This window comes from Streptomyces sp. NPDC051105 (assembly GCF_040682795.1).
GTDB lineage: Bacteria > Actinomycetota > Actinomycetes > Streptomycetales > Streptomycetaceae > Streptomyces.
The window spans coordinates 455,997-511,713 of record NZ_JBFBBR010000002.1; the positions used below are offsets into that span (position 1 = coordinate 455,997).

General features: G+C 70.9%; 52 protein-coding genes and 2 pseudogenes (2 of these 54 only partly in view). 22 read left to right on the plus strand and 32 right to left on the minus strand.

Annotated features, from left to right (window positions below):
- Window positions 1-1,559: the 5' portion of an FAD-binding protein gene (locus tag AB0N16_RS05995; protein ID WP_365793495.1), read on the minus strand. It extends 172 nt beyond the left edge of the window; the window shows 1,559 of its 1,731 coding nt (coding positions 1-1,559); the start codon lies at window positions 1,557-1,559; its stop codon lies beyond the left edge, outside the window.
- Window positions 1,560-1,892: 333 nt separating this feature from the next.
- Window positions 1,893-2,789 carry an RNA polymerase sigma-70 factor gene (locus tag AB0N16_RS06000; protein WP_365793497.1) on the minus strand — a complete coding sequence of 299 codons (897 nt, stop codon included), beginning with the start codon at window positions 2,787-2,789 and terminating at the stop codon, window positions 1,893-1,895.
- Between the two features lie 367 nt (window positions 2,790-3,156).
- Between AB0N16_RS06000 and AB0N16_RS06005 the strand changes: the two genes are divergently transcribed.
- Window positions 3,157-3,543: a cupin domain-containing protein gene (locus tag AB0N16_RS06005; protein ID WP_229878697.1), complete on the plus strand. Its 387-nt coding sequence runs from the start codon at window positions 3,157-3,159 to the stop codon at window positions 3,541-3,543.
- 18 nt (window positions 3,544-3,561) lie between these two features.
- Entirely contained in the window at window positions 3,562-4,182 is a 621-nt protein-coding gene (locus AB0N16_RS06010; protein WP_365793499.1) for a DUF5134 domain-containing protein, read from the plus strand.
- Window positions 4,183-4,355: 173 nt separating this feature from the next.
- Here the strand turns inward: AB0N16_RS06010 and AB0N16_RS06015 are convergent, their stop codons facing one another.
- Both AB0N16_RS06015 and AB0N16_RS06020 read right to left on the minus strand, forming a co-directional pair.
- Window positions 4,356-5,750: an aldehyde dehydrogenase family protein gene (locus AB0N16_RS06015; RefSeq protein ID WP_365793501.1), complete on the minus strand. Its 1,395-nt coding sequence runs from the start codon at window positions 5,748-5,750 to the stop codon at window positions 4,356-4,358.
- Window positions 5,750-6,850, minus strand: coding sequence for a phenazine antibiotic biosynthesis protein (locus tag AB0N16_RS06020; protein ID WP_365793503.1), 1,101 nt, complete (start codon window positions 6,848-6,850; stop codon window positions 5,750-5,752). Before AB0N16_RS06020 ends, AB0N16_RS06015 begins: the two co-directional genes overlap by 1 nt.
- Window positions 6,851-7,092: 242 nt before the next feature.
- Here AB0N16_RS06020 and AB0N16_RS06025 point away from each other — a divergent pair, with 242 nt between their 5' ends.
- From AB0N16_RS06025 to AB0N16_RS06035, 3 genes are all read left to right on the plus strand, one after another.
- Window positions 7,093-7,716, plus strand: coding sequence for an N-acetyltransferase (locus AB0N16_RS06025; protein WP_365793505.1), 624 nt, complete (start codon window positions 7,093-7,095; stop codon window positions 7,714-7,716).
- 117 nt (window positions 7,717-7,833) lie between these two features.
- Complete coding sequence (gene ilvC / locus AB0N16_RS06030; protein ID WP_365793507.1) at window positions 7,834-8,838, plus strand: ketol-acid reductoisomerase; 1,005 nt, start codon at window positions 7,834-7,836, stop codon at window positions 8,836-8,838.
- A 423-nt stretch (window positions 8,839-9,261) separates the two neighbouring features.
- Complete coding sequence (locus tag AB0N16_RS06035) at window positions 9,262-9,696, plus strand: VOC family protein (RefSeq protein ID WP_365794047.1); 435 nt, start codon at window positions 9,262-9,264, stop codon at window positions 9,694-9,696.
- Between the two features lie 16 nt (window positions 9,697-9,712).
- Here the strand turns inward: AB0N16_RS06035 and AB0N16_RS06040 are convergent, their stop codons facing one another.
- On the minus strand, window positions 9,713-9,949 hold the full coding sequence (locus AB0N16_RS06040; RefSeq protein WP_365793509.1) for a hypothetical protein: 237 nt from the start codon (window positions 9,947-9,949) through the stop codon (window positions 9,713-9,715).
- A 146-nt stretch (window positions 9,950-10,095) separates the two neighbouring features.
- A complete protein-coding gene (locus tag AB0N16_RS06045) occupies window positions 10,096-10,353 on the minus strand; it encodes a hypothetical protein (protein WP_365793511.1) in 258 nt (85 codons plus the stop codon).
- A 423-nt stretch (window positions 10,354-10,776) separates the two neighbouring features.
- Between AB0N16_RS06045 and AB0N16_RS06050 the strand changes: the two genes are divergently transcribed.
- The gene (locus AB0N16_RS06050; RefSeq protein WP_365793513.1) at window positions 10,777-11,904 is read left to right on the plus strand and encodes a PP2C family protein-serine/threonine phosphatase; all 1,128 of its coding nucleotides are present in this window, start codon (window positions 10,777-10,779) and stop codon (window positions 11,902-11,904) included.
- A gap of 30 nt (window positions 11,905-11,934) precedes the next feature.
- Here AB0N16_RS06050 and AB0N16_RS06055 read toward each other — a convergent pair whose 3' ends face one another.
- The 4 genes from AB0N16_RS06055 to AB0N16_RS06070 all read right to left on the minus strand — a co-directional run bounded on the left by AB0N16_RS06055 (window position 11,935) and on the right by AB0N16_RS06070 (window position 15,727).
- A complete protein-coding gene (locus tag AB0N16_RS06055) occupies window positions 11,935-13,551 on the minus strand; it encodes an MFS transporter (protein WP_365793515.1) in 1,617 nt (538 codons plus the stop codon).
- 335 nt (window positions 13,552-13,886) lie between these two features.
- Window positions 13,887-14,357 (minus strand): carboxymuconolactone decarboxylase family protein, encoded by a 471-nt coding sequence (locus AB0N16_RS06060; RefSeq protein WP_142146753.1) that lies wholly within the window; start codon window positions 14,355-14,357, stop codon window positions 13,887-13,889.
- Between the two features lie 84 nt (window positions 14,358-14,441).
- On the minus strand, window positions 14,442-15,185 hold the full coding sequence (locus AB0N16_RS06065) for an SDR family oxidoreductase (protein ID WP_365793518.1): 744 nt from the start codon (window positions 15,183-15,185) through the stop codon (window positions 14,442-14,444).
- Window positions 15,186-15,340: 155 nt separating this feature from the next.
- The gene (locus tag AB0N16_RS06070; RefSeq protein WP_365793520.1) at window positions 15,341-15,727 is read right to left on the minus strand and encodes an FAD-binding protein; all 387 of its coding nucleotides are present in this window, start codon (window positions 15,725-15,727) and stop codon (window positions 15,341-15,343) included.
- Window positions 15,728-15,944: 217 nt separating this feature from the next.
- Between AB0N16_RS06070 and AB0N16_RS06075 the strand changes: the two genes are divergently transcribed.
- The 3 genes from AB0N16_RS06075 (at window position 15,945) to AB0N16_RS06085 (ending at window position 21,321) form a co-directional block, all read left to right on the plus strand.
- Complete coding sequence (locus AB0N16_RS06075; protein WP_365793522.1) at window positions 15,945-18,725, plus strand: AAA family ATPase; 2,781 nt, start codon at window positions 15,945-15,947, stop codon at window positions 18,723-18,725.
- A gap of 313 nt (window positions 18,726-19,038) precedes the next feature.
- Window positions 19,039-19,794, plus strand: a complete 756-nt coding sequence (locus AB0N16_RS06080; RefSeq protein ID WP_365793524.1) for a GNAT family N-acetyltransferase — start codon at window positions 19,039-19,041, stop codon at window positions 19,792-19,794.
- Between the two features lie 168 nt (window positions 19,795-19,962).
- Window positions 19,963-21,321, plus strand: coding sequence for an NAD(P)/FAD-dependent oxidoreductase (locus tag AB0N16_RS06085; protein WP_365793526.1), 1,359 nt, complete (start codon window positions 19,963-19,965; stop codon window positions 21,319-21,321).
- Here AB0N16_RS06085 and AB0N16_RS06090 read toward each other — a convergent pair.
- The 9 genes and pseudogenes from AB0N16_RS06090 to AB0N16_RS06130 form a co-directional block, all read right to left on the minus strand.
- On the minus strand, window positions 21,311-21,853 hold the full coding sequence (locus AB0N16_RS06090; protein ID WP_365793528.1) for a hypothetical protein: 543 nt from the start codon (window positions 21,851-21,853) through the stop codon (window positions 21,311-21,313). The genes AB0N16_RS06085 and AB0N16_RS06090 overlap by 11 nt on opposite strands.
- A gap of 164 nt (window positions 21,854-22,017) precedes the next feature.
- Window positions 22,018-22,260 (minus strand): hypothetical protein, encoded by a 243-nt coding sequence (locus AB0N16_RS06095; protein WP_365793530.1) that lies wholly within the window; start codon window positions 22,258-22,260, stop codon window positions 22,018-22,020.
- Window positions 22,257-22,418: a hypothetical protein gene (locus tag AB0N16_RS06100; protein WP_365793532.1), complete on the minus strand. Its 162-nt coding sequence runs from the start codon at window positions 22,416-22,418 to the stop codon at window positions 22,257-22,259. The genes AB0N16_RS06095 and AB0N16_RS06100 overlap by 4 nt, the downstream gene beginning before the upstream one ends.
- A gap of 314 nt (window positions 22,419-22,732) precedes the next feature.
- Window positions 22,733-23,497 carry a class I SAM-dependent methyltransferase gene (locus AB0N16_RS06105; RefSeq protein ID WP_365793534.1) on the minus strand — a complete coding sequence of 255 codons (765 nt, stop codon included), beginning with the start codon at window positions 23,495-23,497 and terminating at the stop codon, window positions 22,733-22,735.
- A gap of 157 nt (window positions 23,498-23,654) precedes the next feature.
- Window positions 23,655-24,016, minus strand: a pseudogene (locus tag AB0N16_RS06110) (IS5 family transposase); the annotation flags it as partial.
- 627 nt (window positions 24,017-24,643) lie between these two features.
- A complete protein-coding gene (locus AB0N16_RS06115; RefSeq protein WP_365793536.1) occupies window positions 24,644-25,006 on the minus strand; it encodes a hypothetical protein in 363 nt (120 codons plus the stop codon).
- 123 nt (window positions 25,007-25,129) lie between these two features.
- Window positions 25,130-25,522, minus strand: a complete 393-nt coding sequence (locus AB0N16_RS06120) for a DUF5959 family protein (protein WP_365793538.1) — start codon at window positions 25,520-25,522, stop codon at window positions 25,130-25,132.
- Window positions 25,523-25,544: 22 nt separating this feature from the next.
- Entirely contained in the window at window positions 25,545-26,354 is an 810-nt protein-coding gene (locus tag AB0N16_RS06125; RefSeq protein ID WP_365793540.1) for an RHS repeat-associated core domain-containing protein, read from the minus strand.
- Window positions 26,300-26,686 carry a hypothetical protein gene (locus AB0N16_RS06130; RefSeq protein WP_365793542.1) on the minus strand — a complete coding sequence of 129 codons (387 nt, stop codon included), beginning with the start codon at window positions 26,684-26,686 and terminating at the stop codon, window positions 26,300-26,302. The genes AB0N16_RS06125 and AB0N16_RS06130 overlap by 55 nt, the downstream gene beginning before the upstream one ends.
- A gap of 161 nt (window positions 26,687-26,847) precedes the next feature.
- On the opposite strand from AB0N16_RS06130, the gene AB0N16_RS06135 reads away from it, so the two are divergent.
- Both AB0N16_RS06135 and AB0N16_RS06140 read left to right on the plus strand, forming a co-directional pair.
- Window positions 26,848-27,243 (plus strand): hypothetical protein, encoded by a 396-nt coding sequence (locus AB0N16_RS06135; RefSeq protein WP_365793544.1) that lies wholly within the window; start codon window positions 26,848-26,850, stop codon window positions 27,241-27,243.
- Between the two features lie 55 nt (window positions 27,244-27,298).
- Window positions 27,299-27,967, plus strand: coding sequence for a hypothetical protein (locus AB0N16_RS06140; RefSeq protein WP_365793546.1), 669 nt, complete (start codon window positions 27,299-27,301; stop codon window positions 27,965-27,967).
- Between the two features lie 371 nt (window positions 27,968-28,338).
- Here AB0N16_RS06140 and AB0N16_RS06145 read toward each other — a convergent pair.
- From AB0N16_RS06145 to AB0N16_RS06175, 7 genes and pseudogenes are all read right to left on the minus strand, one after another.
- Window positions 28,339-29,067 (minus strand): annotated as a pseudogene (locus AB0N16_RS06145) (IS5 family transposase); the annotation flags it as partial.
- Between the two features lie 879 nt (window positions 29,068-29,946).
- The gene (locus tag AB0N16_RS06150) at window positions 29,947-30,912 is read right to left on the minus strand and encodes a pirin family protein (RefSeq protein WP_365793548.1); all 966 of its coding nucleotides are present in this window, start codon (window positions 30,910-30,912) and stop codon (window positions 29,947-29,949) included.
- A 354-nt stretch (window positions 30,913-31,266) separates the two neighbouring features.
- The gene (locus AB0N16_RS06155; RefSeq protein WP_365793550.1) at window positions 31,267-32,997 is read right to left on the minus strand and encodes an RICIN domain-containing protein; all 1,731 of its coding nucleotides are present in this window, start codon (window positions 32,995-32,997) and stop codon (window positions 31,267-31,269) included.
- Between the two features lie 38 nt (window positions 32,998-33,035).
- Complete coding sequence (locus AB0N16_RS06160; RefSeq protein ID WP_365793552.1) at window positions 33,036-33,857, minus strand: carbohydrate ABC transporter permease; 822 nt, start codon at window positions 33,855-33,857, stop codon at window positions 33,036-33,038.
- Window positions 33,854-34,813 (minus strand): sugar ABC transporter permease, encoded by a 960-nt coding sequence (locus AB0N16_RS06165; RefSeq protein WP_365793554.1) that lies wholly within the window; start codon window positions 34,811-34,813, stop codon window positions 33,854-33,856. The genes AB0N16_RS06160 and AB0N16_RS06165 overlap by 4 nt, the downstream gene beginning before the upstream one ends.
- A gap of 7 nt (window positions 34,814-34,820) precedes the next feature.
- Window positions 34,821-36,065 carry an extracellular solute-binding protein gene (locus tag AB0N16_RS06170; RefSeq protein WP_365793556.1) on the minus strand — a complete coding sequence of 415 codons (1,245 nt, stop codon included), beginning with the start codon at window positions 36,063-36,065 and terminating at the stop codon, window positions 34,821-34,823.
- A gap of 32 nt (window positions 36,066-36,097) precedes the next feature.
- Window positions 36,098-38,032 (minus strand): beta-L-arabinofuranosidase domain-containing protein, encoded by a 1,935-nt coding sequence (locus AB0N16_RS06175; protein ID WP_365793558.1) that lies wholly within the window; start codon window positions 38,030-38,032, stop codon window positions 36,098-36,100.
- A 290-nt stretch (window positions 38,033-38,322) separates the two neighbouring features.
- On the opposite strand from AB0N16_RS06175, the gene AB0N16_RS06180 reads away from it, so the two are divergent.
- Window positions 38,323-39,345 carry a LacI family DNA-binding transcriptional regulator gene (locus AB0N16_RS06180; RefSeq protein WP_365793560.1) on the plus strand — a complete coding sequence of 341 codons (1,023 nt, stop codon included), beginning with the start codon at window positions 38,323-38,325 and terminating at the stop codon, window positions 39,343-39,345.
- 233 nt (window positions 39,346-39,578) lie between these two features.
- On the opposite strand, the gene AB0N16_RS06185 is transcribed toward AB0N16_RS06180, so the two are convergent.
- The 3 genes from AB0N16_RS06185 to AB0N16_RS06195 are packed head-to-tail and all read right to left on the minus strand — an operon-like array spanning window position 39,579 to window position 43,502.
- On the minus strand, window positions 39,579-41,036 hold the full coding sequence (locus AB0N16_RS06185) for a benzaldehyde dehydrogenase (protein ID WP_365793562.1): 1,458 nt from the start codon (window positions 41,034-41,036) through the stop codon (window positions 39,579-39,581).
- 31 nt (window positions 41,037-41,067) lie between these two features.
- Window positions 41,068-42,672: a thiamine pyrophosphate-dependent enzyme gene (locus tag AB0N16_RS06190; RefSeq protein WP_365793564.1), complete on the minus strand. Its 1,605-nt coding sequence runs from the start codon at window positions 42,670-42,672 to the stop codon at window positions 41,068-41,070.
- A complete protein-coding gene (locus tag AB0N16_RS06195) occupies window positions 42,669-43,502 on the minus strand; it encodes a GntR family transcriptional regulator (RefSeq protein WP_365793566.1) in 834 nt (277 codons plus the stop codon). The genes AB0N16_RS06190 and AB0N16_RS06195 overlap by 4 nt, the downstream gene beginning before the upstream one ends.
- A gap of 339 nt (window positions 43,503-43,841) precedes the next feature.
- Here AB0N16_RS06195 and AB0N16_RS06200 point away from each other — a divergent pair, with 339 nt between their 5' ends.
- The 6 genes from AB0N16_RS06200 (at window position 43,842) to AB0N16_RS06225 (ending at window position 49,841) form a co-directional block, all read left to right on the plus strand.
- The gene (locus AB0N16_RS06200) at window positions 43,842-44,693 is read left to right on the plus strand and encodes a hypothetical protein (RefSeq protein WP_365793568.1); all 852 of its coding nucleotides are present in this window, start codon (window positions 43,842-43,844) and stop codon (window positions 44,691-44,693) included.
- Between the two features lie 22 nt (window positions 44,694-44,715).
- Window positions 44,716-45,651, plus strand: coding sequence for a fumarylacetoacetate hydrolase family protein (locus AB0N16_RS06205; protein WP_365793570.1), 936 nt, complete (start codon window positions 44,716-44,718; stop codon window positions 45,649-45,651).
- Between the two features lie 17 nt (window positions 45,652-45,668).
- Complete coding sequence (locus AB0N16_RS06210) at window positions 45,669-46,226, plus strand: NAD(P)H-dependent oxidoreductase (RefSeq protein WP_365793572.1); 558 nt, start codon at window positions 45,669-45,671, stop codon at window positions 46,224-46,226.
- Entirely contained in the window at window positions 46,223-47,749 is a 1,527-nt protein-coding gene (locus AB0N16_RS06215; RefSeq protein ID WP_365793574.1) for an MDR family MFS transporter, read from the plus strand. Before AB0N16_RS06210 ends, AB0N16_RS06215 begins: the two co-directional genes overlap by 4 nt.
- A complete protein-coding gene (locus AB0N16_RS06220) occupies window positions 47,746-48,177 on the plus strand; it encodes a heme-binding protein (protein ID WP_365793576.1) in 432 nt (143 codons plus the stop codon). The genes AB0N16_RS06215 and AB0N16_RS06220 overlap by 4 nt, the downstream gene beginning before the upstream one ends.
- 161 nt (window positions 48,178-48,338) lie before the next feature.
- A complete protein-coding gene (locus AB0N16_RS06225) occupies window positions 48,339-49,841 on the plus strand; it encodes an MFS transporter (RefSeq protein ID WP_365793578.1) in 1,503 nt (500 codons plus the stop codon).
- A gap of 98 nt (window positions 49,842-49,939) precedes the next feature.
- On the opposite strand, the gene AB0N16_RS06230 is transcribed toward AB0N16_RS06225, so the two are convergent.
- Together AB0N16_RS06230 and AB0N16_RS06235 are read right to left on the minus strand one after the other, a co-directional pair.
- A complete protein-coding gene (locus AB0N16_RS06230) occupies window positions 49,940-51,310 on the minus strand; it encodes a VWA domain-containing protein (RefSeq protein WP_365793580.1) in 1,371 nt (456 codons plus the stop codon).
- The gene (locus AB0N16_RS06235; protein ID WP_365793582.1) at window positions 51,307-52,164 is read right to left on the minus strand and encodes a MoxR family ATPase; all 858 of its coding nucleotides are present in this window, start codon (window positions 52,162-52,164) and stop codon (window positions 51,307-51,309) included. The genes AB0N16_RS06230 and AB0N16_RS06235 overlap by 4 nt, the downstream gene beginning before the upstream one ends.
- A gap of 223 nt (window positions 52,165-52,387) precedes the next feature.
- Here AB0N16_RS06235 and AB0N16_RS06240 point away from each other — a divergent pair, with 223 nt between their 5' ends.
- The 4 genes from AB0N16_RS06240 to AB0N16_RS06255 are packed head-to-tail and all read left to right on the plus strand — an operon-like array spanning window position 52,388 to window position 55,313.
- On the plus strand, window positions 52,388-53,068 hold the full coding sequence (locus AB0N16_RS06240; RefSeq protein WP_365793584.1) for an ABC transporter permease: 681 nt from the start codon (window positions 52,388-52,390) through the stop codon (window positions 53,066-53,068).
- A complete protein-coding gene (locus tag AB0N16_RS06245; protein WP_365793586.1) occupies window positions 53,065-53,736 on the plus strand; it encodes an ABC transporter permease in 672 nt (223 codons plus the stop codon). The genes AB0N16_RS06240 and AB0N16_RS06245 overlap by 4 nt, the downstream gene beginning before the upstream one ends.
- Entirely contained in the window at window positions 53,733-54,674 is a 942-nt protein-coding gene (locus tag AB0N16_RS06250; RefSeq protein ID WP_365793588.1) for an ABC transporter substrate-binding protein, read from the plus strand. The genes AB0N16_RS06245 and AB0N16_RS06250 overlap by 4 nt, the downstream gene beginning before the upstream one ends.
- Before the next feature lie 42 nt (window positions 54,675-54,716).
- Window positions 54,717-55,313 (plus strand): hypothetical protein, encoded by a 597-nt coding sequence (locus AB0N16_RS06255; RefSeq protein WP_365793590.1) that lies wholly within the window; start codon window positions 54,717-54,719, stop codon window positions 55,311-55,313.
- A gap of 35 nt (window positions 55,314-55,348) precedes the next feature.
- Here AB0N16_RS06255 and AB0N16_RS06260 read toward each other — a convergent pair whose 3' ends face one another.
- A protein-coding gene (locus AB0N16_RS06260; RefSeq protein ID WP_365793592.1) for a betaine/proline/choline family ABC transporter ATP-binding protein crosses the window boundary here: on the minus strand, window positions 55,349-55,717 show its final stretch. 786 nt of this gene lie beyond the right edge of the window; 369 of the gene's 1,155 nt are visible here — the last part of the coding sequence; its start codon lies beyond the right edge, outside the window; its stop codon occupies window positions 55,349-55,351.

A 55,717-nucleotide genomic window follows, 5' to 3' on the forward strand; every position in this document is an offset into this window, starting at 1 on the left:
TCGCGCCTCTCCAGCGCCGCCTCCAGTGTGGCCCTCGCCGCCAGTGCCGAGGACTTGAGGTCAAAGGCGTGGGCGAGGTCCTGGAAGCCCGCGATGTCCGGATGGACGCCGACGTTCTCCATGCGCTTCTCGATGGCGTCCAGCTCCGCCAGCCCGGTGCGCAGCCCCTCCTCGTGACGGACCACGCCCGCGTGCTCGGTCATGGTGTTGCGGATCGCGCGCTGCAGGGCGCGCACGTTCTCAGGTCCGTCCGCGGCGAGCAGGTCGTCGACCTCCCCGCGCGCCTGGGCCACCGCGGCGGCCGAGCGCGGCTGCGAGGTCAGGGACTCCGAGTAGGCGGCGGCCGCCTGTCCGGTGATGCGGCCGTACACCAGCAGCTCGATGAGGCTGTTGCCGCCGAGCCGGTTGGCGCCGTGCAGTCCGCTGGAGGCCTCACCGATGGCGTACAGGCCCCGCACGTCCGTGCTGTGGTCCTCGGGGCGGACCCACACACCGCCCATCGAGTAGTGCGCGGTGGGCGCGACCTCGATGGGATCCCGGGTGATGTCCAGCATCTGCAAGTCCAGCAGTGTCTGGTAGACGCGGGGAAGCCGGTTCATGATGGTCTGCCGAGGCAGGTGGGAGACGTCGAGCCACACCCCGCCGTTGGGCGTGCCGCGGCCTTCCTTGATTTCGGTGTAGGAGGCGAGGGCGACACGGTCGCGTGTGGACAGCTCCATGCGTACGGGGTCGTAGCGGTTCATGTACCGCTCGCCGAGCGCGTTGCGCAGGATGCCGCCCTCGCCGCGGGCTGCCTCGCTCACCAGGGTCCCGGCCGCGTTCTCCGGCTCGATGATGCCGGAGGGGTGGAACTGGACGAGTTCCGGGTCGCGCAGCCGGGCTCCTGCCTCCGCGGCCAGCCGGAAGGAGTCGCCGGTGTTCTCGTCGCGCCGTGAGGAGGTGCGCCGCCAGATCCGGGTGTGGCCGCCGGCCGCGAGGATGACGGCGTCCGCGTGCACGAGGTAGCGCCTGCCGTCGGCAAGGCCGAAGCCGTAGGCGCCGAAGACGGCGCCGTCGTGGACGAGGAGACGGGTGATGTAGACGTTGTCGAGCACCGGTATGTCCAGCTGGTTCGCGCGCCGGACGAGCGTGCGCTGGATCTCCAGGCCCGTGTAGTCGCCCGCGAAGGCGGTGCGGCGGAACTTGTGGGCGCCGAAGAAGCGCTGGGAGATCCGGCCGTCCTCCTCCCGGGCGAAGGCCATGCCGTAGCGCTCCAGGTCGTCGATGCCGAGGGCGGCTCCCCGGGTGACGATCTCGGCGGTGCGGGGGTCGCCGAGGAGGTAGCTCTCCTTGAGGGTGTCGGCGGCGTGCTGCTGCCAGGTGTCCTCGGGGTCCATCGTGGCCAGGGCCGCATTGATCCCGCCGGCGGCGAGAGAGGTGTGGGTGTCCTCCTTGGGGCGCTTGCCGACTGCGAGGACATCGACGCCGGCCTCGGCCAGCTCGATGGCCGCGCGCAGGCCCGCTCCGCCGGTGCCGATCACCAGCACTGTGGTGGAAAGACGTTGTTCGGTGGCAACCACGATTGCTCCCATCGCTCGGGGTGGTCACCTGCTACGACCAGGTGCAGTGACGGTTTGTGACACCGCCGCCCCGGCCCGGGCCCGCCTGTCGGTGTCACACCCCGGCGGCCGGGCCGGTCATACCGCACACCGGCCGGCCGCACGAAGGCCGTGCGGCCCGCAACCGCCGGCCGGCGAAGGGGAGGTGGGAGGCCGTCGACGCCGACCTGTGGTTCCCGTGGTGAACCGCCCGGGCCGGTGGGTGAACCGCCCGGGCCGGTGCGGCGGGCCGGGCCCGGGGCGTGCGGCGGACCGGCGGGTCAGACACCCAGGGACGGCGTGCAGGGGTGCGGGTCAGGCCCCCAGGGACAGGACGTAGGGGTTCAGCTTGACCGGGTTCATCACCCACATGATGCGCTCGATGCCGGCCTCGGACGCGTCCACGCACAACAGGGCCACCGGGGCGTCGTCCCGTGCGACGAGCACGGCGGGCCGGCCGTTGGCCTCGACGAACCGGGTCTCGGCATCCGGCCAGAACCGCGGGGCGAAGGCAGCCAGGTACCGCGAGACGTGATCGCGGCCGATGACGGGGATCCTGGACGCGCCGCGGATGCCGCCACCGTCCGAATAGCTGACGACGTCCGAGGTCAGCAGGTCCTCCAGGGTGGAGAGATCTCCCGTGCGCGCGGCGGAGAGGAAGCCTTCGAGCAGACGCCGGTGGGCCGCGGGGCTGACGCGCTCCTTGCGCTCGGCGCCCAGGTGCTTGCGCGCCCGGCTGACCAGCTGCCGAGCGTTCGCGTCGCTGGTCTCCAGGATGTCGGCGACCCGCTGGTAGGGGTAGTCGAACGCCTCCCGCAGCACGTAGGCGGCGCGTTCGATCGGGTTGAGCTTCTCCATCAGCAACAGCACCGCCAGCTCGACCGCCTCGGCGCGTTCCGCCCCCAGGTGCGGGTCCTGGGTGGTGTCGACCGGCTCGGGGAGCCAAGGCCCGACGTAGGACTCCCGACGTACCCGCGCGGACTGGGCCAGGTTGATCGCGAGCCGGGTGGTGACCGTGGTCAGGAAGGCGGCTGGTTCATGGATCTGCGCGCGGTCGGTGTTCTGCCAACGCAGCCAGGTGTCCTGGACGATGTCCTCGGCCTCGACCGCACTGCCGAGGATGCGGTACGCGATGCCGAACAACCGGGGTCTGGCCGAGAGGAAGTCGTCGAGACCGTGGTCGAACGGGTCGGGGTGGGCGCCGGCGCGCATGGGTCGTCCCTTCTGGCTTTGCGCCCTACATGCTACGCGCGAAAGGGAAAGGTACGCGCTGCGGGCCACATCTGCTCACGCTATCTCTTCCGCGATCCCCGGTCACACGGTGCAATCGCCGCGCCCGATCCGCCAGATTTGCCCCCGGACCGCTGCCCGCCCCATGCGCCGGAAGACAGCGGACGACCGGTGAAAGGACTGTGTGAGGAGGCCGGTTGTCACACCTGCGCCCCGTCCCCGGTCACCAGTGAGGAACGATGTTCAAGCCTACGGAAGGTGCAACACAGTGTCGGACAACATGACAGCACACGACCACTCCGCCCACGGCCACCACGGGCACGGCGACCAGGAGGGGACCGCCGGCTGGATGACGGCGGCGAAGGTGCTCCAGGACGCCGCACCGATCACCGTCCCGGAGGGGGCGTCGGCGATGACCATTCTCGTCGAGTGGGAGCCGGGCGACCCGGGCACGCCCCCGCACCGGCACTCCGGCCCCGCCTTCGGCTACGTCGTCGAGGGCGCGGTCCGTTTCGAGCTCGAGGGCGAGCCCGAGCGCGTGGTGGAGGCGGGCGGCACCTTCTGGGAGCCCGGCGGAGACGCCATCCACTACCAGGACGGCAACGCGCTTTCCGACGCGCGGACCCGGTTCGTGGTGACCATGATGTGTGCTCCGGGCAAGCCCATGCTGGAACTGGTCGACGAGAAGGAACTGGCGGAGCGCGCCCACCTGCGGGCACCGCGCCCCACCGCCTGACCGGGCACGGGACCCGGCATGGGCACGCCCGTCGTCCTGGTGCACTGCCTGCTGACGCTGCTGTTCGTGGTGGTGCTCCTGCTTGGGCCGGCGTGGGGCGTCGGCTCCCCCGGGACCGGGTTCGGTGTCCGGGTGGACCGGCTGCTGGCCGCCGCCATGGCCGTGTCCATGGCGGCGATGCCCTGGATCGATGTCCGCGCGGGGCCCGCTGCCGTCGCCGGCGGTGTCTTCACCGCCGGCGCGGTGTGGTTTCTCCTGCCTGTCGGCCGTCGGGAGGCCGGGAGGAGGGCGGCGATGACCCACCGGCTGCCGCACGCGGCCGGTACGGCCGCGATGGCCTGGATGCTGCGCGTGCCGCACACCGGGACCGGACCGGCGCACGCACACCTCGGGTCGGCTGCGCACTCCACCGGGCCCGGCGCTCTCGGCGCTGGTGTCCCCCTCGCCGGCTCCGTGATCACGCTGTCGCTGGCGTCCTGTCTGCTGGCGTATGCGCTGTGGTCGCTGACCCGCCCCATGCCCTCGCTGCGCTCGGCCGTGAGCGCGGCGCGCCGGGCCGCGGCGGCGACGCCGGCGCGGCACGTGGGCGAAGGGGCGATGGCGCTCGGGACGGCCGTGATGCTGGTCCTGCCCCACTGAGGGCCGGGGGCGAAAAAACGGGCGCGCGCCCGGCACGGCGAAGGCGCGGTGGCCCGCGGTCATGCGCTGCGTGACCGCGGACCACCGCGCCGGACGGTCGAAGCGACGGTCGTCGCCCTACCGAGGGGCGCGCCCCGCTCACGGTAGGCCCGCGCCGAGGAGGCGAGCGCCGTTCAGGACGGGCCCTCGTACACCGCCTTGCTCCGCATCAGGAAGTCGGAGAGATAGCTGTCGTGGGGGACGCCCGGCGACATCCAGTGGGTCGGCTGATCGCCGAAGTACACGTTGGCGATGCTGGGCTCCGCGACCAGGGCCTCCCACAGGTCCCGGTCCCGGGTCAGTGCCGACAGCACCAGCGTGTCGCGCAGCGGCGCCATGCCGTCCGCGCGGGTCCAGGGGGCGATCCACACGCAGGGGAAGGGCAGTTCGGTGCGCAGTTGAGGGGCGCGGGCGCTCGCGGTCTGGTGCACGGCGGGGCGCAGCACGGCGCTGCCGTCGCCGAGGTCGTCGGCGATCCCGTCGCCGCCGAGCCAGGCGTGCGTCCCGGCCGCCACCCTTTTCAGATACGCGCTGAGGGCTCGCGCCCGCTCCCTCGGACACACCGGCAGACGGGCCCTCTCGTCTTGCGGGGGAAGGCTGGGCAGGACGGCCAGACGTGCCGCGAGGGCTTCGGCGAGCGGGGCCGGGTCGCCCTCGACGAGGATGGCGGTGGCGTTGACGCACGCGGTGCCGCTCTCGCCGGCGACGGACGCGACGAGGGCGTCCAGGTGGTCACGCCAGTCGGTGTCCGCGGTGATGAGGATCTTCGACCGTCCCGGCCCCTGCGGCAGGATCCTCGCGTCGTGCGCGTACCTGGTCACCACGTCGTCGCCGCCGTAGACCACAGCCCGGTCCGCGCCGTGGACGAGCGTGTCGGCGGTCGCGTGGTCGGTGGGCAGCAGCATGAGCTGGTCGTCCCGGATTCCCGCCTGACGCAGTGCCCCGACGAGCCGGTAGGGGGTAAAGGGCTCGCGCCGGGATGGGCGCACAGCGACGCCGTAACCCAGCGCCAGTGCCTCCAGCCAGACACGGTGTACGCCGGGATGGTTGCCGGACGCGTTGACGGCGAACACGTCGCCCTGACGCGCCCACACCGTGTGCGTCTCATGCAGGACGGGGTCGCTGAGGTCGCGTGCGGCGCCGCGCGGCCTTCCACGGTCGGCGGACGAGGCGGCGTGCCGAACGAAGTGCGCCGTGCCGCGGGTCGCGGCGCGCACCACGGCGAGCGGCGTGCCCGAGGTCCGGCTGACGTGACGTTCGTATTCCCGGACGCTCAAGCCCCCCACGGTGCCCGCGGCGAAGGCCTCCCCGGCGGTGGCGAACACGGTCTCCAGGTCGGCCACGGCGATCGGCGGCGCTTGGCGCAGGGCGCCGATCGCCCGAGCCACGTACAGCGGGGGAACCAGACTCAGCCGCGCGATCGGTGCACCGGCCACGTCGGTCACCGTGCTCGGCACACGTGTGCGGTAAGTACCCCGCGGGCCCAGGGCGTCGAGGTGCAGCGGCTCGGTGGTCGGTACGGGGGCCATCAGTAGACCCCCTCGATGACCGTCTCACCCTCGACCGCGGGAACCGGCGCGACGTCGGCGACGGCGTCCCCGGCGTGGCCGTCAGCCGCGCGGACGCGCAAAGCGGTGTCCCGCTCCCTGTTGTTGGGAATCAGCATGGACTTGCTGACGTGGCTCACCACCACCTGGCCCCGCTCGCCCTCCGCCACCTGTTGCCCGGTGTCGGGATCCACGACGCTCAGGAAGACGTACGGCGAGACGGGGTCGAACACACACGGCTCCGACGCCGTGAGACCGACCCGCTCCAAAAGCGCGGTGAGCATCACGGTGTTGCCGTACATGCCGATCAGTGGCACGTCGGGAAACACTTCGGTCCGCAACAGGTCCCGGGTGTCCGGATCCATGTGGGTGCCGCCCCAGATGATCGCCTGGGCTTTGCCGTTGATGACCTCCACGAGGTCGCTGTCCCGGGCGAAGCGCTCCAGCATCGGGGTGGTGGCGGCTATGACACCGATGTCCTGGCCGAGCAGGATGCCCCGGCACTGGTCCACGAGATGGTCGGTGTAGGCGTCGACCTCGTCGCGACGGCCCGCGGCGACGAGCTTCTTGACCCAGCGGGGATCCATGTCGACCGCCAGCCCGGGGCTGCCGAGACTTGCCGCGGCCCGTTGCAGCACATCGCCCACGAGGTGCGGGCCGGTCGGCGCCACGGTCAGCCACAGCGCGCCCACCGGCAGTGCGTGGTTGCGGAGCCGACGGGTCACCTGCTCGCTGCCGTGCCGCGCCCAGTCGTCCATCTGCACGACCCGCTTGGGTGCCCCGGTCGTGCCGCCGCTCTCGAACACGTGCAGCGGCCGGGCCTGCGGACCGTAGCCGCGGGGGACGAGATCGGACACCTGCACATCGCGCAGCTCGTCCGTCAGATCGGGAAAGAGCGCCAGGCCCGCCACGCCCTTGACGTCGTGGCGGGGGTCGAAACCGAGCCGGTCGACCCGTTCCAGCCAGTACCGGGACCCCGTCTCGGGAGTGAAGTGCCACTGCATGGCCGCCCTGACGTAGTCGTCGGGGTCCACCCCGTCGAAGGGGCCGGCGTCCAGAACGGTGAATGAGCCGATCGGCATGGAACCGCCTTTCTCGAAGTCGTTGAGGGCGGACGCGTGAGAGCCGCGCGTCCCGGGCGGTCCCGTGGGCCCGACCCGCTCTCGCAGAGGAGACCGAGGGGTGCAGGCGGATGTGACAGCCCCGCGGAAAGGCGGCAGCGCCCCCGGCACCGGCACACGTCACAACGGCCCGTGTCTCCCGGTCTGATGACTGGGCCAGAGCCGACCGGCGGTGTGCCGAGGGCGAGGGACGGGAGAGGATCATGCGACAGGGACTGCGGATCGTGCGCGTCGACCAGGACGACGAGCCCCGTGTGGCCGCTCTGCACCGCCGGTGCTCCGCCGCCGCCCGGTGGCAGCGCTACCACCGAGCCATGGGCGACCCCGACACCTACTTGGGGCCGCTGCTGTCCCGACCCCACTCGGTGCACCTGGCGGTGCAGGACTCGCGAGAGCGGCTCGTCGCGATAGGGCATCTGCTGTCGGACGACGGTGACGCCGAGGCAGCGCTGCTGGTGGAGGACACTTGGCAGAACAGGGGGCTGGGCACCCGGCTCCTGAAAGAACTCGGCCGGTTCGCCGTCGTGTTGGGCGTACCTGGGGTCTACGGCGTCATCCACCCCGGCGACGCCCGTATGGCGGCCGTGCTGCACCGCACCGGCGTTCCGCTGCGCACGGTCCTGGAGACGGGCAGTGCGACGACGGTCCGGGCCCGGTCGCAGGACATTGGCCTCGCCCTCGCCTGCTCGCCAACGCGACGTGGGTGGTGGCAACGCGGCGCTGGAAAGCACCGTGTGTCGGGGTCGCCGGCACGCCCGTCGGCCCCCGAAGGTGGAGTTCAGCGGGTTCTCCGCCGCTCCTTCGAGGATGCGTCGCCTACTTGCTGAACCCGCACAGTGCAATACGTGTGACACCATTGAATGAGATAGTGTTTCGGCTGTCGCTCACCGGCGGGTGTTTCTCCCCGCGGTTCGATGCGGGCGGCTACGAGCGAGGGGATTGCCATGGCCGAGCTGTTCTATGACACCGACGCCGACCTGTCCGTCATCCAGGGCCGCAAGGTCGCGGTCATCGGTTACGGGAGCCAGGGTCATGCCCATGCGCTGTCGCTGCGTGACTCGGGTGTGGACGTCCGCGTGGGGCTCCACGAGGGTTCCAAGTCCCGGGCGAAGGCCGAGGAGCAGGGCCTGCGTGTGGTGACGGTGACGGAAGCCGCCGCCGAGGCCGACGTGATCATGATCCTCGTCCCGGACCCGCTCCAGGGCGAGATCTACGTGCAGCACATCGCCCCGAACCTCAAGGACGGCGACGCGCTGCTCTTCGCGCATGGTTTCAACATCCGCTTCGGCTTCATCAAGCCGCCGGCGAACGTGGACGTATGCATGGTCGCCCCCAAGGGCCCGGGCCACCTGGTGCGTCGCCAGTACGAGGAGGGCCGGGGCGTTCCGTGTCTGGTGGCGGTCGAGCAGGACGCCACAGGAAACGCCTTCCCGCTGGCCCTGTCGTACGCCAAGGGCATCGGTGGCACCCGTGCGGGTGTCATCAGGACGACCTTCACCGAGGAGACCGAGACCGACCTGTTCGGTGAGCAGGCCGTGCTCGCCGGTGGCGTGTCAGCCCTGGTCAAGGCGGGCTTCGAGACGCTGACCGAGGCGGGCTACCAGCCGGAGATCGCCTACTTCGAGTGCCTGCACGAGCTGAAGCTCATCGTCGACCTGATGTACGAGGGCGGCCTGGAGAAGATGCGCTGGTCGATCTCCGAGACCGCCGAGTGGGGCGACTACGTCACCGGCCCGCGCATCATCACCGACGCCACCAAGGCCGAGATGAAGCAGGTCCTCGCCGAGATCCAGGACGGCACCTTCGCCCGTAAGTGGATGGCCGAGTACCACGGCGGTCTGAAGAAGTACGCCGAGTACAAGCGGCAGGACTCCGAACTGCTGCTGGAGACCACCGGCAAGGAGCTGCGCAAGCTGATGAGTTGGGTCAACGACGAGGAGCGCTCGTGATTGCGCGGGCCGGCACGGATGGGAACCGGTGACGGACTCATGACGACACTGAATGTCACCCTGCTCGGCGGGCTCCGCGAGGTAGCCGCCGTACCACTGCCCGCGGCGGAAGCCGCGCACGGCACGCGGTCGCTGCGCCGCTTCGTCCTGGAACTCCACGTGCCGCACGAACGGCAGCTGGCACTCGATGCCGAACTGCAGGCTGCCGCCGCGCCGGACGGGACGTACCTGCAAGGCACCGACGCGATGTGGCGCGTGGTGGAGGGCTGGACCGTCGTGGCCCACGGTCTGCGGGCCGGGATCAACCGGTATCGGGTGGAGATCGAGGAGGTGGAGGACGCCGCGCCGGCCGACGCCCGCGCTGTCGGCGAGGGCGCGTCAGGGGAGGCGGGCAAGCTGCCCGTCGGTGGGAGCGCCGACGTCATGCAGCTCAAGCTGGCCGTCCTGGTACTGCCCGTCTCGGACGTCGACCGGGCGAAGTCGTTCTACGAGGCCGTCGGGTTCCGACTGGATGCCGACCATGCCATCGACACCTCCTATCGCGTGGTGCACATGACGCCCCCGGGATCGGCGTGCTCGATCCTGTTCGGGACCGGAGTCACCACGGCCGCCCCAGGCTCGGTGCGGGGCCTGCACCTCGTCGTCTCCGACATCGAGCAGGCCTGCCGGGAACTCGACGCGAGGGGCGTGGTGACCGGCGGAATCTTCCATGACACGAGCGGTGTGTTCCACCGCAGCACCGATGAGAAGCGGGTCGAAGGACCCGACCCGCAGCGTCGTGACTATCACTCCTACGCCGAGTTCAGCGACCCGGACGGCAACGCATGGGTGCTTCAGGAGGTGCCGGCGCGGGCCTGAGAGGCCCTTGCAGTGTTCAACCGCGAGGGAGAGCGTCCTCCGGCGAACCGGAGCGACGCTCACCTCCACCGTGTGTCGTCGCGGTGCCGCGCAGGGTCTGGAGGGACTCGCCGATCGACGCGATACGCGTGTTCACGACGTGCACGGCCTCACGGAGCTGGCGCAGCCGCTCCTCGAGAGCCGTCGCCTCAGCCGTGAGCGAGGCCGCGACGGCGGCGGGGTCCGCCTGAAGATCAACGCCTTGGGACATCATCCCGGTCCTCCTCGGATCGTGTCGGACACCAGTCCCCGTACTGACCGGACAGGGGGCGCGCTTGTGACAGCCGGAGGCGTCGTCCCCCCAGTGCGGCGGGAGGCAAGCCGTGCCCGGGACGGGGCCGTGGCTGACACGTCCCGGGTTCAGCAGGCTTCCAGAACGAAGTCACCCAGGATGTGCCGTCGGATACGCCGGACCTCGGCACGTTCGGGTTGCACGGGCACCTGGCCGCGGGCGTCCCGCTCGGAGGCGCTGTTGGCCCGGCGCACCGCCGCGCGCACGGCTTCGGCGCTGTCCGGCGCCTCGCCGACGACGTAGTACAGCCAGACGATCCGGGAGCCGTCCGACCGGCACGGCAGCCCGACCAGCCAGGTGCGGGAGTCTCTGGGTGTGCTGGGCATCAGGTCTCATCTCCGTTCTCTGCCGGCGGCGATGGCGGCAAAGCGGGTGGGGCTCCGCGAGGAGTTCCGCCCTTTCTTCCTTGACCTGGACAGCGCCCCGGTTCGTGACAGCGAATCGGCCTGTTGCAGCTGTCGCCCCTCAACTGCCGTGTCATGGCTCGCGATGGGTTCCTGGTGTCACAGATGCGTGTGCGTTCCTGTCTCATGAGCGAACAGATCGGGCCAGGCAGGAGAAAAAGGGTGCGCGTTCCGCGAGCCGCCGACACTCGTGCGTGGAGCCGCCATCGCCACTCGCCGCACGAAAGACCACACATGAGCATCCCCATCCCGCGGCCGGACGTTCCGGCCGTCGATCGCTGTGGAGGACATCGGGCTCGAGAGGCCCGTCCCCGTGGGGACTTCTCCTTCTGCCGCGACCTTCGAGTGCTTCTGCTGTCCCAGGACGAACAGGACGCGGTCCACGTCCGGCGGCTGCTTCCGGACCGGCTGGCCGACGCGCTGGTCTGGCACACGAGCGTCGAGGAAGGATGCCGCACGTCCGGCACCGACGGCCCGCTGTGCGTTCTGGTGGGCAGCACACCGGCCGGACGGACCTTGGCCGACGTCGTCACCCGGGTACGCCGCCACGCCCCCGACGCGGCCGTGCTCGTTCTTGAGGGCACGTATGCGTCCCACACCTTTCGCTCTGTCGCCGGCTCGGTGCAGGGCCGGGCCGATCACCGCCGCAGCGCTCCCGACGAGTTCTGCCGGAAGATCTGGGTGGCGCTGCAACGTGCCGTCGCGGGGCGCACCGTGGCGGGCGAGGTGATCGCGCGGGACAACGCCCTGCTGGAACGGGGCCTGTTGCCCGACCTGACGCTGCGGGCACCCGGCTTCACAACCGCCTTCCACTACACGCCGGGTCGCGCGCACACTTTGCTGGGCGGTGACTTCTGCGATGTGGTGCGCGGCGACGACGGCAGCGCCCACGTGGTCATGGGCGATGTGTCCGGGCACGGTGCCGCCGCGGCCGCCCTCGGTGTCCACCTGCGCCTGGCATGGCGCACGGCCGTGCTGTGCGGGCAGAGCCAGCTGGAACAACTCCGTCTGCTCGAACGCATCCTGACCGAGGAACGAGCGGAGGAGGAGACCTACGCGACCGTGGTGTCCCTCGTCCTGTCGCCCCACCACCGCACCCTGCGGACGGTCACCGCCGGCCATCCGGGCTTTCTGCACCGGCACAGGGGAGAGGTCCGTTGGGTGGAGCCGCCGCCAGGTCTCCCGCTGGGACTCTTCCCCGGGCAAGGGGACTGGCGCGAGAGCGAGATGGCGATGCCGGACGGGGACGGCATCGTGCTGTTCACCGACGGACTCTACGAAGGCCGTACGGCCCGCGGACGGCTCGGGGAGGAGGGCTTGCTGAGGCTGGCCGGTCGGCTCGCGCATCTGGAGGCGCAAACGTTCGTCGACGCCTTGGTAGGCGGCGTATCGCTGCTGGCCGCCCCGTTCGGTGGGCTACGGGACGATGTGGCGGTGCTTCATCTGTCCTGCGACGGAGGGGGCGGGGCCTGATGTGCTGCCGACCCGCAGGACCGGCCCGGCCTACGGACGAAGTGGGTCCCCACCAGGGAAGGGGCCGGAACCGGCCGGCACATGCGCCCCGGCGGGGGAATTTCGGCTCTCGCCCTGGTCGAGAGCCCGGTGATGGGCGAAACGCGACACCAGCGGCGGCTCCATCAGCCAGCCGTGAGCCCGGCCGTGCCGTGCGTCAGAGGTGTCGGCGGTTTCGCGCAGCAGGGCGAAGGCCATCACCGCGCCGATGGCCAGCAGGCTCGCGCACAGGGGCATGGCCCGGCTGAACGCCGTGTCGAAGGAGTCGGGGGAGCGGTAGGCGTCCGGGCTCATGCCGACCAGCAGCGGCAGTGCGGCCACGGAGATCAGCCCGGCCGCGCGTGCGGCCGCGTTGTTGATTCCGCTGGCCAGGCCCGCGTCGGCGGCCTCGACCGAGGCCAGTAGCGTCACGCTCAGCGGAGCGACCATGATGACCACGCCCGTCCCCATCACGAGCAGGGCGGGCAGAACGTCGGCGAAGTAGGAGGCGTGCGCGCCCACCCGCGTCGTCATCACCATGCCCGCCCCGCACACCACAGGGCCGACGGTGAGCGGGATGCGCGGTCCCAGGCGTTGGGCGAGCGTCCCGGAGCGGGCGGAGAACAGCAGCATCAGCACCGTGCTCGGCAACATGGCGGCGCCCGCCGCCAGTGCCGAGTAGCCGGCGACGATCTGCAGTTGCAGGGCGGTCAGGAAGAAGAACCCGCCCAACCCGGCGTAGACGCACAGGGTGATCAGATTGATGGCCGTGAACGGCCGTGACGAGAAGATCGACAGGGGCATCATCGGGTCGCTGCTGCGCCGCTCCACCAGCAGGAACGCGGCCCCGGCCGCGATACTGCCCGCGGCGGCTGCAAGGGCGACGGGCCCGCCGGAACGGGCTTCGGTCAGCGCGTAGGTGGCCAGAGCGAGCGTCAACGCGCCCAGCGCCGCACCGGCGAGGTCGAAGCCCCGCCGCGACGGCGTGTGGGTACCGGCCGGGACGGTGGGCCGCTGAGGCCTGCCGACGGACTCCGGGACGTGGCGCATCGCCAGGGGCACGCACAGCAGCGCCGGGGGGATCGTCAGCAGAAAGGTCCAGCGCCACCCGGGGCCGTCGACGAGCCATCCGCCGAGAAACGGGCCGAGTGCCGCCCCGATGCCGCCGAACCCGGACCACAGACCGATGGCGCGCGGCCGGTCGTCCGGGTGGAAGGAGGCTTCGATGATCGCCAGTGAGCCGGGGGTGAGCAGCGCTCCGCCGACGCCCTGGAGCGCGCGGGCGGCGATGAGCGTGGTCGTGTCGGGAGCCAGTCCGCACAGCAGGGACGCCGCAGCGAACCAGATGATGCCCAGGACGAAGATCCGGCGTCGGCCGAAGCGGTCGCCCAGGGATCCGCCCAGCAGGATGAGTCCCGCCAGGGTCAGCATGTAGGCGTTCACGGTCCACTGGAGTGCGGCGAGTCCGGCGTCGAAGTCGGCGCCGATGTGCGGCAGCGCGACGTTGGTGACGGTCGAGCCGAGCAGCACCACGCTGGAGCCGAGGACGGTGGCCAGAAGGGTCCATCGGCCACGGGCGCTGGCGATGCGCAGGAAGGCCGGGTCGCTCGGGGCGGGGGAGCGGTGCATGTCGTCTCCTTGGGACAGTGGGCCAGGAGGCGGCCGGTGCGTTCGTGCCGGGCAGCGGGTGCGGCGGGTGACGCAGCGCGCGGCGGTGACACTCCGCCCGTCGCCGCTTCCCGTCTACGCACGGGTGCGCTGGGTGGGCGGTGGTGGGTCGCGCGTCGCGTATGCCCGGGGTGCGGTGGTTCACGGGTGGGCCTTCGCCTGGGACCCGGGGTGCTGCGGTTCGCGGCGTGGCGTCGTATGGACGCAGGGTGTCCGAGGGGCCGTCTCCCGCTCGGTGGGCCGGAGCGAGCGGGAGACGGACAGTGGGGGGCGTCCGGCGGGCCGGAGCGCGCGGGTCAGCCGAACATGCCCGGCTTGTAGCCGCCGGCGGGCTGCTGGTTGATGACGTTGATGCGGTTGTAGGCGTTGATGATCGCGATCAGCGAGATCAGCGCGGCGAGCTGGTCCTCGTCGTAGTGCTTCGCGGCGTTGGCCCAGGCCTCGTCCGACACGCCGCCCGCCGCGTCGGCGATGCGGGTGCCCTGCTCGGTGACCTCCAGCGCCGCGCGCTCGGCGTCGGTGAAGACGGTGGCTTCGCGCCAGGCGGCGACCAGGTGCAGCCGCTGCTGGTCCTCACCCGCGGCGACGGCGTCCTTGGTGTGCATGTCGGTGCAGAACCCGCAGCCGTTGATCTGGCTGGCCCGGATCTTCACCAGTTCCTGGGTGGCGACGGGAAGCGCCGAGTGCACAGCGGCCCCGGCCGAGTTGAGGTGCTTCATGACCTTGCCCGCGAGAGCGTTGCCGAAGTAGTTGATGCGCGCGTCCATGCCGGGATCCTGAGAGTCGAGTGATGGGGGACGAACTGACGTGAGACTGCTGCGGTTTCGGGGCCGTGAGCTCCGGACTCGCCGTTACTGCTTGCTGCTCCAGTCGGCGAAGTGCGTCTCGCCGAGCTGTGCGCCGGGGCCGGGCAGCAGGTCGGACTCCTTGAGGGCGGCGCCCCAGTAGAGACCCTTCGGGTCCGTCACGACCGTGCGGGGGTCGTTGTGGGCCGCGAGGCCCTTGCGGATGAAGTCCTCCAGGGTGAAGGTGTCAGGGCCGGCGACCTCGACGATTCCGTTGACCGGAGTGCCGACCGCCGTACGGCCGACGGCCGCGGCCACGTCGCCCGAGAAGATGGGCTGGATCTTGATGGGGGCGACGGACACCGTTTCACCACTGGTCGCCGAGTCCGCGAGGGTCTTGGCGAACTCGAAGAACTGCGTGGCGTGGACGATCGAGTACGGCACTCCGGAGTCCCGGATCATGTCCTCCTGGACCTGCTTGGCCTGGAAGTAGCCGGACTGCTGGAGGCGGTCGGTGCCCACGACGGACAGAGCCACGTGGTGTGTGACGCCGGCGGCAGCCTCCGCAGCGAGCAGGTTGGTGGTGGAGGCGCGGAAGAACTCCATCACCGCGTCGTCGTCGAAGGAGGGGGAGTTGGAGACATCGACGACGACGGAGGCCCCCTTCAGGACGTCGGCCAGCCCTTCGCCGGTGACCGCGTTGACTCCGGTGTTCGGGGAGGCTGCCACCGCCTCATGACCGTGTTCGTTGAGCTTGGAGACGACCTTGGAACCGATGAGTCCGGTTCCGCCGATCACTACGATCTTCATGGACTTTCCCTTCACTGATCTCGCACGGTGCCCGGTGGGTCTGCGGCGACCTCGTCCACGGCACCGGCCGCGATGGCGCGTACTCTCCTGACCAGGCGACCCCGGCATCTGTGACAGGGCCGCGCACAAAGATTTCGCGCCGCTGTCGATCGCCCTCACGCGGCGGGTCCGGCATCGTCGGACGCGTCGCGCCACGGCTCGGTGGTTCCGGTCGGGTCGGGCCACAGGGGTGTGCGGCGCACGCCGGTCGTCGCGGACCACACCGTGGCGCCCGGCAGGGCGGGCGCGGCGCCGGGGCGGTAAGCGGCTCTGCCGCGACGTGTCAGCCGAGTGCCGCTCCCGGTGTCGCCAAGGCGGGCAGCGGCGGGCGCCCACTCCGGATCGTCCCACGCCGCGCCGGCCGGGGCGTCTTCGCGGGCCCGTTGGGTGACCAAGACGACCGCGACTCCGGCCTCGGCGACTTCGATGGCTGCTCGGAGGTCTGACGCACCGCTTCCCACCACGAGGACGGACGTGGTGAGCTGTTGTCCGAGCGAAGACATGGGTCCTCCTGCGACAGCGAACGGACAGGATCATTGGTTCGGATCGACCGGGAAGGCCCCCGATTTGTGACAACCTCAGCGTGTTTCCGGGCGTGGAAGTAGTCACACTGTCTGTCCGCACCGCGAGGGAGGGGCCGCGGTTATCGTGACAGGGATTCTTCCGAACACCGCTGTGGGAGCACTGTTCCCCCCGGATCCCGCCGAGGAGCCGAGTCGCATGATCGCCAGCCCGCTTCCCGCTCTGGTCGGCCGGCAGCGTGAGTGCACGGCGCTCGACAACCTGCTGGCCGGCCTTCGGGCCGGCGGTTCCTGCGTCATGGTCGTACGGGGCGAGGCGGGCATCGGTAAGTCGGTGCTGCTGGAGTACATGGCTGCGCAGGCGTCCCGGGTGCAGGTGACCTGGGCGCGCGGTGTCGAGGCCGACATGGAGCTCCCGTACGCGAGCCTGCACCAGGTGTGCGCGCCGTTCCTGGACGGTGTCGAAGAACTGCCGCAACCCCAACGTGACGCCCTGCGCGTGGCATTCGGGACGGCGGTCGGCGATCCGCCCGACCGTTTCCTGGTCGGCCTCGCCGTTCTGACCCTGGTCACCCGCGCCTCGGAGACCCGGCCGGTGCTGGTGCTGGTGGACGACGCCCAGTGGCTGGATCAAGTGTCGTTGCAGACACTTGAGTTCGTGGCCCGGCGACTGCTCGCGGAGCCGGTCGCCATGGTGTTCGCGGTCCGCGACCCCGAGGGGCAGTCCGCGCTCACGGGCCTGCCGGCGCTGCAACTCAGGGGACTTGACGCCGCTTCGGCCGGGGAACTCCTGGAGGGAGCTGTGGGGGGACGGTTGGAGGAGCGGGTCCGGGACCGGTTCGTGGCCGAGACACACGGCAACCCGCTGGCGCTGCTGGAATTCTCCCGCGGCCGCAGCGCCGCCGAACTGGCCTACGGCGTGGACGCGTCGAGTGCTTCGGTCGTCCAAGGGCCGGTGGCCAGCCGCGTCGAGCGTGATTTCGCCGGGCGGCTCGGTGCGCTGCCGGCCGCGACCCGCACCCTGCTGCTGATCGCTGCGGCGGAACCGGTGGGCGACGTGCGCCTGTTGATCCGCGCGGCCGCTTCCCTCGGCATCACCCCGGACGCCGCACCGGCCAAGGCAGCCGGCCTGATCGAGTTCGGCGAGCCCGTACGGTTCCGGCATCCGCTGGTCCGTTCGGCGGTCTACCACGGAGCCGAGCCGGAGGATCGACGTGCGGTGCACCGGGCCCTGGCCGAGGCCACGGACCCCCTCCTGGACCCTGACCGACGCGCCTGGCACGCCGCGCAGGCGGCCGACGGGCCGGACGAGGAGGTCGCCGCAGGACTGGAGCAGGCCGCCGACCGCGCCCGGCAGCGCGGGGGCATCGCGGCTGAGGCGGTTCTGCTGGAACGCGCGGTGGAGGTGACGCCCGATCCCTGGCCGCGAGGGCGCCGGGCCCTTGCGGCGGCCGAGGCGCACTTCTCGGCCGCCGCGCCCGAACGGGCCACGGAATTGGCCGCGGTGGCCGACCTGTATCCGCTCAGCGTCCTGGACCGGGCCCGCCTGGCACGTCTGCGGGCCAGAATCCTGTTCGCCCGCAGCCGCAGCGACGAGGCGGCACCACTGCTCCTGAACGCGGCGGCACAGTTCACCGCGGCCGGATCTCCCCTGGCGCGGGAGACGTACCTGGAGGCGATCAGCGCGACCATCTTCGCCGGCCGGGTCCATGGTCCGACAGGCGCCCGCGCCGCGGCGATCGCGGCCCGCGCGTCCGGGGCGCCCTCCTCGGGCTCCAAGGCCGCGGACGCTCTCCTGGACGGTGTGGCGGCCCTGCTCGCGGACGGTTCGGAGACGGCCGTCCCGGCCCTGCGCGAGGCACTCGACCTGCTCGAGCACGAAGAGCTCCGCACGCGGGAGGCGACCGTACGGTGGCTGCTGCTGGCCCCGGTCGCGCTGGAGTCGTTCATCCACTGGGCCTGGGACCTGCATGCCTGGGACACACTCTCGACTCGCGCAGTGCGTCTGGCCCGCGACATCGGAGCACTCGGCAGCCTGCCGCCGGCTCTGATCTACGCGGGCGGGGTGCACATCCACTACGGCGACTTCGCCGAAGCCGACCGGATGATCGACGAGGCCGACGCGATCGCCACCGCGACCGGCCACGCCCCGCACAAATACGCCACGCTCGTCCTGGCCGCGTGGCGGGGTGAGGCGGATGTCGCCGCCGGCATCATCGAAGAAGCCAGAGAGCGCGCCGTGCAGCGGGGCGAAGTATCCCTGCTCGGTGCCATGGGCTACATCCAGGGCGTGCTCTTCAACGGACTGGCCCGCTACGAAGAGGCGATCGAGGCCGCCCGCACCGGTATCGAGCACGACGGGTTCAACTTCACTGGTCTGTCGCTGGTCGAACATGTGGAGGCCGCGACGCGTTGCGGTGAACTCGACCAGGCCCGCGCGTCGTTGGCCCGCCTTACCGAACTCACCCGCGCCGCCGACTCCGGATGGGCGCGGGGTGCGAGCGCACGCAGTGAGGCGCTGCTTGCCGACGGTGAGGCGGCCGACCGCCTGTACCGCACGGCGATCGAGGAATTCGGCCGCGGCGGGGTTGTCGTGGAGGTGGCACGTACCCACCTGCTGTACGGCGAGTGGCTGCGGCGCGCACAGCGCCGTGCACAGGCCCGCGAGCACCTCCGCACGGCCCACGACATGTTCGACGCGATGCCGGCTCACGCGTTCGCCGAACGGGCCCGCCGTGAGCTGATCGCCACCGGCGAACAGGTGACCGCGCGGGATACCACACCGGCGAACGCTCTCACCCCGCAGGAGTCGCAGGTCGCAGCCCTCGCCGCCGATGGCATGACGAACGCGCGGATCGGCGCGGAGCTGTTCATCAGCCCCCATACCGTGGAATGGCACCTGCGGAAGGTCTACGTGAAGCTCGGCATCAGCTCCCGCCGAGCCCTGCCGGACATCCTCGACAGCGCACGGGCACGGTGAGTCAGAAACCGCGGTCAGTGCCTCGCGCAGGCGAGGAACGAGGTCGGCCTCGCCTGAGGCGACCAGCCGGAGGGTGCCTTCGGGAGCCCGAACGCCAGCCGCCTCCGGATTTCAGAAGACGGCGATGATCCTCGCTCCGGAGGACAGTCATGGCCGCAGAACGCCGACCGCAACCACAACGCACACTGTGATGTCCTGTGATGTCGGGAACCACGAGATGAGGGAGACAGCGGCGATGGTGGGTCCGGCAAGCCCGATCAGCACGTCGAACAACGGGACAGGAAGCACTGAGGTTTCGCGGGAACTTGGCGCCATGGCCTCGGTGTTCGCCAACTTCCGTCAGTACCTCATGGGATGGGGCACACAGAACCGAGCAGGCAACACCGTCGACCAGTTCCGCAGCGGGCTTGCCACCCCGCAGTTCAACGGCGTCGTACGCGTACGGTCGGTGTCCGCGGACGGGGCGGACGTGACGGCCGTCCGCAAGGAGTTCGCGAACGTTCCCTGGTGGTGGTGGGTCGGACCCGACAGCCCCGAGGACACCGCCGACGTCCTGCGGTGCCGCGGTGGACGAGAGCTCACGGCCCTCCCCGTGATGGTGCTCCCGCTCGACGAACCGGCCGACCCGGGCACAGTCCCGCACACCGCTCCCACCGGTTTGCGGGTGGAGCCGGTCCGGGACGATGAACGGCTGACCGAATTGGTCCGGACCTATCGGGCGTCGATGGGGGTCGAACCCGGGCTGGAGGCCGAGATGGTGCGCATCGAGTCGCGGCGCGAGGACAACGCCGACATCATCCGGCTGGCCGCCGTGCTCGACGGCCGAGTGGTCGGGACGACCGTGGTGATCACCGCCCACGGGGTGGCCGGGATCTTCCTCGTCCACGTGACCGAAGCGCACCGCCGGCGGGGCGTCGGTGCGGCCCTGACGGCCGCCGCGCTCCAGGTGGGGAAGGAGCGCGGGATGCGCTGCGCCGCGCTGGTGGCCAGCCATGCGGGCGAACCGTTGTACCGACGTTTCGGCTTCACGACGACATCCGAGTACCGGCTGTTCGCCTTTCCCGCCTGAGCCGCAGCCGGCCCGGACGCGGAGTACGCGCTGCCCCTCCAACCTGCACGCCGGCGCCGTGGGTGAAGAGGGCGCGCGCGTAGCCCTGGCACATGATCCGGCCACCGTGTCACACCGAGGGCCGACGACCGGTCTAGAGGGTTAGGACCGAGAGGAACAGAGGACACCGTGCGTGAGATCTTGATCGTGGGCGGCGGGTACGCGGGCTTCTACACCGCGTGGGGCCTGGAGAAGAGGCTGCGGCCGGGCGAGGCGCGCGTCACCATCGTCGACCCTCGCCCGTACATGACGTACCAGCCCTTCCTGCCCGAGGTCGTGGCCGGTTCGGTGGAGGCCCGGCACGCGGCGGTCTCGCTCCGCCGTCATCTCCACTACACGCGTCTGGTGGCGGGCTCGGTGACGGAGATCCGCCACAGCGCGCGCACGGTCACGGTCCGCCCGGAGTCCGGGCCATCCCTCGACCTGCACTATGACGTGCTGGTGGTGACGGCGGGGGCGGTCACCCGGACCTTCCCGATCCCGGGGCTGAGCGATCAGGCGTACGGACTCAAGCACGTCGAGGAGGCGGTGGCGATCCGCGACCGCCTCCTCACCTCGTTCGACCGTGCGGCCGGTCTGCCGCGCGGGCCCGAACGCACCAAACTGCTCACCGTCACCGTCGTCGGTGGCGGATTCTCCGGAGTGGAGGGATTTGGTGAGCTGCTGGCCCTGGCGACCGCATTGCTCAAGCAGTACCCGGAGATCGGCGCGGACGAACCGGCCTTCCACCTGGTCGAGGCACGGGACCGCATCCTGCCCGAGGTCGCGGACCGGCCGGGCGCCTGGGTGGTGCGTTCACTGGAGAAACGGGGGGCGCGGGTACACCTGAACACCCAGCTGGTCTCCGCCGAGGACGGCCGGGTGCGGCTGTCGGACGGCACCGAGTACGACTCGGGCCTGCTGGTGTGGACGGCCGGCAACGCCGCCAACCCGATCGTGCACAACCACAGCGACCTGGCCGTCGACGAGCGGGGCCTGCTCACCGTACGGGCGGATCTGCGGGTCACCACGGACACCGAGGTGGTGCCCGACGTCTGGGCGGCGGGGGACGACGCCTCGGTGCCCGATCTCGCGGCCGGGAGGCCGGGCGCGCACACCGTGCCCAACGCCCAGCACGCCGTCCGCCAGGGCAAGCTGCTGGCGAAGAACATCCTGGCGTCGCTGCGCGGCCGTCCGACCAAGGACTACGTGCACCGCAGTCTCGGTGTGGTGGCCACACTCGGGCTCGGCCGCGGCATCTTCCAGTACCGGGGTCTGGTCATCAAGGGGTTCCCGGCCTGGCTGATGCACCGTGGCTACCACGTTCTGGCCATACCGAGCTGGGAACGCAAGACGCGTGTGTTCGCCGTTTGGGTCACGGCCCTTCTCTACGGCCGCGACATCGTGTCACTGGCGTCGGTGCAGCACCCGAGGGAGGCGTTCGTCTCCCGCGGCGAACTGCGCCGAGGAGAGGAGTCCGCACAGCCCGGAGGCCGACTCACGGCATGACGGCCCGGTACAGTCCGCGGCCGGCCCGCTGGACGCGCGAGGCGCCGACGAGACGGTCGAGTGTGCTGCGGACGGCGTTGATGCTGCCGCTGTCGGTGTCGCGCCCCAGCGCCGACGCGACGTCGCGGGCGCGGACCTCGGTGTCCCCGGCCTGCGCGAAGTACGCCAGGATCTGCTCCGTGAGCTTGCCGTACGTCGTGCTGCTGTCGCCCGCCTCGTCGCTCCGGCCTGCCGTGGCCGGGGATTCTGCGGCGGCTTCGGCGGTTGCCGCGGCGCGCGCAGCCTCCGGCTTCGTCGGCGACGGGACGCTCACGGGGGCGGGGTCCCGCGGGGATGGGGCGGCCGCAAGGCCGGTGCCGGGCATGAGGGCCTGAAGGGCGTCGAGCGCCCGCTGCACGGAACCGAGGTGGGCTGTGACCGCGGCCAGTTCCCTCTCCAGCGCCTGCTTCTGGATCTCCAGCCGGGCCAGGTCCTCCTGGAGACCGTCGGCGGTGCTCTCGATGGCGCGAGCCGTCTGGGTCATGGAGCCCATGGGTTCCTCTCGTCCTCAACCCTGTGTCCTGGCGGGACCGCTCGATGTCCCGGCCCGCCCCCGGCGCGGCACCGGGGGGATGCTGGCGAACATCATATGCAGCGGCCCCGTCGGCCGAGACCAGAGTGGGCGGTCCCCCGCAGAGCACACCGTTGATCGGGCCGTCAGAGACGGCGGGCCGGGGACGGAGCGAGCCCCGTGGCGCTCCCTTCGTCCGCCGGCGGCGCCTCGTGGTGGCGTGCTGCGGGCAGCCGTCTGATCTTGTCGGACACCGCGTGGATCCGGGCGTCCACCTCGTCGATCGCCTCCCGGAGCACCACGAGCCGTCCCTCCAGGACGGCGGCCTCCGCGGCGAGCAAGAGGGTGACGTCGGCTGGGTCGGTCCGGCGGTCGGCGTCTCGCGTCATCCTCGTGTCCCGCCTCGGCCCGCGACGCCGACGGTCCGCTGGGCCAGGACCCGGCCGCTGACGCCGGGGCCGCCGGGGGTGGCCTGGGCGGTCGTCGAGGCGAGCGAGAGCCCTATGAGGCAGGCTCCGACGACCGCGGCGCGTGCTGAAGTACGCATGATGATTCCTTTCGGTCCAACAGTGTGTTTCGTTGCGGAGATGTCAGCGTCTCTCCCATTTCCCGGAGCGGTGGGGGCAGAGCGGGTAACGTCCTGTACGCGAGAGGCCCGTCGTGACCGTGCGCGCACAGTTCCCGCGGCCTTGCCGGCACCAGACCGCCCCCGGCGCGAACGCCTTCACATGCGACACGTTGCATCCCGTCCCAGTTGGTGTGGCACACACGGCGAACCGTGCGGTGGGGACGTGCGGATTTCCGGGCGGCGGGCCCGGTCGTGGCAGTGCGGCACCCGGGGGGCTCTTGCGGTGCGGCGCCTCACCGGCGGCCGCGCAGCGTCACGGCCAGCAGCTCCGACTCCTCGTACCCCGGGAGCGGGGCGAACCCGTGCGCTGCCAGCTCGCGGGTCAGCTGGACGCGCGTCGCGGGCCACATCCAGAACGTCTCGGTGTGTTCCCGCAGCACGTCCTCGGCGTCCCTGACCCAGTAGTCGGCGCGGGTCCGGATGCGGTAGCCGGCGGCCGACATTGTCATGCGCCCGCCGTAGACGTGCGCGCCGACCCGCTTGTCCGCGAGCAGGCGTACGACAGTGCGGGCCGGGAGCCGGGCCGGCGGCAGCTGCACGAACAGCGAGCCGCCGGGGGTGAGGGCCCTGCCGAGCGCGGGCCACAACTTCTCGCGTACGCCGGGTGGGAGGCAGCCCACCATGTTGTGGCAGACGGCCACGTCCGCGACCGCGTCCAGCGCTGTCTCGTCCAGGGGGTGCGGGTGCACGGTGACCCGGTCCCGCTGCTCGGAGGGCAGGGCGGCGAGGCGGGTCAGCAGCGACGTACGCATAGCCCGGGCCGGTTCGACGGCGTGCACGTCGGCCCAGGAGTCGGCGAGGGCCAGCATCGTCACCCGCCCGGTACCGGCCCCGACGTCCAGGACGCCGGTGCGGGCGTCGGCGATCTGGCGGGCGTAGAGCCGGCGAACCCGGGCTTCGTCCGCGTCGGCCTGCAAGATGTCGTAGAACTCCGCGGTGACCGCGTAGGAGTCGGATTCCCGTGGGAGGCCTGACGGTCCGCTGAGGATAGTGCGCATGCCCGACATGACAACGTGTGGGCAGAGTGTGTGACAGCGAGGACAGGAGAACGCAGCGCGGGCCGCCGCCCCGTGAGCGCCCCAACGCCTCGCGTCCATCGGCCTCCTCACGCGCCCCGCTTCCCTTTTGCGGGTAGTCGGCCGCAGGCTTGCGGGGCGCCCCGGCCGCGTGCTGATGTGCCCGGCAGGAGGTGGAGTCGATGTTCACGGCCCACTCCTGCCGGTCCGCCTGGCGGGCAAGCGCCCTGTCCGGGTCGCTGGCATCCGCCTCGATCTGTAACTCCTGAAGGACGGCCTTCCAGGTGCCGTCGGCCGACCAGCGGCGATGATGCTCGTAGACGGTCTGCCAGGGACCGTACCGTTCCGGCAGGTCAGGCCAGGGCACCCCGGTCCGGGCCCGGAACAGCACCCCGTTGATCACCCTGCGGTGATCCGCCCACTGCCCGCCCGGCTTGCCGTTGCCGGCATGAGGGGTTCGATCTTCCGCCACTGCGAGTCCGTGAGCTCGTGTCGCCGCACCATACGGGCGTCCTGCCCGGCCAAGCACGAGATCCACCCACCCAACCAAGAGCCATCAGAAACGGCCTAGGCTCGCAGTCGTCGGCGACCTGTCTTTCCTCGTCTCGGGCGGCCGGTTCAGGCCGGGTGGAGGATCCGTGGAGAAGGTCGCCTCGCTTTGTCTTGATGCTCGCGTGACACTCCACCTGATGTTCTGTCAGGGACGGGCGAGCCCGCCGGGTGACAGGAGGACCGAACAGCTGCGGGTGCACATCGTCCCTATGACCTCGCACGTGGAGTGCGTGGCGATTCTGGAGCCTGCCTCGAATGACCTCTGACCTGCTCGTTCTTGTGGTTCCTCAGGTCGGGGCGGCTCGCACCGCCCTGGCCCTTCCCATGGACAGCGGGTGTCAGCCGGCCGGTGACAACGCGATGCCCCTACGGTGGCTCGACGGCCACGGCCTCGCCAGCTCTATCGCATCTACGTCTTCTGTCGCAGGAGGGCGGTCCCACCCTCCTGCTGCCGCAGCGAGAGCGGTGCTTCCGGAGCCCGGCCCACAAGCGGCTGCCAGACCGACGTAGAGCACTCCGTCACGGCCCTGATCTCCGCATGGCCGAGCCGGTAGGTGATCGCGAAGTCCTCAGCCATCAGCGTCCGCGGGGGCGGCGGGAGATCACCTGGGGGAGTTCTCCCACCTTCCAGTAGCCGTCGAGGATCTTGAGCAGGCGCTCGGGGTCACGGAAGACCTCGGCGATCCGGTCGCCGTACTGCTCAAGGAGTGGGTCGGTCTCGACCATCTTGCGGCCGGCGCCCGTGAAGGACGACGAGTAGGCGTGACAGTTGCCGCACCACAGGTAGTTGATCCACGAGGGTTCGGTCCGGCCGTATTTCGTGTGATGGTAGAGGCGCAGGGTCATATGGTCGCAGATCGGGCAGGTTCGTTCGGACAGCGGTAGGTGCAGTTGGGCGCGGAGTGCCTCACTGTGGTGCTGGTCGTAGGGGCGGGTCATGGAGTCGGGGACCTCTCTGTGGAGTGGCGACGGACAGCGCGCGGGTCGGCCGCGACAGGAGCTTTTCCCGTCGCGGCCGACCCATTGGATCCTCATTTCAAGAACGCCATGCGCTATCCGAGTTCACATCTCCTCGTTGAATCGCCTGAGGCGGTTCCATTGGTCGTCGATCCATCCCTCCTCAAGAGCGATCGGGATACGGACGGTCACCATGGACAGTGACTCGTCGTCCACGACGACCTCCGGACAGTCCCGCTCCCCGTCGAGCTGAATGCTGATGGTGGGGCCGCGGTCCGTCTTCATCCAGACGACGTCCTGCCCCCGGTCGAGCTCGTCCAGTGCCTTCGCCCAGGAATCGAGCTTCGGGGGGGACAGGACCAGCAGCGTGCCCCCTTTGACGAACGTGCTGGACACCTCGATCCGCGCCTCCCAGTAAGGGGAGCCCATGGGTGCGAGGACCGTGATGACGACTTCGTTCTCGAGGTCGCTCAGCCGCACAAGTTCATACGGAAACATCTTCTCTCCCTCACCCATGGCCTCAGCCCACCAGGAACTGGGCGGCAGTTGACCAGCCATAATCGTCGAACGCACTGATGTCCAGCCGGAACGGCACATTCGAACCTGGCAGATAGCGCGGTACCGCTTGGAAGAACACTTCGTTCTGCGTGGCTTGTACATGGGCGGCTATCGAGTCGCCGAACGTGGACAGGGCACCATTGTCCACCTTTGACTTCGTCGCGACGATGTTCGCGGGGGCCTTGCCGTCCCCACCCAGCAGCTGCGGAAGGAGGTGTCCTCGTGTGAGACCGGTCGAGTTCTTCACGAAGCCCGGCGGGATGATCCGTCGGCCTGCCTTGGTCCCGGTCCACTGGCCGGCCACGTAGGAGGTGGAGCCGGTGTCGACGCCGAAGAGGTTGGCCAGCGGGTGGTCGTCGACGTAACCGGTGTGGCCGAGCAGGAACGGGGTCTCGTTCGAGTAGCCCGTCCAGCCGTTGAGCCACTGGTTGTCACCGTTGACGATGGAGGCGAACCCGTTCCAGCCGCCGGAGCGTGTGTTGACGCTCCACTGCCACGGGTCGCCGACGACACTGTCGCCCACACCGCAGAAGAAGCTGCCGATCGCACCGCCCCAGTCCGAGTACCAGGCCAGGCCGTTGGGGTCGCTTCCGGACACGGGGTTACCGGCCGCGTAGCCGTAGCCGCCCATCTGGTTCGGGTCGTCGCTCTCGAAGATCGGGTCGACTGACAGGAAGCGGCCGGTGACCGGGTCGTAGTTCCGTGCTCCGAGGAGGTTCAGACCGGAGGTCGCGCGGCGGGCTTGCCCAGGAACCCGTGGTGGTCCGCCCAACCGGTGGGCGCCGGGCGGCGCGGGTTGCCGTAGGGGTCGAAGGCGCGCCGTGTGATGGCCAGTGAGCTGCCGTCCACCTGGAGCTGGGCGGTGCCCTGCGGGGTGGTCGGCTGGTAGCTGATGCCGCCCTTGCTGGAGCGGACCGTCTTCGTGCCGTCGGGGGCGCAGTAGTAGCGCAGCCCGGTGACGGCCTTGGTAGCGGTGTCGAGGGTGAGCTGCTCGGTGCTGGCGAAGAGGTAGAGGGTGTTGCCGCCCGGCCCGCGCTGGACGAGCAACTGGCCGTCGGCGTCGTAGAGGTAGCCGGTCTTCTTGAACGTCGGTGGTGCCCACACGAGGGCCGCCTCCTGTTCCTCGGCCCGCTTGGTCGCGAGCCACTCCTACTTGGACTCGGAGTCGGCGTCGCGCGCCGCCTTCCAGCAGTCGGTGCTTATCTGCACTTCACCCGAACGGTTGATGTGGGGTCTTCGGTCTGGCAAGGAGCTCTCCGTTCTGGATGGGCCACTGGTCATGGCGGATTGGCGTCTCGCGACTCGTCTGCGCCGCGGTTACTGTCTGGACACTGGACAAGGGACTGGTGGAGGGACGCGTGGGGGAGTCGGCCGCATACGAGGTCTGGCATGGCGACTTCTTGGTCGGCGAACTCTGGGACCTGAGCGTCGATCAACCGTGGTTTCTCTGCCGGTTCGTGCCGAGAGTCGGCTGGAGTGAGCTCAGTCCGCTCTTTGCCGCGCAGGAGGAGGCGCGGCGCCAGCACTTCCCTGAGCAACTGATCGGGGCGATAGCCGCGGTGCGAGATCTCGACGTGGAACTGCGGCCTGTGGCAGGCGGTGAGCCGATTCGCCCCTGGATGATCTATCTGACTGAGGGGCGAGCCAGCTTTCGGTACTGACCGTTCCCGTCACCTCCTGCGCGTGCGTGCTCCCGCCGCTGGGTACCATCTGTAAATGTCCACTCGCGCGGAGTTGCGTCGGATGCGCCGCGTCGATCGTGGTATGCGGATCATTCTGCCGAGGGTGGTCCGACGCGTGGTCAACGGCGAGGTGCTGCAGCCCGGTTGGCTGCCTCGCCGCTGGTTGACCCTGGTGTCGGGTGACGTCGACCGGGACGTGGGTGTCGGCGGGGTCTGGCTCATCTGGCGTCCCGAGTCCGCGAAAGCGGAGACGCACACCGCATTGATTGAGCGCTGCGGCGAGAAATGGCAGTACACAGGCGGTGGCAGTGCGTCGGACGGTGACTTGCTTGCCGAGAGACTGGCGGCGGGCCAGGCGGGCCAGGTCGGCATGATCGAGCTCGGCGGAGGTACAGGTTGCCTGAGTTATGCGTACCGCCTGCAGCGTGGTCATCCGGACTTCACCGGGACGGGCTCGTGGGTCGGGTCCAACGAACTCCAGGTGGCGGCCGAAGTGGATCATCTCCTCGTCGGCGACCGACGGATCAAGGTGCCTGGGCACGGCAGGCTCATCGTGGTCTGGAAGTCCCAGTCCACAGGCCACGGGGGGATACGACCGCTCATCGTGGCTGTGGGGCACGACGGCTCGGAACTCTCCAGGATTGGCCCTCACGACAGTATGGACAGCTACACCTGGGCAGAGTTGAGCGGCCAGGCGGAGTGATAGCTGCGAATCCTCCGTAAGCACGGTCGTCCTGCTGCTCAGGGGCCTGCCGGCGGCGGAACCGCTTGTCTCGGCAAGTAGGAATACGCAGGGGATCATGGTGTGGTCTCCTGCGCTGTTGTGCTGGTGCGTGGGAGGGGGATGCCGAGGTTGACGACGGGCCGACGGAGGCGCCGCCCGGATTCGTCTCTCTTGGTTCGCAGGAGGGTGAGGGCCAGGTCGATGCCTTCGGTCTCGCCGCGCCAGCCATCGGTTTCGGCACGGGCCCGGCGGTTGATGAGGTCCGTTTCGAGGTCGTCGAGTCGGCTGATCATCTTCGGGCTGACCTGGAGCATGGGGCAGCGGATGCAGGCTTCTCTCCCCCCGGGTCTGCAACCCAACGAGACGAAGGCGTCGTGGAGTTCGAGGCGTCGTTCCCATCGGATGGCCAGGCGTTTGAACTGGTGGAGCAGAACAAACGTCTGCTCGACGACGTGGCGCAGCTGGCCCAGACCCTTGATGTTCGGGGCACCCTTGCGGGAGATCACCGGCAGGATCCTGCGGTGCCGCAGCTGTCTGCGTACAGCTTTGGAGTCGTACGCCTTGTCGCCCAGGACAGACTCGGGGCGCCGTCGACCAGGTCGACGGCCTGGGTGATGTCGTTGACGTTCGCCGCAGTGGTGACGACATGCAGCGGGGTGCCCTTGCCGTCGCAGATCAAGGGGTGCTTGCTGCCCGTCTTCCGCCGGTCGACTGGCGACGGACCAGTCGCAGCTCCCCCCTTTTTTTTTGCGCGGACGTGAGAGCCGTCCACGCACGCACGGGACCAATCGAGTTCGCACTGCGTTCAGCTCGGCGAGCAAGAGGCGGTGCAGTTTCTCAAAGACTCCGGCCTGCTGCCATCGACCCAGACGCCGCCAGCAGGTCTGTCCGGAGCCGAACCCCAGCTCCAAGGGCAGGAGTTGCCAGGCGATGTCCTGATGCAGGACGTACAAGATGCCCTGCAGGCACAGCCGGTCGTCCACCGGCTTCGGCCCCGGTGACCGCTCAGGCCAGGGCGGGAGCAATGGTTCGATCCGTGCCCACAAGCCGTCATCCACAATCCAAGGCCGCGTCGTCACACGACGCGAACGGCCGAATCGTCACATCGGTCACGCCCGACCAGGGCGCATCGACAAGATCCTGTTACGAGTTCGCAGGAGTGCTTGGGTGGACGCGTGTCGAGGTCTGGATCGGGTGCTTGCCGGCCTCCCCGGGGACCGCAGCACCCCACTCCAGGAGTCGCGAAACGCCACCTGGCCTGCTGTCTTGCCCCCCTCGCTTCTACGATTGACCTCGGTTGAAAAACCGTCCACTTGGGGCTGGTCGAGTTCGGCACGTAGATACGGCGCGGTGTGTACCACGCTGGGCGTACGGTCGGGGCGGCGTCGACGGGTGAGCGGCCTCACCCGTCGACGGATTCAGCTCCACCCGTTTGGGTTTGGGTCCGTACGGGATGAGAGCGATGCGTGGGTACGCCGGCGGGAGTTACGGGCGCTGCAGCGTCACATACCCGTGATAGGGCCACAGGGGAGGGTGGCGACAGTGACGCAAGAGCGGTGACGGATGTGCTCTCAAGGAGCGCTTGTTGCGTACGGCTGAGTTTGTGGAATCTATACAAGGGGCCGTTAGGTGAGTCCTGATCCGTCGAGACTCTCCAAGTCCCCTCGATCGATTCGTCGCCAGACGCCAGTGCCATCTCGCCAGCATCCGCCGTCGTGCGTCAGCATGCTTGTGCCCCCCGCGCTGCCAGAACATGACTACTCGTCAGTAAAGTCGGCATTGGGTCAGCATTCGTCCTGGCAAAGCTGCCCACAGATGCCCACACCCTGGAATCGAGAAGCCCCTCGGAGGTGCTGGTGCACCGGCCTCCGAGGGGACTGGCGTCAGTGAACGTCGTGGTGAGGCGGACGGGCGGCGGGCGCTGGGGGCCTGACGTCAGAAACTTGCCTCTTTCCTGGTCAGCGGGCCCGTCCCCGTGCCTTCAGGGGGGTCTCGGGCAATGTCGGTGCGCGGAGCGGCGACCCGTCGTAGCCCCTCACCTCGCCGAAACGGACCCCCTTCTCCCAGTCCTCCCGGGCTTGTACGATCTCCTCTTGGGAACGGGCGACGAAGTTCCACCACATGATGAGCTCCTCTTCGAACGGCTCACCGCCCAGGAGCATGATCGCCGCGTCCGACTCGGCGCGCAGCGGTAGTTCGGTGCGGCCGCAGCCGAGGTAGAGCATCGAGCCCGGGAGCACCGATACGCCGTCGACACGCACCTCGCCGGACATCGCCAGCACGCCGTACTCGAAGTCCGGTTCCAGGGGCAGGCGCAGATCCGCCCCCTGCGTCAGCTCCAGGTCGGCCCCGACGATCGGGGTGAACGTCGTACCGGGCGAGGCCGTACCGTCGAGGGAGCCAAGGATCACGGTCGCGGTGAGGCCGGGCGCGGTGACCTTCGGCAGGTCGGGGTGGTGCTCGAACTTCGGTTCGACGTGCCGGTGGGTGTCCGGCAGCGCGACCCACAGCTGGGCGCCGTGCAGATACCGGGCGTGCGACTTGGGGCTCTCCTCGGAGTGGCTGATCGCCCGGCCCGAGGTCATCAGCCCGAGCTCGCGCGGGCGGATCGTCTGCAGACTGCCGGTCGAGTCGCGGTGCAGTACCTCTCCCTGGTGCAGCCAGCTGACCGTCTGCAGCCCCATGTGCGGGTGTGGCGGGACCTGCATCCCGGGCTCGTCGGCGATGTCGTCGGGGCCGTAGTGGTCGACGAACGCCCAGGCGCCGATCATGCGGCGGCCGAGGTTCGGCAGCAGGCGGCGCACCTCGGTCGACTCGCCGAGTTGCACGTGGCGGGGGCTCAGCAGTTCGCGGACGGGTTCGGCGACGACGAATCCGCGGCCACCGCACACGCTCGGTACGGGCGCACGGTCAAGGTTGCTCATACTGCCCAACCTAGCGGTCGAACGTTCCGGTTGCCGAGCGGTAGGCCGGTGGTGCGGAACCCGTCCCTCATGTTGTCGAGGAGCGGGCGGCACGGCGCCTGCCTGGCGTCCGGCGCGCAAGACGCGGACCCGGCCCCGGAAGGTGAACTCCCGGATCGCGACGGGTTGCCCTCGGAGCTCGTCCCGCCGCAGCCGCGGCTTGCGATGGGTCGGGTGGTCGACCTTGCTGTCGGCCTCGATGTCGGCGGACTGCGTGATCGGGTTCGCGCCCACCGGTGCCGCCGTCCCGATGGCGGCACCGGCCCGACCGGTCGGGTCCTTGTAGGTGACCTCGTCGGTTCACTGTCGGGTGGGTCAGCGCGCTGTCAGCTTCCACAGATGGTCGGCGGTGCCGTTGTCGTCCCACTGGAGGACCTGCGCGCCCGACGAGGTGCTCATGCCGGTCACTCCGAGCAGCAGCCCGCTGTTGTAGTTGGCGATCTTGTAGTAGCCGTCGCCGGACGGGATCGGCTGCCAGAGATGGTCGGGGGTGCCGTTGTCGCCCCAGATCAGTGCGGTGCCGCCGGCACCGGTGCCCGCGTTGGTGATGCCGAGGAGCAGCCCGCTCGCCTGCTGCTGGATCTTGTAGAGGCCGTTGCCCGCCGTCACCAGGGTCCAGTTCTGGTCGGTGCCCGTGGTGGCGGTGGCCTGGACGACCGCGGTGCCCTGGGCGGTGCCCGCGCCGCTGGTGTCCAGAGCGAGGCCGCTGTTCCGGTTGGTGATCTGGTAGCGCCCGGCCAGTGAGGTGGCGGTGCCGCTCGGGGTGACGGTCAGGTGGTAGCCGTCGGAGGCGTTCATGGTCACCGGCACGGTGATCGAGCCGCCGCTGACCGGGTAGTCCGTGTCCGAGATCGTGACCGGACCGGAGACCGCGGTCGTACGGCCCTTGGAGGGCGTGTACTCCAGCTTGACGTGCACGGTGCTGCCGAAGGCGGGGAGCGACGACAGTCCGTTGACGGTGACGGCACATGAACCGGTGCAGCCGCCGGTGACCACGCTGATCTGGTTGCCCGCGCCGTTGCGGGAGGCGAAGCCGTCGATACCCGTCTGTGCCGGGGGTGTCGTGACGAGCATGTTCCCCGACATGTCGCCGTACCACTTGTACAGCCAGTACGCGCCGTTCGGTGAGCCGCCGGTGTCGGTGAGGGTGTCGCCGAGGGTGCCGTAGTGGTTCCAGAAGGCGAGTTCGGCGTCGTGCACACCGGCCCGCTCGAACTTGGCGACATAGCTCGCGAGCGGTCCGGGGACGCCGACCTCGCTCGTGGTGCCGTACTCCTCGATGGCGATCGGGCGGGGGCTGATGCCGAGGCCGGTCTCCAGGGCGCGGTAGGCGGCGACATGGGCGGCGATGTTCTGCGACCCCTGCAGCTCGTGCCAGGCGATGATGTCGGGGACGGTGCCGCTCGCCTTGGCGTCGGTGAGGAACGTGCTCATCCAGCCCTGGTTCCACGCCGAATAACTCGGCCCCTGGATCGGGGTGTTGGCATCCCCGGCGCGGACCTCCCGGTATGTCGTGGCCCACCCGGAGTCGAAGCTGCCGGCCGCCGAGGTGTTCCAGGTCCAGTCCGGCTCGTTCCACAGCTCGTAGGCGGCGACGTTGGTGGCGCCGGAGGACTTCACCGAGGCGACCTGCTTGTCCACGGCGGACAGCCAGTCGCTCCAGCTCACCCATGTGTAGGGAAAGTTCGGATACCAGTCCGGCATGCGCACGACGACCTTGGCACCGGCCTTCGCCGCCTCGGGGGCGACCACCAGGGCGTCACCGCCTGGGCTGGGCTCGCCGTTGGGCAGCTGGCTGCCGCCGGGCGCCATCTGCACGAACGTGTTGGGCTTGAGCGGCTCGACCAGTCTGTCGGCCGGGACGCTCGCGGTGTCCAGGCCGTACAGGCTGCCCGAGGCCACGTGCGTGACCGGGCGCAGGGTCTGGCCGGCGTTCACCACGAGGGTGGTGGCGGAGGTGGGGGAGGCCTGGGCGGGGGCGGTGGTGCCGAGGGCGGCGGTCAGCACCACGGCACCGAGGGCGGCTCTGAGGGGGATGCGGCTCATGGCATGGATCTCCTCGAAGAGTAGGGGAGTCGGAGGGTTCAGTCCTTCACCGCGCCCGCGGTCACGCCCGCGGCCACATAGCGCTGGGCGAGGACCAGGAGGACGGCCGCGGGAATCGACGCGACCACGGCCGTGGCCATGATCGCGTTCCACTCCTGGTTGTTGTTGCCGATGTACTTGTAGATGCCGAGCGTGATCGGCTTCCAACTGCCTCCGCCGTCGAGGGTGTTGGCGAAGACGAAGTCGGACCAGGCCCACAGGAAGCCGAACAGCGAGACGGTGACGATCGCGTTGCGGCTCAGCGGGAGGACGACCGACCGGAAGGTGCGCCAGGTGCCGGCGCCGTCGATCCGGGCGGCCGAGATCAGCTCACCGGGGATACCCGACATGAACGCGGTGAAGATCATGACGCCGAACGGGACGGCGATGGTGGAGTCCGCGACGATCAGGCCCCACCAGGAGTTGAGCAGGCCGAGGTCCAGGAAGATGCCGTAGAAGCCCATCGCCATGACGATCCCGGGGACCATCTGCGCGATGAGGAGGGCCAGCCCCAGGGCGCCGGCGCCGCGCGGGCGCAGCTTCGCCAGGGCGTAGCCGGCCGGGGCGGCGAGGACGAGGGTGAGGGCGACCGTGCCGAGGCCGATGAGCAGGCTGGTGCCGAGGTAGGGCACCTGGTCGTCCAGGACGGCCCGGTAGCCCTCGAAGGTGGGGTGCAGCGGGAGCAGGTCCGGCGGGCTCTTGCGCATGTCCCGCTGCGGGGTGAGGGACACGTTGACCATCCAGTACACCGGGAACAGCATCAGCGCGGTGAGGAGCAGCCCGAGGACGGTGTGACGGCGCTCCTTGGTACGGGACTTCACGCCTCCTGCCTCCTCTGCACGCGGATGTACAGCAGGCCGAAGGCCAGGGCGATGAGGATCAGGATGTCGCCGACGGCCGCACCGGGACCGAATTTGGGCAGCAGCGTGCCGAAGCCGAGCTGGTACGACCAGGTGGCCAGGGTGGAGGAGGCGTCGCCCGGACCGCCCTTGGTCATGATCCAGATCAGGTCGAAGACCTTGAGCGTGTAGACGAGCCCGAGCAGCAGCGTGATCGCCGACACCGGACGCAGTAGCGGGAAGGTGATCCGGCGGAACTGCTGCCAGGCGCCCGCCCCGTCCAGCGCCGCCGCCTCGTACAGCTCGCCGGGGATGTTCTGCAGGCCGCTGTGCAGGATCACCAGGTTGAAGGGGATACCGATCCAGATGTTGGCGACGATCACCGACGCCAGCGCCCAGTCCGGCGAGGTCAGCCAGCCGACGGGGGCCACGCCGAAGAGGTGCAGGAAGTAGTTCACCACTCCCGACTCGCTGTTGAACATCCACGACCACGTCGAAGCCGACACGATCAGCGGCAGCAGCCAGGGGATCAGGAACAGCGCCCGCAGCACGGTCGACAGCCTGAAGTGCCGGTTGAAGAAGACCGCCAGGGCGAGCCCGATCGCGTACTGGAAGACGATCGACACGAGAGTGAAGACCATCGTGTGCCGCATCGCCGGCCCGAACGTCGGATCGTCCAGCACCTTGCGGAAGTTGTCCCAGCCGGAGAAGGGCGCGTCGCCCGCCACGAAGGACCGGACGGTGTAGTCGCGCAGACTCAGGTCGAGATTGCGGTAGAGCGGGTAGACATAGAAGGCGCAGAGGTAGGCGAGCAGCGGTGTCACGAAGGCGAGTGCGGTCAGTCGCTGCCTGCGGCGCAGGGACCGGGGACCGGCCTCGCTGGTCTCCGTCGCGGCGGCCGGTGCGTGCCGCGGACGGTCGACCCGGGCGACGGTCATGGCGGGCCTAGCCCTTCTGCGCGCTGGACTGGGCCGTGTGGAGCGCGTCCTGCGGGCTCTTGCTCCCCGAGAGCGCCGCCTGGACGGCCGTCCACAGGGGCTGCGAGATGGTCGGGTACTTGGTGCCGAGACCGCCGCTGGTACGGCCCCGGGCCGCCGCGACCGCCGCCACCCACGGCTTCAACTTCGGGTTTTTCTTGACCTGTTCGGCCTGTACGGCGGAGGTGGGCGCTACGTACATGAGCGTGGTGTCGGTGGCCAGCAGACTGGAGTCGCTGGTCAGACAGGTGACGATCTTCTTGCTCACGTCGTAGCGGGAGGTGTCCTGCTGCACGGGCACGGTCACGAACTCGCCCCCGGTCGGCACCGGCGCCGAACCACCGTTCTGTCCGGGAATGTTGATGACCCCGTACGGGAATCCGGCCTTGTCGGCGTTGCCGAGTTGCCAGGTGCCGTTCTCGCTGAACGCGTACTGCCCGGTCGCGAACTCCTGCCAGCTGGTGGTCTGGGTGTTCTGCAGCACGTCCTTCGGCGCGTACCCCGAGTCCACCCACTGCTGCCACAGCGCCAGCGCCGCGGCTCCCTTGGCCGAGTCGAGCCGGGTGAGGTCCCCACCCGCGCCCCAGAACCACGGCAGGAACTGGAAGCTGCCCTCCTCCGTGTTGATCGCCGAGAAGGTGATCCCCTTCTTCCCGGCGGCCTTGACCTTCTTCAGCGCGGCAGTGAGCGACGCCCAGTCCTTGACCGAGGCCGGATCGACACCGGCGGCGGAGAGGATCTTCTTGTTGTAGTAGAGCGCGAGGGTGTTGGCGCCGATCGGCACGCCGTAGGAGGCGTTGTCGATCGTGCCGGCCCCGATGATGTTCTTCTGGATCGACGAGGTATCCAGTCCCAGGTCGCCGGTCTTGTTGAGGATCCCCGCCTCCACCAGCGTGGAGACGACCGGGTTGTCGACCAGCATCACGTCCGGCGCGTTGCCCTGCTGGGCGGCCAGCAGCGCCTTGTTGCCCAGGTCGGTGGTGTCGTACGCGGTCCGCTTGAGCTTCACCCCGGCCGCGGTGCCGCACGCGGTGACCCGCTTGCCCCAGTCCGAGGAGGCGTCGAACTGCGGATACGGGTCCCAGAAGGTGTACGTGCCGCCGGCCGATGACGACGATCCCGAGGAGCCGGAACCGCCACCGCAGGCGGTGAGGGAGGCGAGGGTGCCGAGGGCGACGGCGGTGACCATGAGGGTACGGCGGGTGGGTATCACGGGGTGACCTCGTTGTCGTAGGACGGGGTGTCTCAGGAGGTGGGGAGCCAGACGCGCATGCTGCCGTCCTCGCGATTGGCCCAGACGTGGTACGGGATCGCGGTCAACTCGACCGGCTCGCCGTCGGGTTCGGGACCGGTGTCGTCCGCGCCGGGGTACGGCCACCAGCCCCGGTCGGGGATGTGCCGCCGGTGTCCGGCGGCCACCACGATGGTGACACCGCCGAGCAGGTCCGGGCGGTGCTTCACGGCCGGCGGACGGGACGGGTCGAGGACGATGCCGTCCAGCCCGCCGCCCGGATGGTCGGCCTGCTCCAGGCAGTACACGAGCGGCCCCCGCTCGATCGCCACGCAGCCGCGTGCGGCGTCCACCCGCGGGTCGGCCGCGGTGAGCCGGGGTTCGAGGCCGAGTTCGAGGTGCACCCGGTCGCCCGGCTGCCAGGTGCGCGTCAGCCGCAGCCAGCCCTGGTCCACCGGGGCGTCGGACCGGTCGTACGTCTCCGCGCCGCACCGCACCCGGAAGTCCCGGCACCAGTGCGGGATGCGCAGGGACAGCGTCCAGGGGGCGTCGGCCGGGGTCCGCTCGACGGTGAGGTCGATCGTGCCGTGCCAGGGATAGTCCGTCTCGGCGCGCACCCGGATCCGGTCGGTCTGATACGTCCCGGTCACGAACTGGTGGATCTGCAGACCCTGTTCGTCGCTCGACGCCAGGTAGTGCTCCAGACTCGCCAGGAGCCGCATCACATTGGGCGGGCAGCAGGCGCAGCGGAACCAGCGGGTACGGCGGGCCGACTGGTCGCCGCCGGTGTCGGTGTGGCCGTCGCGGACCTGGAGCGGGTTGACGTACAGCCACCGCTCGCCGTCCAGCGAGACCCCGGCCAGGAAGCCGTTGAAGAGGGTGCGCTCGATCAGGTCGGAGTAGCGGGCCTCGCCGGTGAGGAGGGCCAGCCGCCAGCTCCACTGGACCGAGGCGATCGCGGCACAGGTCTCGCAGTAGGCCCGCTCGTTGGGGAGTTCGTAGGGGTCGCCGAAGTCCTCCTTGTCGTGGTGGGCGCCGAGGCCGCCGGTGAGATGCGTCTTGGTGGTCGTCATGGCCAGCCACAACCGCTCACCGGCCGCCCGCAGTTCGCCGTCCCCGGTCTCCGCCGCCAGGTCCGCGGCGGCCGCCAGCAGATACAGCTGCCGTACGGCATGGCCCTCGACGTTCGTCGCCTCGCGCAGCGGGACCCGGTCCTGGCAGTAGGCCTCGCCGCCGAGCAGGCCATGGCCGTGCCGGTCCACGAAGTAGGCTGCCAGGTCCAGATAGCGGCGCTCACCGGTCTCCCGGTACAGCTCCACCAGGGCGGTCTCGACCTCCGGGTGACCGTCGATACCGTCGATGGGCCTGCCGCTGCCGGGGAGCCCGAAGACCGAATCGACGTGGTCGGCGAACTTCCGGGCCACATCGAGGAGTTCGGGGCGGCCGGTGGACCGGTGGTGGGCGACGGCCGCCTGGATCAGATGGCCCGCGCAGTACAGCTCATGGCCCCAGCGCAGGTCCTGGTACCGCTCACCGCCCTTGACCAGCTGGAACCACGTGTTGAGATAGCCGTCGGGCTGCTGCGCGGCGGCCACCAGGGCGACGATCCGCTCCACGTCGGCGGCCAGTGAGGTGTCCTCCCCCTGGGCGAGCCGCCAGGACGCCGCCTCCAGCCACTTGTAGACGTCCGTGTCGACGAACGGGTACGCGCCCTGGAACTCGCCCTCGTGCACGGCGCCCGAGCGCGCGGCGGCCGCCAGCCGCAGGTTGTGCAGGTTGCCGGCGGACTCCAGCAGATCCGGCCCCTGAGGGAGGGAGACCCGGGCGTTGGTGGTGCGCCGGTCGTGCCAGAAGCCGTTCCCGATGGCGACGGTCGCCGGGCGCAGCGCCGTGCGGGCACCGGAGGTGAGACGGACGGGGCCGGTCGGGGCGGAGCGGGTGCGGGGCATGGCTCTCCGAGAGTGGGGAGGGGCTGAAGGTCCGGGCGCTGACGGACTTCGAAATACCGAACACCGTCCGGGACTTGAGGCGCAGTGCGGTTCTGAACCACTGTGCGCAATCGTTTTCTCGCCGAGAAGTACAGGGCAGTCGAGGAGAGGGGTCAAGCCGCCCGGCACAGTTTTTTCAAGTTGCCCGGCGGGTCTGGTCCTTCCTGCCGGCTCCTGCGACGATGTGGGGCGGCTATGTCGCCGGAAGGCCGACGGCATCGTCGGGTATTCGTCCAGGAAAAGGTTTGCCCGTGACCTCTGCTCCAGACTCACCGCCCGTCGGGCGGGCCAGGCTCGCCGACGTCGCCGCGCTCGCCGGCGTCAGCGTGGGCACGGCCTCCAAGGCGCTGAACGGCGCCGGCCGGATGCGCCCGGAGACCCGGCAACGGGTGCTGGACGCGGTGCAGGCGCTCGGATTCCGGCCCAACCAGCAGGCGCAGAGCCTGCACAGCGGCCGCAGCTGGACGGTCGGCCTGATGACGACGGACGGCATCGGCCGCTTCAGCACCCCGGTCTTGCTCGGCGCCGAGGACGCGCTCGGCGCCGGGAAGATCTCCGTGCTGCTCTGCGACACCCGCGGTGACGCCATCCGCGAACAGCACCATCTGCGCAACCTCACCGACCGGAGGGTCGACGGCATCATCGTCGCGGGCCGCCGCACCGACCCCCGCCCGCCCCTGTCCGGTATCGACCCGGCGATCCCGGTCGTCTACGCCCTCTCGCCGTCGACCGATCCCGCCGACACCTCCGTCGTCACCGACGACCGGGGCGGCGCCCGGCTCGCCGTGGAACACCTGCTGGCCACCGGTCGTACCCGGATCGCCCATGTCACCGGGCCCGAGCACCACCAGGCCGCCCGGGACCGCGCCGCGCACGCCGTCCGGCACCTGGCCGGGTCCGACCTCCGACCAGCCACCGGGCGGGTGCACTTCGGGGAGTGGAGCGAGGCCTGGGGGCGGCGGGCCGCCGACGCGGTATTGCGGACGGCCCCTGACACGGACGCCGTCTTCTGCGGCAACGACCAGATCGCCCGTGGGATGGCGGACGCGCTGCGCGAGCGCGGCAAGGACGTGCCGGAGGACATCGCCGTCGTCGGCTACGACAACTGGGACACGATGGCCCTCGCCTGCCGCCCGCCGCTCACCACCGTCGACATGAACCTGGCCGAGATCGGGCGCATCGCCGCGCTGCGGCTGCTCCAGGCCATCGACGCCGAACCGGCGCCCGGGGTGCACACGGTGCCGTGCCGGCTGGTGGTGCGCGAGTCGAGCTGAGCGACCTTCACCTCCGTCGCACCGAACCCGACTGTCCTTGCTTAAGTAATCAAGTGATTTACATTCGGGAGGGGGTGCTGGTCTCCGGTGCCGACATCCATGATCACGACATCGAACTCTCCCATCCCAGCGCGTAGTTCACCCCGCCCCGGCGAACCGAGGCCCCGGCCGAACCGAGGCGCCGGCCGAACCGAGGCCCTGGCCGAACCGAGGCGCCGCGACGCGCCGTCGCCTCAGAACGGATACGGCGGCTGGGCCGGCCGGGCCGTGATCCAGCGGGTCTCCGTGAAGGCCTCGATGTTGGCGGCGCCGCCGAAACGGGCGCCGGTGCCGGAGCCGGCGACTCCGCCGAAGGGGGCCACGGCCTCGTCGTTCACGGTCTGGTCGTTGATGTGGACCAGGCCGGTGGGGATGCGCTCGGCGAGGTCCAGGCCGCGCATCACGTCGGCCGTGAGGATGCCCAGGGACAGCCCGTAGGGGGTGGCGGTGGCCAGGGCGACCGCCTCGGCGAGGTCGGTGAAGGTGCGCACCGGGGCCACCGGGCCGAAGACCTCCTCCGCGTAGGCAGGGGAGACGTCGGTGACGCCGGTGAGGACGGTGGGCCGGTAGAAGAGGTCCCGGTAGGTGCCCCCGGCGGCCAGCCGGGCGCCGCCGTCGACACTGGCGGTGACCAGGGCGTGGATCTTGTCCCGTTGGCCCGCGTCGATGACCGGGCCGAGCGCGACCTCCTCCTTGTCCGGGTTGCCGACCGGCAGCTGCGCGGCCTTGTGCGCGAGCCGCTCGACGTACTCGTCGGCGATCGAGGCGTGCACCAGATGGCGGCCGGTGGTCATGCAGACCTGACCCTGATGGAAGAAGGAGCCCCAGGCGGCGGTCGAGGCGGCACGCTCCAGGTCCGCGTCCGGCAGGACGATCAGCGCCGAGTTGCCGCCCAGTTCGAGGTGGGCGCGCTTGAGGTGCTCGGCGGCGGCCGCGCCGACCTTGCGGCCCGCGGCGGTGGAGCCTGTGAAGGAGATCACCCGCACCTGCTCAGCCGACACCAGCGCCGCGCCTGTGTCCGCGCCGCCGGGGAGCAGGTGCAGCACGTCCTCGGGCAGCCCGGCTTCCTCGAACACCCGCATGACGGCGACCCCGCCGGAGACGGCGGTGCGCAGATCGGGTTTGAGCAGCACGGCGTTGCCCAGCGCCAGGGCGGGGGCGACCGAGCGGATGCCCAGGACGAGCGGCACGTTGAAGGGGGCGATGACGCCGACCACGCCCGCCGGCACCCGGCGCGCGAGGCTCAGCCGCGGCTCGGCCGAGGGCAGCACCTCCCCGAGCGGGCGGGAGACGAGCGCCGCCGCCTCGTAGCATTCCTGGGCGGCGGTCACCGTCTCGAAGGCCGCCTTGCCCGGGATGCTGCCGGCCTCCCGGATCAGCCACCGTTGGATCTCCTCGGCATGCTCGGTGAACAGGTCGCCCGCACGCCGCAGCACGGCGGCGCGTTCGGTGTACGGCAGCCGGGCCCAGGCGGGTTGGGCGCGCGCCGCCCGCCCGGCGGCGACCGGGACGTCCTCGGCGGTGGCCACGCCGATGACGTCGAGGACGTCACCGGTGGCGGGTTCGACGACCGGAGCCGTGCCGCCCGTGGGGGTCGTCCAGGTGCCTATGGAGGCCTTTCCGGACCAGAGCGCGGGATCGAGCAGGGACATGGCGGCCTCCATAAAAGGGGTGCGGGGGCGGTCAGGGCCGGAAGTCACCGTCGGCCGTGACGGCGACTTCGAGGACCAACGGCTCGGTCCGGCAGGCCAGTTCGGGGCAGAGTTCGTCGAGCGTCGCGCACAGATCGGCGTACGTGCCGATCCGGCGGGCCGGGCAACCGAGGGACTCGGCGAGTCCGGCGACGCTGACCTCGCCGAACGCGGGCCACGGCGGCTTGCCGCCGTGCTGCGCGGCAAGCTTGTCCATGACGGCGTAGCGGCCGTTGGCGAGGACCACGAAGAGGGCGCCGACGCCGTAGTGGGCGGCCGTCCACAGGGCCTGGATCTGGTAGAGGGACGAGCCGTCGCCGGCGACGGCGACGACCGGGCGCCGGGGCCGCGCCATCCGTACGCCGACGGCGGCGGGCAGTGCGAAGCCGAGGCCGCCCATCGCGGCGCTGAGGAAGCCGAGCGGGGCCCGGGCGGGAAGCAGGGCGTGCAGGTCGGGGCGCGAGGAGGGGGTCTCCTCCACCACGACGGTGTCCGCGGGCAGCCGGCCGGCGAGCGCCGCCAGGACATGGGCCGGGGTCAGCGACCCGTCGGGAACCGGGGCGCTGCGACGGGGAGCGGCGGTCCGCCGCGGCTCCCGCGGTGGGGTGCGGCGGGCGAGGCGGTCGCAGAAGTCGGGAAGGGGCGTGACGACGGCCAGTTCGGCGGGGGAGTGGTGGGCCTCGGCCGGGTCGTCGGTGACCACGACCACCCGGGCCTGGGTCAACCTGCCCGGCGCGTAGGGGTATTGGCGCAGGAACGGGGCGCCCACGCACAGCACCAGATCGTGCGGGGCGAGCGTGGCGCGCAGCCGGGTCCGGTCGGCCGGCAGATGCCCGGCGAACAGCCGGTGGTCCTGCGGGAAGCCGGCGCGGGCGCCGAACGGCTCCTGCCAGACGGGGCAGTCGAGCCGTTCGGCCAACGCGGTGAGAGCGGTCCAGGTGGCCGCGCTGTCCGCGCCCGCGCCCACGACCAGTGCGGGTGCGGACGACCGGGCGAGCAGCTGGGCGACCTCGGCGACGTCCTGGGGATCGGCCGCGGCCGACCGCCGTACCGTGTCCGGGGCGGCCACCGGCAGATCCTCGGCGGGCTGCGACCAGTCGTCCATGGGGACGAGCACCAGCGCCGGGCCCCGGCCCGCACGGGCCGCGTGCACGGCCCGGCCGATCGCCCCGGGTACGTCCTGGGCGCGCACCGGCGACTCCACCCGTACCGGGTAGTCCCCGGCCAGTCCCTCCAACCGCCCGGCCAGGAAGGGCTGCTGGGCGAGATGCCGGCGGTCCTGCTGGCCGACCAGGACCACCAGGGGCGCCCGGTTCACGCGGGCCGTGGCCAGCGCGCCCACCGCGTTGCCGAGACCGGCGGTGGTGTGCAGCAGGACCAGCGCGGGCTCCTCGCGGGCCAGTGCCCAGCCGGTGGCCGTGCCGACCACCGAGCCCTCGTGCAGGGCCAGCACGAACTCCAGGTCCTCGGGGAGGTCGGCGAGCACAGAGACCTCGGTCGAGCCGGGGTTGGCGAAGAGGGTCGTCAGGCCGTGCTGCCGGAGCACGTCGAAGGCGGCGTCGCGCACGGTACGGACCGAAGCGGGCGGTGCGGTCACGACAGGGTGCTCCGCGGGTTCGCGACCTGGCCGCCCAGGGTGACGTTCGACCGCAGCCAGGCGGTGAGCGCCTCGGTGAGACCGGCCTCGGAGAGCGGGGCCTCGCCCTCGGCCTCCCGGGCCTCGACGATCCGCTCGACGGCCAGCCGGTGGTAGTCGCGGACCACGGCCGCCGCGTGCCGGGGATCCCGGGAGGCGACCGCGGCCACGATCCGCATCCGCTCGGTGTGCAGCGCGCCGGCGACCCGTCCGAAGTCGCGGCCCTCGCCACCGGACAGCCGCACGGCGAGCCCGACCTGCATCTCGGTGATGAACCGGCACAGGGCGGCGAGCAGCGGGTTGTGCGAGATCTCGGCGAGCGTGTCGAAGAAGCCGCGCAGCGCCGCCGCGGTCCGCTCCACGCCCTCGGCGGCGGGGACGGCCTGCGCCGCCGCGCGCAGCCGGCCGATCTCCTCGTCGGTGGCGTGCTCGGCGGCGAGTTCCGCGGCGTAGGCGTTGAGGGCGCCGAGCAGGCCGAGGACCTCCCGGCCGCCGACCTTCTCGACCTGCACCACGGAGGCGATGGACACCGCGAGCAGGGTGTCGCCCTGCGCGGTGACCGTCGCCCGGCTGCCGTTACGGGTGTTGACCAGGCCCATCGCGGTCAGCACCCGGACCGCCTCACGGACGGTGGGGCCGCTCACGTCGTAGTACGCGGCCAGCTCCCGTTCGGACGGCAGGCGTGAGCCGTCGGGCAGGGTGCCGCTGAGGATCTGTGTGCGCAGGTCCTCGACGATCTGGTCGGCCACCCGGCCGCGGAAGATTTTCGCGGGGGTCTGAGGCACGGACATGTCACTCCCGAACGTGATCCGGACGTACGCCGCCCGGTTCTCCTGTGGTCTCTATCCAAATTAACCTACCTAGTAGGTTTGGGGCAATGCATTTACGTCGGCGTCCGTCGCAACCTTGCGAGGTACATGAGAGCTTCATGAAAGCTCTACACCTACCTTGACACAAACCTACTAGGAAGGTTTCTTGGAAGGGCAGCGACGACCGGAGGCCCTCGAAGAGGCGCGCCACGGCTCAGCCGACCGCCCGTCGCCTTCGGACAACCCCCGCCCGGCCCCACCGGCCCCGGCCCGCGCGGAGCCCTCGCGGGCGCACACCACACCCCACCACGGAGGACAGCGATGAAGATCGCACCGTTCGACCCGGACGCGTACAAGATGGACCACCCCAAGGGGACGGTCGCGTTCAACTACCTGCTCATGGGCGACCGGGACAAGCCGCTGGAGAACTACCGCTACATCCTGGGACGCCAGGAGGGCGACTTCTCGATGCCCCGGCACTGCCACACCTTCGAGCAGATCCGGCTGCCGCTCGTCGGCGACATGAACCTCGGTGAGCAGGGCATCCTGCGCGAGGGCGAGGTCGGCTACTTCCCCGAGGGCCAGACGTACGGTCCCCAGGACGACAAGCTCACCGACCCCAGGCAACTCCAGCTGGTGCTGCAGTTCGGCGGGGCGTCGGCGCTCGGCATGGCCGCCGGGCGCGGCCGCGGCCCGGCCAACAAGGAGGCCCAGGCCGAGCGCCGCCCCCGGCGCGAGCAGCGGTTCCCCAAGCCCCGCTACAACGGGGTCGTCATCAGCAATCCCGAGCACTTCAACTGGCTGCCGGACCCGGCGTGGCCGGGCGTGAAGCGCAGGCACATCGGCACGTACACCGAGCGGCGGTTCTGGGTCGAGTTCGTCAAGATCGAGGCCGGCGCGGAGTGGATCTCCGAGAGCGCGGATGCCAAGCGGCTGACCGTGGTGCTCTCCGGCACGGGCACGGTCGAGGGGACCGAGGTCGGCCGGCTCGGCGCGGTGGAGGCGGACGCCGGCGAGAAGGCGCGGTACGTGGCCGCCGACGAGATGGTGCTGTTCGAGATCGGGCTGCCGCCGATCCAGTTGCCGGTGGAGCCGGACGAGGACAAGTTCGTGACCGTGGTGACGGACGGGGGGATCCGGTTCGAGGATCCCAAGGACGCGGACGGGAAGTGAGCCGACCGGAAAGGTCACGTCCGTGAGAATTGCTTCCCGGCGGACCCCGTTCGGCGACCGGCTCTGCTTCGCCGGCCTGGTTCCGCATCGACTCGTCGACATCCAGGGCGCCTTCGTACGACAGCTGGAGCTGGACGGCGTTCACCGCGACGACGCTCTCGCCCGGTCCCGGCTCGTCGTGCCCGGTGATCTTCCCGCGCTGCTCCGGTCGGATCCCCGACTCACCGACGTACGGCGGCTGTTCGACCGGATCGTCGCACGCATCGACAGCGGTGTCCTCGACGACTGCCTGTGGTCCGACGATCCGCAGCGGCTGGGGGTCGTCGTCGGTCGGCCCCGCACCATGTGGTGCATGGGAGGAAACTACCTGCGTCGGCGCCTCGCACCCGGCGAGGAGCCGCCGCCGCGGCACGGTCCCGGTGGTGGACTCAAGGCCACCGGGGCCCTGGCCGGGCCGTACGACGAGCTGCGGTATCCCGCGATCAGCGAGCAGGTCGACTCCGAGACGGAGCTGGCCGTCGTCATCGGTTCCCGCTCCCGTCACCTCACCCCCGACGACGCCATGGCCGCGGTGGCCGGTTACGTCGGCTTCTGCGACGTCACCTCGCGGGACGTCGCGGAGCTGGACAACCGCCGGATGGACCGAGCCAAGGGCTTCGACACCTACGGCATCTGCGGGCCCTGGTTCGTCACCGCCGACGAGATCCCGGACCCGCACGCGCTGCGGATCCGCCAGTGGGTCAACGGCGAGACGTGCCGGGACGGCAGCACCGCCGAGATGTTCCACACCGTTCCCGAGCAACTGGCCTGGCTCACCGCCGCGCTCACCCTCGCGCCCGGCGACGTGCTGTCCACCGGAGCCCCGGCCGGACAGGGCGCAGTACGGCCCGGTGACGTCGTCCGTGGCGAGGTCGAGGGGCTCGGAGCCACCGAAAACAGGGTCGTCCCGGACGACTGAGCGACGAAAGGCCAGACATGCACCGACCCCGGCTGCAGATCATCATCGGCAGCACCCGTCCCGGCCGGCGCGGCCCCGCCGTCGCCGACTGGTTCCACGCCCTGGCGCAGAAACACCCCGGCTTCGAGACCGAACTCGTCGACCTCGCCGAGGTAGGACTGCCGCTGCTGGACGAGCCGCGTCCGCCGCAGCGCGGCCGGTACGAGCACGACCACACCCGGCGTTGGAGCGAGATCGTGAGCGCCGCCGACGCCTATGTGTTCGTGGTACCGGAGTACAACCACAGCTTCAACGCCGCCACCAAGAACGCCCTCGACTACCTGGCCGGGGAGTGGGCCGGCAAGCCGGTCGGCTTCGTCGGGTACGGCGGCGTGGCCGCCGGTGCCAGGGCCGTACAGGCGCTGCTGCCCGTCGTCACCGCCCTCGGTATGGTGCCGGTGGCCGGCTCCGTGCACATCCCGTTCGTGCGGCTGTCGTTCACCGCGGACGGCGGGTTCGAGCCCGCGCCGGGGCTGGACGAGAGCGCCACCGGCGTCCTCGACGAACTGCTCCGCCGTACCGCCCCGGTCGGATGAGCGCGCCCCCGGCCGCGGAACCCGCCGAGGCACGGCACGGCGGGCGTGGCGTCAGCCAGAAGGTGGCCGTCTGCGTCGTCTACGTGGCCGGGCTGTTCCTGAGCACCCTCGACATGACGATCGTCAACGTCGCCCTGCCCACCATCGGCCGCGCCTTCGACGTCCCCGCCACGGCCGTCGACACCGTGTCGATCTCGTACCTGGTGAGCCTCGCGGTCTCGGTGCCGGCCTCCGGCTGGCTCGGCGACCGGTTCGGCGGGAAACGGACGCTGCTCACCGCCGTCGCCGTCTTCACGGCCGGTTCGGCCCTGTGCGGTACGGCGACGAGCCTCGGTCAGCTGGTGGTGTTCCGGGTGGTGCAGGGCGCGGGCGGCGGGATGCTCGCCTCCGTCGGCATGGCCATGCTGCTGCGCGCCTTCGCCCCGCAGGAACGGGTGCGGGCCTCGGCGGTACTCAGCATCGCCAACGGCCTGGCTCCCACCCTGGGCCCGGTGCTCGGCGGCATCCTGGTCACCCAGGTCTCCTGGCGGGCGATCTTCTACGTCAACGTGCCGGTCGGGGTCTTCGCCGTCGTCTTCGGGGCGCTGTTCCTGCACAGCCGGCCAGCGCGGCCGGCCGAGCGGTTCGACCTGACCGGATTCCTGCTCGCCGCGTCCGGGTTCGCTCTCGTGATGTACGGCGTCTCGGCCGGGCCCGAGCAGGGCTGGCGTACCGCCCCGGTGGCCGGCGCCCTCGCCTGCGGTGCCGTGCTGGTCACGGCGACGGCCGCCGTGGAGCTTCGCAGCCGTACCCCGATGATCGACGTACGGCTGCTCGGGGACCGGCTGTTCGCGGCCGGTACCACGGTGATGACCGTCGAGTCGGTGACCTTCCTCGGCGCCCTGTTCACCCTCACCCTCTACCTGCAGGACGAGCGGGGCATGACCGCGCTCACCGCCGGCCTCACCACCTTCCCCGAGGCCGTCGGCGTGGTCACCGGCTCCCAGCTGGCCGGCCGGGTGCTCTACCGCAGGCTCCGGCCGCGCCGGCACCTGATGCTCGGTGCGGGCGGGACCAGTGCCGTCATCGCCGTGCTGGGCCTGGTGCTGCCCATGGACCCCGGCCTGTGGCTGGTCGTGGTCCTGCTCTACGGCATGGGACTCGCCGTCGGCCAGGTCTTCGTGGGCACCCAGTCCGCGTCCTTCGCCACGGTGTCCGACTCGTCCTCGGGACGCGCCTCGACCCTGTTCAACGTCGGCCGCAGGCTCGGCGGCGCCGCCGGAGTCGCGGTGGCCACCAGCGTCCTGGTCACCGCCGGGACCGGTGGCCCCACGGCCGGTACCGCCGGCTACCGCGCCGCCTTCCTCACCCTCGCCGCCGTCAACCTGCTCGGCCTGTACGCGGCCACCCGCGTCAGCGACCGCGCGGCGGCGAGCACCATCCCTCCTCCCCATGAGAAACGCCGCGACAACCCCCGCGACAACCCCCGCGACAACCCCCGCAAGAACCCCCGCAAGAAGAACGAAGAGGAGCCACAACCATGAGTGCACTGACGCTCCAGCAGGCCTCCGAGATCGTGGACGCGGCCCTGAGCCACGCCCGCGAACTGGGCCTGCGCCCGCTGACCGTCACCGTCCTCGACCCCGGCGGCCACCCCCTGGTCGTCAAGCGGGAGGAGACCGCCGGCATCCTGCGTCCGCAGATCGCCCACGCCAAGGCATGGGGCTGCCTCGGCACCGGCCACGGCGGCGCCGCCGGAGCCCGGCACGCCGAGCGCGACCCCGCGTTCTTCGCCGCCCTCGCGTCGATCTCCGAGGGCCGGATCGCCTCCTCCAAGGGCGGCGCGCTGATCCGGGACGAGAACGGCACGCTGCTCGGCGCGGTCGGGGTGAGCGGTGACCGGCCCGACAACGACGAGACCGTCGCGGTCCACGGCGTGCAGAAGGCCGGGCTCGTCGCCGACGCCGGCTGACGACCGCCGGCCACGGGGCCGGGACCAGGGACGGTCCCGGCCCGCACCGGAAACGGATGTAGCTCCCCCCAGCACGAGCCGCATTCCCCAGGGGACACCCAGGTGACCCCCACGGCATCGGATTCCCCGTAACCACAGCCGATGGGAAACAGAGGTACGCCATGGCAAAGACGCCGGAAGACCTCAGCACGACCCCTGTAACGCCCGCACCCGCGGAACCGACCGGCGGCCGCCGCACCCGGGCTCTGGCCGTGTGCATCGCCGCCGCCTTCCTGACCCTGCTCGACGTGAGCATCGTGACCGTGGCGCTGCCCTCCATGGAGCGCCACCTGGACATGTCCTCGGCGCAGCAGACCTGGTCGATCGCCGGATACACCCTGACCTTCGGACTGGCGCTGATCCCGAGCGGCCGGCTGGGCGACGAGTTCGGCCGCAAGAAGGTCTTCCTGGTGGGGATGGCGCTGTTCACCGTCACCGGTGTGCTGTGCGGGATCGCCCCCGACGCCGGCTTCCTGGTCGCGAGCCGGCTCGCGCGCGGGGTGGCGGCCGGGCTGGTCGCGCCCCAGGTGGTGGGCCTGCTGCACCAGATGTACCCGCCGCGCGAACGCGGCCGTGCCTTCGGCTACTACGGTGCCACCGTCAGCCTCTCCACCGCTGTCGGCCCGCTCCTCGGTGGCGCGATCCTCCAGGGCTTCGGGACGGCCGACGGCTGGCGCTGGATCTTCTACCTCTTCATCCCGTTCGACCTGGCCGTCCTGCCGCTCGCCGTGCGGCTGCTGCCCGGGAGCCGGCGTGCCGAGCGGCACGGCAGCCTGGACCTGGTCGGCGCCCTGGTCCTCGGGCTCGCCGTCACGGCGGTCATGCTGCCGCTGCTGCAGGGCGGACCGTGGGCGGACCGCAGGTGGTGGCTGGCCTGGACCGGGCTCGCCCTGCTGGAGGTCTTCGTGCTGTGGGAGACGGCGGTGGCGCGCCGGGCCCGCCAACCCCTGGTCGACATCAACCTCTTCCGCGAACGCGCCTACTGGGTGGGCACCCTGGTCGCCGCCGCGCTCTACGGGGGCTTCACCGGCATCTTCATCGTCGTCGCCCAGTTCCTCCAACAGGGCATGCACTACTCGCCGTTCAAGGCGTCCCTGTGCACGGTGCTCTTCACCGTGGGCTCCGCGGTCTGCGGTGTCATCAGCGGCCGGGTCGTGCACCGCGTCGGGCGCCCGCTGGTGATCGTCGGCACCGCCCTCACCGCGCTGGGCCTCGCGGCCACCGCCCTGGTGGTGGGCGCCTCGGGACCCGGCGACAACATGTTCCTGCTGATGGCTCTGCCGCTGTTGGTGGCCGGCTGCGGTGCCGGCTGCGTCATCGCGTCCAACCAGACCCTCGCCCTCCAGCTCGTCCCACGCCGCGAGGGCAGTACGGCGGCCGGCGTGTACCAGACCGGCATGAAGATCGGCACCTCCCTGGGCACCGCCCTGGCGAGCTCCCTCTACTTCAGCCGGCTCCTCGCCGACCACCACGACTTCCCGGCCGCGGCCCGCACCGGCCTGCTCGGCGCGGCAGCCCTGGCCGCCGTCGCCTTCCTGGTGGCCCTGCCCGGACTGACCGTCCGCGGTCGCCGGGCCGCCACGCCGACCGTGGGCGTGCTGGAGGAGCCCGAACCGGCCAGGTGAGGCCGGCGCCGTGGCAGAGCGGGCACGGCGGCCGATCGATCACGGACTGAGAGACCGCCGGGTGCCGTCACCGTCCGCAGGTGACGGCACCCGGTCCGTCACACCGGCAGCAGCCGTGCGATCAGCCCGCTGAGCTGGCGGGCCGTACGGCACTCGTGCATCTCCACCAGTTCCGCGTAGTCGGGTGCCGCCGAGTCGCCCGTGCCCCACAGGGAGCGCGCCTCGGGGTTCAGCCAGTAGACGCGGCGCGCCTGTCCGGCGATCCGGCGGAGGGCCGCGAGGTTCGGGTCGAGGTTGTTGGTGCGGGCGTCGCCGAGTACGAACACCGTGCTGCGCGGACCGACCGCGGCGCCGTACCGCTCCGCGAACTCGCCCAGCGACACCCCGTAGTCGCTGCTGCCGTGCCAGCCGGTGAGCGTCGCCTCGGCGCGGATCCGGGCGCCGAGCCCCTCCGGGTCGGCCCGGCCGTGTTCGAGCAGGCCGGTCACCTCGTCGATCCGGTTGACGAAGGCGAACACCCGGACCTTGCTGAACTGGTCGTGCAGCGCCTGCACCAGCAGCATCGTGAAGTCCGAGAACCCCGACACCGAGCCCGACACATCGCACAGCAGCACCAGTTCCGGCCGGACCGGGCGGCGCCGGCGCAGCACCGGCCGCATCGGCACCCCACCCGTGGACAGCGAACCGCGCAGCGTGCGGCGCAGGTCGATGGTGCCCCGCGCGGCGCGGCGGCGGCGCGCGGCCAGCCGGGTCGCCAGCTTGCGGGCCAGCGGCTGGACAGCCCTGCGCAGTTCGGTGAGTTGATCCCGCCCGGCGAACAGGAAGTCCACCCGGTCGGCGCTCGGCGCCACCGCCCGCCGGGCAATCTCGTCCCGTCCGCGCCGCTCGGCCACCCGGCGCCGGGCCTCCGCCGCGACCATCCCCCGGAACGCCTCGATCCGCCGCCGGATCTCGTCGTCCAGCAGCCGGTCCGTGAACCCCGGGTCCGTGCCCCGCGCCCGGACGTCCGCCCGCACCCGCGCCAGCAGCGTCTGCGGCCGCAGCCGGTCCAGTGTCTGGTACGACGACCAGCCGTCCGAGCCCGGCGAACTCCCGTACCCTCCCATGCCATCCACCGCCTGCGCGGCCAACTGCCGCAGCAGCGCGGTGTCGTCGTCGGCCAGCGCGGCCGCGAGCCGCTCCCGCAACTCGTCCCGGTCGGCGGACTCGGCGCCGGGGCCACCCACGCCGCGCGGGAAGTAGAGGTCGAAGACCTGGTCGAACACGGCCCGTTGGCCACTGCCGTGCAGCAGGGTCGCGGCCAGACCCTCGCGCAGCAGCTCCCGGTCCGCCAGGCCCAGCGCCGCCACCGCCCGGCCCGCGTCCACGGTCTCCCCGGTGCCGACCCGCACCCCGTGCGCCCGCAGTGCCCCCACCAGACCGGTGAGCCGGCCGGCGAGGTCGGCCGGGGCGGGTGCCGCTGCGCTCACAGCGCGTCCAGGTCCAGCTTGGCGGCCGCCTTCTGGATGTCGTCCTGGTGCTTGAGGATCACGCCCAGGGAATCCCGGACGACCTCCTCGTCCAGGGTGTCGGCGCCCAGTGCCAGCAGGGTGCGCGCCCAGTCGATCGTCTCGGCCACAGACGGCACCTTGCGCAGGTCCATCGCCCGCAGCGCCCCGACCACCCGGACCACGGACTCGGTGAGCGCCTCGCCGAGTCCCGGCACCTTCAGCCGTACGATCCGGCGCTCCAGCTCCTCGTCCGGGAAGCCGATGTGCAGGAACAGACAGCGGCGGCGCAGCGCCTCGGACAGCTCACGGCTCGCGTTCGAGGTGAGCACCACGAAGGGGCGGCGGGTCGCGGTGACCGTGCCCAGTTCGGGGACGGTCACCTGGAAGTCGCTGAGCACCTCGAGCAGCAGGCCCTCCACCTCGACGTCGGCCTTGTCGGTCTCGTCGATCAGCAGCACCTTGGGGTCGTCGCCCCGGATCGCGGTGAGCAGCGGGCGGGGGAGCAGGAACTCCTCGCTGAAGATGTCGGTGCGGGCCTCGTCCCAGGTCTCGTCCCGGCCGGCGTTGATGCGCAGCAGCTGCTTGGCGTGGTTCCACTCGTACAGCGCCCGGGACTCGTCCACGCCCTCGTAGCACTGCAGCCGTACCAGCCGGGCGCCGGCGACCTCGGCGACGGCCTTCGCCAGTTCGGTCTTGCCGACCCCGGCGGGGCCCTCGACGAGGAGGGGTTTGCCGAGCCGGTCGGCCAGGAAGACGGTGGTGGCGACGGCGGGAGAGGCGAGATAGCCGGTCTCCGCGAGGCGGGCTGAGACGTCGTCGACGGAAGTGAACAACGGGGGCCTCCGACTGAGCGGCGTAGGAGCTGACCTCCCTATCTAAGCGCTTGTTCAGCGAGCTTGCCACCCTGTATACCGATCGGTTTCCGAATGTACTGCCGAGAGGCGACGGCCGAACAGGACGGCGGACGTCCTCATGGACGCCGCGGGGATGCGCCAGCCGACCCGGACGGGTCAGCACAACGCGCCGGGCTTGTCGGCCGCCCGATGCAATGGACGTGTGACCGCGCCCCCGAACGACTGCCTCGCGCGCAACGAGTGGATCTGCGGTGCCTATCTGAGCAGCCGCCGCCAGATCCTCCTCGACGCGGTCGGCCAGCACCTCCGGCTCACCGCGGTCTCCGTGCTCATCGGGCTCGTCATCGCCGTGCCGCTGGCCGTGCTGGCCCGCCGCTGGCGCTGGTCGGCCGGGCCTGTCCTCGGGGTCACGACGATCCTCTACACCATCCCCTCCCTGGCGATGTTCTCCCTGCTCCTGCCGGTCTACGGCCTCTCGGCCACCCTCGTCGTGGCCGGGCTGGTGCTCTACTCGCTCACCCTGCTCGTCCGCAACATCCTCGCCGGCCTACGCGCCGTCCCGGAGGAGACCCGGCAGGCGGCTCTCGGCATGGGCTACGGCCCGATCCGCCTCCTGCTCACCGTCGAACTGCCGCTGGCCCTGCCCGCCGCGATGGCCGGACTGCGCATCGCCACCGTCTCGGCGGTCTCGCTGGTCACCGTCGGCGCGATCGTCGGCTTCGGCGGGCTCGGCAACCTGATCTACTCCGGCATGAACACCTACTTCAAGGCCCAGGTGCTCACAGCCTCCGTCCTGTGCGTGCTGATCGCCGTCGCCGCCGACCTGCTCCTGCTCGGTGCCCAGCGGCTGCTCACCCCGTGGACCCGGGCGGCCCGTGCATGACGACGCTCGCCGACGCCTGGGACTGGCTCACCGACTCCGCGCACTGGGCGGGCGACGACGGGATCGGGCACCGGCTGCTCCAGCACCTCGTCCTCACCGTCGTCTGCCTCGTCATCAGCTGTGCCATCGCCCTGCCGGTCGCGCTGATCCTCGGCCACCTCGGCAGGGGAGGCGCACTCGCCGTGAACATCTCCAACGTCGGCCGTGCCGTCCCCACCTTCGCCGTCCTGGTCCTGCTGCTCCTCACCCCGATCGGCCGGTGGGGTGAGGGCCCCACGGTGGTGGCCCTGGTGCTGTTCGCGGTACCGCCGCTGCTCACCAACGCCTACGTCGGGATGCGCGAGGTCGACCGGAGCGTCGTGCAGGCGGCGCGCGGCATGGGGATGACCGGGCGACAGATACTGTTTCACGTGGAACTGCCCCTTTCGCTCCCCTTGGTCCTCAACGGTGTGCGGATCGCCGCCGTCCAGCTCGTGGCCACGGCCACCATCGCCGCGCTGGCGGGCGGGGGAGGGCTGGGGCGGATCATCACCGCCGGGTTCAATCTGGCCAGCACCGCCCAGGTGGTCGCCGGGGCGATCCTGGTCGCGGTCTTCGCGCTGATCGTGGAGGGCGTCTTCGAGGTCGCCGAGCGGCTCGCCCCGGTCTGGGTGCGGGGCACGCGGTGAGGTGCCGTACGGCGGTACCGGCCGCGCTGCTGGTCACCCTCACCGCCTGCACCACCGGCCCGTCCCTGGAGAACCGCGGCGAGGTCACCGCACCCCCCGGCGACAGCCGGCATCTGACCATCGGATCCGCCGGGTTCACCGAGAGCGACCTGCTCGCCCAGATGTACGCGCAGCTGCTGAACCAGGCCGGCTACCGGACCTCCCTCCTCACCGTGGCCAACCGGGAGATCTACGAACCCGCCCTGCAGTCCGGGCAGATCGACGTCGTCCCCGAGTACGCGGCCACCTTCGCCGACTGGCTCAACGCCAAGGCGAACGGCCCCGCCGCACCGCCCGTGGGGTCGCCCGACCTCGCCACCACGATGAAGGCGCTGCGCCGCCTGGCCACCCCACGCGGCCTCACGGTCCTGGATCCCGGGCGGGCGGTGGACCAGAACGCCTTCGCGGTCACCGCCGCGTACGCCCGGCAGCACCACCTCAAGACGCTCAGCGACCTGGGCGCCTCGGGGCTGAAGGTGCGGCTCGCGGCGGGTGACGAGTGCGTGCAGCGGCCTTACTGCGAACCGGGGTTGGAAAAGGTCTACGGCATCGACATCACCGGCGTCGACCCCAAGGGCGTCGGCACCACCCAGGCCAAGCGGGCCGTGCAGAGCGGGCAGGACCAGATGGTGCTGACCACGACCACGGACGCGACCCTCGACCAGTTCGGCCTGGTCCTGCTCGCCGACGACAGGCATCTGCAGAACGCCGACTACGTGGTCCCGGTCGTCAACCGCGCACGGGCGGGCAGCGAGCGGGTCACCAAGGCGCTCGGCAAGCTCAACGACGTCCTGACGACGGCCGACCTGGCCGCGATGAACCAGCAGGTCGACAGCTGGCGACGGCTGGCCCAGGACGTGGCCCGCACCTATCTGCGGGACAAGGGCATGGTGAAGTGAGGGCCGGTGCCCGTTGTCAGTGCCGGGCGGTACGTTCCGGGCATGGGGATCTATCTGGTGAGTGTCGGCGCGCAGGAGTGGTTCGGTGAGGACGAGGAGGAGGGCGGCAAGGGTGCCGTCGCCTCGGCCCTGAACGAGGAGCTGCGGCGGCGCGGGCTCGCGCCGTACGAGTCGGTGCCCGAGGCGGCCGGTCTGGTGCGCGGCTCGGGGCAGTCGTTCGAGGAGAAGCTGGTGCCCTCCATGGACGGGTTCGCCGCGCTGTGCCGGAAACAACTGGCACCGGGGGAAGTGGAGTTGCTGCTGGGCTGGTCGGTGCTGGTGCCGGTCTCTCTCGACGGGGAGATCCGGCTGTCCCTTGAATCCGCCTACACCGACGAGACGGTGATCGCCGGCGCTCCCGAGGTGCTCGCCCTCGCGGAGCGGCTGGCGGCGGCGATCCGGCTCCCCGTCGACGCGATACCTGAGGCCTGCGACAACCTCGATCTGACGATGTGGTTCCTGGAGGGCGAGGCCGAGGAAGCCGCCGCCGCCCGCCCCGGCCCGTGGGGCGTGGACCTGGACACCGCCTTCTATGTCGCGCTGTACCTGCGGGCCGCCCAGCACTCGCTGCGCCGGGGCTGTCCGCTGACGTACTGCTGACGAACACCGGCCGGGTCCCCTGGCCGCGGTGCCGGTCAGGCGTCGGAGATCGAGTCGAACGGCACCTGGCCTCGGGAGACGCCGCGCGCGTCCGCGTCCACCGAGCGGCGCAGTGCCTCGTGCAGCTTGGCCGGGGTGAGCACGCCGAGGAAGCGCGAGCCGTCGAGGACCGCGACCCACCCGGCGTCGTACTGGAGCATCACACCGAACGCCTGCTTCAGCGGGGCGCCGACCGGCACCCACGCGGTCATCCGGTGCGCGAGGTCTCCGACGGTGCCGCCGGCCGCCAACTCGTCCCGGCCCACCCAGCCGTGCAGGTCGCCGTGCGGGTCCAGGACCACCGCCCAGCGGGCATCCGACGCCCGCATCCGTGCGGCGGCGCTCTCGGCGGACTCGGCCGGGCG

Coding starts and splice junctions, on each gene's coding strand:
- AB0N16_RS06000 (WP_365793497.1), bottom strand. CDS start 2,789: ATGCGCGCCGGCGCCCACCCCGACCCGTTCGACCACGGTCTCGACGAC.
- AB0N16_RS06005 (WP_229878697.1), top strand. CDS start 3,157: ATGACGGCGGCGAAGGTGCTCCAGGACGCCGCACCGATCACCGTCCCG.
- AB0N16_RS06010 (WP_365793499.1), top strand. CDS start 3,562: ATGGGCACGCCCGTCGTCCTGGTGCACTGCCTGCTGACGCTGCTGTTC.
- AB0N16_RS06015 (WP_365793501.1), bottom strand. CDS start 5,750: ATGGCCCCCGTACCGACCACCGAGCCGCTGCACCTCGACGCCCTGGGC.
- AB0N16_RS06020 (WP_365793503.1), bottom strand. CDS start 6,850: ATGCCGATCGGCTCATTCACCGTTCTGGACGCCGGCCCCTTCGACGGG.
- AB0N16_RS06025 (WP_365793505.1), top strand. CDS start 7,093: ATGCGACAGGGACTGCGGATCGTGCGCGTCGACCAGGACGACGAGCCC.
- ilvC (WP_365793507.1), top strand. CDS start 7,834: ATGGCCGAGCTGTTCTATGACACCGACGCCGACCTGTCCGTCATCCAG.
- AB0N16_RS06035 (WP_365794047.1), top strand. CDS start 9,262: ATGCAGCTCAAGCTGGCCGTCCTGGTACTGCCCGTCTCGGACGTCGAC.
- AB0N16_RS06040 (WP_365793509.1), bottom strand. CDS start 9,949: ATGATGTCCCAAGGCGTTGATCTTCAGGCGGACCCCGCCGCCGTCGCG.
- AB0N16_RS06045 (WP_365793511.1), bottom strand. CDS start 10,353: ATGCCCAGCACACCCAGAGACTCCCGCACCTGGCTGGTCGGGCTGCCG.
- AB0N16_RS06055 (WP_365793515.1), bottom strand. CDS start 13,551: ATGCACCGCTCCCCCGCCCCGAGCGACCCGGCCTTCCTGCGCATCGCC.
- AB0N16_RS06060 (WP_142146753.1), bottom strand. CDS start 14,357: ATGGACGCGCGCATCAACTACTTCGGCAACGCTCTCGCGGGCAAGGTC.
- AB0N16_RS06065 (WP_365793518.1), bottom strand. CDS start 15,185: ATGAAGATCGTAGTGATCGGCGGAACCGGACTCATCGGTTCCAAGGTC.
- AB0N16_RS06070 (WP_365793520.1), bottom strand. CDS start 15,727: ATGTCTTCGCTCGGACAACAGCTCACCACGTCCGTCCTCGTGGTGGGA.
- AB0N16_RS06075 (WP_365793522.1), top strand. CDS start 15,945: ATGATCGCCAGCCCGCTTCCCGCTCTGGTCGGCCGGCAGCGTGAGTGC.
- AB0N16_RS06080 (WP_365793524.1), top strand. CDS start 19,039: ATGGCCTCGGTGTTCGCCAACTTCCGTCAGTACCTCATGGGATGGGGC.
- AB0N16_RS06090 (WP_365793528.1), bottom strand. CDS start 21,853: ATGGGCTCCATGACCCAGACGGCTCGCGCCATCGAGAGCACCGCCGAC.
- AB0N16_RS06095 (WP_365793530.1), bottom strand. CDS start 22,260: ATGACGCGAGACGCCGACCGCCGGACCGACCCAGCCGACGTCACCCTC.
- AB0N16_RS06100 (WP_365793532.1), bottom strand. CDS start 22,418: ATGCGTACTTCAGCACGCGCCGCGGTCGTCGGAGCCTGCCTCATAGGG.
- AB0N16_RS06105 (WP_365793534.1), bottom strand. CDS start 23,497: ATGCGCACTATCCTCAGCGGACCGTCAGGCCTCCCACGGGAATCCGAC.
- AB0N16_RS06115 (WP_365793536.1), bottom strand. CDS start 25,006: ATGACCCGCCCCTACGACCAGCACCACAGTGAGGCACTCCGCGCCCAA.
- AB0N16_RS06120 (WP_365793538.1), bottom strand. CDS start 25,522: ATGTTTCCGTATGAACTTGTGCGGCTGAGCGACCTCGAGAACGAAGTC.
- AB0N16_RS06135 (WP_365793544.1), top strand. CDS start 26,848: ATGGGCCACTGGTCATGGCGGATTGGCGTCTCGCGACTCGTCTGCGCC.
- AB0N16_RS06140 (WP_365793546.1), top strand. CDS start 27,299: ATGTCCACTCGCGCGGAGTTGCGTCGGATGCGCCGCGTCGATCGTGGT.
- AB0N16_RS06150 (WP_365793548.1), bottom strand. CDS start 30,912: ATGAGCAACCTTGACCGTGCGCCCGTACCGAGCGTGTGCGGTGGCCGC.
- AB0N16_RS06155 (WP_365793550.1), bottom strand. CDS start 32,997: ATGAGCCGCATCCCCCTCAGAGCCGCCCTCGGTGCCGTGGTGCTGACC.
- AB0N16_RS06165 (WP_365793554.1), bottom strand. CDS start 34,813: ATGACCGTCGCCCGGGTCGACCGTCCGCGGCACGCACCGGCCGCCGCG.
- AB0N16_RS06175 (WP_365793558.1), bottom strand. CDS start 38,032: ATGCCCCGCACCCGCTCCGCCCCGACCGGCCCCGTCCGTCTCACCTCC.
- AB0N16_RS06185 (WP_365793562.1), bottom strand. CDS start 41,036: ATGTCCCTGCTCGATCCCGCGCTCTGGTCCGGAAAGGCCTCCATAGGC.
- AB0N16_RS06195 (WP_365793566.1), bottom strand. CDS start 43,502: ATGTCCGTGCCTCAGACCCCCGCGAAAATCTTCCGCGGCCGGGTGGCC.
- AB0N16_RS06200 (WP_365793568.1), top strand. CDS start 43,842: ATGAAGATCGCACCGTTCGACCCGGACGCGTACAAGATGGACCACCCC.
- AB0N16_RS06210 (WP_365793572.1), top strand. CDS start 45,669: ATGCACCGACCCCGGCTGCAGATCATCATCGGCAGCACCCGTCCCGGC.
- AB0N16_RS06215 (WP_365793574.1), top strand. CDS start 46,223: ATGAGCGCGCCCCCGGCCGCGGAACCCGCCGAGGCACGGCACGGCGGG.
- AB0N16_RS06220 (WP_365793576.1), top strand. CDS start 47,746: ATGAGTGCACTGACGCTCCAGCAGGCCTCCGAGATCGTGGACGCGGCC.
- AB0N16_RS06225 (WP_365793578.1), top strand. CDS start 48,339: ATGGCAAAGACGCCGGAAGACCTCAGCACGACCCCTGTAACGCCCGCA.
- AB0N16_RS06245 (WP_365793586.1), top strand. CDS start 53,065: ATGACGACGCTCGCCGACGCCTGGGACTGGCTCACCGACTCCGCGCAC.
- AB0N16_RS06255 (WP_365793590.1), top strand. CDS start 54,717: ATGGGGATCTATCTGGTGAGTGTCGGCGCGCAGGAGTGGTTCGGTGAG.